Annotated in this window: 58 protein-coding genes (2 of these 58 running past the window's edge); 27 read left to right on the plus strand and 31 right to left on the minus strand. The window is 65.5% G+C overall.

Annotated features, from left to right (window positions below; all coding sequences use genetic code 11):
* From AAFG07_RS24105 to AAFG07_RS24130, 6 genes are all read left to right on the plus strand, one after another.
* On the plus strand, positions 1-618 hold the 3' end of the coding sequence (locus AAFG07_RS24105; RefSeq protein WP_342722356.1) for an LPS-assembly protein LptD. It extends 1,800 nt beyond the left edge of the window; 618 of the gene's 2,418 nt are visible here — the last part of the coding sequence; its start codon lies off the left edge, out of view; its stop codon occupies positions 616-618.
* A gap of 113 nt (positions 619-731) precedes the next feature.
* On the plus strand, positions 732-1,679 hold the full coding sequence (locus AAFG07_RS24110; RefSeq protein WP_342729228.1) for a SurA N-terminal domain-containing protein: 948 nt from the start codon (positions 732-734) through the stop codon (positions 1,677-1,679).
* A 17-nt stretch (positions 1,680-1,696) separates the two neighbouring features.
* A complete protein-coding gene (gene pdxA / locus AAFG07_RS24115; protein WP_342722357.1) occupies positions 1,697-2,698 on the plus strand; it encodes a 4-hydroxythreonine-4-phosphate dehydrogenase PdxA in 1,002 nt (333 codons plus the stop codon).
* Positions 2,699-3,553, plus strand: a complete 855-nt coding sequence (rsmA, locus tag AAFG07_RS24120; protein WP_342722358.1) for a 16S rRNA (adenine(1518)-N(6)/adenine(1519)-N(6))-dimethyltransferase RsmA — start codon at positions 2,699-2,701, stop codon at positions 3,551-3,553.
* A 19-nt stretch (positions 3,554-3,572) separates the two neighbouring features.
* Positions 3,573-4,631: an alcohol dehydrogenase gene (locus AAFG07_RS24125; protein ID WP_342722359.1), complete on the plus strand. Its 1,059-nt coding sequence runs from the start codon at positions 3,573-3,575 to the stop codon at positions 4,629-4,631.
* Between the two features lie 299 nt (positions 4,632-4,930).
* A complete protein-coding gene (locus AAFG07_RS24130) occupies positions 4,931-5,974 on the plus strand; it encodes a hypothetical protein (protein WP_342722360.1) in 1,044 nt (347 codons plus the stop codon).
* Positions 5,975-6,059: 85 nt separating this feature from the next.
* Here AAFG07_RS24130 and gmk read toward each other — a convergent pair whose 3' ends face one another.
* From gmk to AAFG07_RS24175, 9 genes are all read right to left on the minus strand, one after another.
* On the minus strand, positions 6,060-6,713 hold the full coding sequence (gene gmk, locus AAFG07_RS24135; RefSeq protein WP_342722361.1) for a guanylate kinase: 654 nt from the start codon (positions 6,711-6,713) through the stop codon (positions 6,060-6,062).
* Positions 6,714-6,716: 3 nt separating this feature from the next.
* On the minus strand, positions 6,717-7,604 hold the full coding sequence (locus AAFG07_RS24140; protein ID WP_342722362.1) for a YicC/YloC family endoribonuclease: 888 nt from the start codon (positions 7,602-7,604) through the stop codon (positions 6,717-6,719).
* Positions 7,605-7,817: 213 nt separating this feature from the next.
* Entirely contained in the window at positions 7,818-9,077 is a 1,260-nt protein-coding gene (gene mltG, locus AAFG07_RS24145) for an endolytic transglycosylase MltG (RefSeq protein ID WP_342722363.1), read from the minus strand.
* Between the two features lie 225 nt (positions 9,078-9,302).
* The gene (gene fabF, locus AAFG07_RS24150) at positions 9,303-10,568 is read right to left on the minus strand and encodes a beta-ketoacyl-ACP synthase II (RefSeq protein ID WP_342722365.1); all 1,266 of its coding nucleotides are present in this window, start codon (positions 10,566-10,568) and stop codon (positions 9,303-9,305) included.
* A gap of 96 nt (positions 10,569-10,664) precedes the next feature.
* Positions 10,665-10,904 carry an acyl carrier protein gene (locus AAFG07_RS24155; RefSeq protein WP_002716125.1) on the minus strand — a complete coding sequence of 80 codons (240 nt, stop codon included), beginning with the start codon at positions 10,902-10,904 and terminating at the stop codon, positions 10,665-10,667.
* 289 nt (positions 10,905-11,193) lie between these two features.
* Complete coding sequence (gene fabG / locus AAFG07_RS24160) at positions 11,194-11,931, minus strand: 3-oxoacyl-[acyl-carrier-protein] reductase (RefSeq protein WP_024581467.1); 738 nt, start codon at positions 11,929-11,931, stop codon at positions 11,194-11,196.
* 21 nt (positions 11,932-11,952) lie between these two features.
* Positions 11,953-12,906 (minus strand): ACP S-malonyltransferase, encoded by a 954-nt coding sequence (fabD, locus tag AAFG07_RS24165; protein WP_342722367.1) that lies wholly within the window; start codon positions 12,904-12,906, stop codon positions 11,953-11,955.
* A gap of 219 nt (positions 12,907-13,125) precedes the next feature.
* Positions 13,126-14,151, minus strand: a complete 1,026-nt coding sequence (locus AAFG07_RS24170; RefSeq protein ID WP_342722368.1) for a fatty acid desaturase family protein — start codon at positions 14,149-14,151, stop codon at positions 13,126-13,128.
* Positions 14,148-14,858 carry a TetR/AcrR family transcriptional regulator C-terminal domain-containing protein gene (locus AAFG07_RS24175; protein ID WP_342722369.1) on the minus strand — a complete coding sequence of 237 codons (711 nt, stop codon included), beginning with the start codon at positions 14,856-14,858 and terminating at the stop codon, positions 14,148-14,150. The genes AAFG07_RS24170 and AAFG07_RS24175 overlap by 4 nt, the downstream gene beginning before the upstream one ends.
* A 350-nt stretch (positions 14,859-15,208) precedes the next feature.
* Between AAFG07_RS24175 and rpsF the strand changes: the two genes are divergently transcribed.
* From rpsF to rplI, 4 genes are all read left to right on the plus strand, one after another.
* Positions 15,209-15,676, plus strand: a complete 468-nt coding sequence (gene rpsF / locus AAFG07_RS24180; RefSeq protein ID WP_092113431.1) for a 30S ribosomal protein S6 — start codon at positions 15,209-15,211, stop codon at positions 15,674-15,676.
* 6 nt (positions 15,677-15,682) lie between these two features.
* Positions 15,683-15,922 (plus strand): 30S ribosomal protein S18, encoded by a 240-nt coding sequence (gene rpsR, locus AAFG07_RS24185; RefSeq protein ID WP_016844287.1) that lies wholly within the window; start codon positions 15,683-15,685, stop codon positions 15,920-15,922.
* A 126-nt stretch (positions 15,923-16,048) separates the two neighbouring features.
* Entirely contained in the window at positions 16,049-17,017 is a 969-nt protein-coding gene (locus AAFG07_RS24190) for a hypothetical protein (RefSeq protein ID WP_342722370.1), read from the plus strand.
* Positions 17,018-17,068: 51 nt separating this feature from the next.
* A complete protein-coding gene (gene rplI / locus AAFG07_RS24195; RefSeq protein WP_342722371.1) occupies positions 17,069-17,671 on the plus strand; it encodes a 50S ribosomal protein L9 in 603 nt (200 codons plus the stop codon).
* A 39-nt stretch (positions 17,672-17,710) separates the two neighbouring features.
* On the opposite strand, the gene AAFG07_RS24200 is transcribed toward rplI, so the two are convergent.
* The 3 genes from AAFG07_RS24200 to AAFG07_RS24210 form a co-directional block, all read right to left on the minus strand.
* Positions 17,711-18,172 carry a PaaI family thioesterase gene (locus AAFG07_RS24200; RefSeq protein WP_342722372.1) on the minus strand — a complete coding sequence of 154 codons (462 nt, stop codon included), beginning with the start codon at positions 18,170-18,172 and terminating at the stop codon, positions 17,711-17,713.
* The gene (locus tag AAFG07_RS24205; protein WP_342722373.1) at positions 18,169-18,774 is read right to left on the minus strand and encodes a TetR/AcrR family transcriptional regulator; all 606 of its coding nucleotides are present in this window, start codon (positions 18,772-18,774) and stop codon (positions 18,169-18,171) included. Before AAFG07_RS24205 ends, AAFG07_RS24200 begins: the two co-directional genes overlap by 4 nt.
* Positions 18,775-18,867: 93 nt before the next feature.
* Positions 18,868-19,839, minus strand: coding sequence for a hypothetical protein (locus tag AAFG07_RS24210; RefSeq protein ID WP_342722374.1), 972 nt, complete (start codon positions 19,837-19,839; stop codon positions 18,868-18,870).
* 258 nt (positions 19,840-20,097) lie between these two features.
* Between AAFG07_RS24210 and AAFG07_RS24215 the strand changes: the two genes are divergently transcribed.
* Positions 20,098-21,351, plus strand: a complete 1,254-nt coding sequence (locus tag AAFG07_RS24215; protein ID WP_342722375.1) for a cyclopropane-fatty-acyl-phospholipid synthase family protein — start codon at positions 20,098-20,100, stop codon at positions 21,349-21,351.
* Between the two features lie 20 nt (positions 21,352-21,371).
* On the opposite strand, the gene AAFG07_RS24220 is transcribed toward AAFG07_RS24215, so the two are convergent.
* Entirely contained in the window at positions 21,372-21,572 is a 201-nt protein-coding gene (locus AAFG07_RS24220; protein ID WP_342722376.1) for a hypothetical protein, read from the minus strand.
* Between the two features lie 154 nt (positions 21,573-21,726).
* On the opposite strand from AAFG07_RS24220, the gene AAFG07_RS24225 reads away from it, so the two are divergent.
* The 6 genes from AAFG07_RS24225 to AAFG07_RS24250 all read left to right on the plus strand — a co-directional run bounded on the left by AAFG07_RS24225 (position 21,727) and on the right by AAFG07_RS24250 (position 27,786).
* The gene (locus tag AAFG07_RS24225; RefSeq protein ID WP_256437482.1) at positions 21,727-21,849 is read left to right on the plus strand and encodes a hypothetical protein; all 123 of its coding nucleotides are present in this window, start codon (positions 21,727-21,729) and stop codon (positions 21,847-21,849) included.
* Positions 21,850-22,140: 291 nt separating this feature from the next.
* Positions 22,141-23,649: a replicative DNA helicase gene (locus tag AAFG07_RS24230; RefSeq protein WP_342711001.1), complete on the plus strand. Its 1,509-nt coding sequence runs from the start codon at positions 22,141-22,143 to the stop codon at positions 23,647-23,649.
* Positions 23,650-23,697: 48 nt separating this feature from the next.
* A complete protein-coding gene (gene alr, locus AAFG07_RS24235; protein WP_342722377.1) occupies positions 23,698-25,020 on the plus strand; it encodes an alanine racemase in 1,323 nt (440 codons plus the stop codon).
* Positions 25,021-25,044: 24 nt separating this feature from the next.
* Positions 25,045-25,815: an exodeoxyribonuclease III gene (locus tag AAFG07_RS24240; protein WP_342722378.1), complete on the plus strand. Its 771-nt coding sequence runs from the start codon at positions 25,045-25,047 to the stop codon at positions 25,813-25,815.
* 314 nt (positions 25,816-26,129) lie between these two features.
* Positions 26,130-26,933 carry an outer membrane beta-barrel protein gene (locus AAFG07_RS24245; protein WP_342722379.1) on the plus strand — a complete coding sequence of 268 codons (804 nt, stop codon included), beginning with the start codon at positions 26,130-26,132 and terminating at the stop codon, positions 26,931-26,933.
* 127 nt (positions 26,934-27,060) lie between these two features.
* On the plus strand, positions 27,061-27,786 hold the full coding sequence (locus tag AAFG07_RS24250; protein ID WP_342722380.1) for a sulfite exporter TauE/SafE family protein: 726 nt from the start codon (positions 27,061-27,063) through the stop codon (positions 27,784-27,786).
* A 48-nt stretch (positions 27,787-27,834) separates the two neighbouring features.
* Here AAFG07_RS24250 and AAFG07_RS24255 read toward each other — a convergent pair whose 3' ends face one another.
* A complete protein-coding gene (locus AAFG07_RS24255; RefSeq protein ID WP_342722381.1) occupies positions 27,835-28,254 on the minus strand; it encodes a hypothetical protein in 420 nt (139 codons plus the stop codon).
* 594 nt (positions 28,255-28,848) lie between these two features.
* On the opposite strand from AAFG07_RS24255, the gene AAFG07_RS24260 reads away from it, so the two are divergent.
* The 8 genes from AAFG07_RS24260 (at position 28,849) to AAFG07_RS24295 (ending at position 37,536) form a co-directional block, all read left to right on the plus strand.
* On the plus strand, positions 28,849-29,136 hold the full coding sequence (locus tag AAFG07_RS24260; RefSeq protein WP_342722382.1) for a hypothetical protein: 288 nt from the start codon (positions 28,849-28,851) through the stop codon (positions 29,134-29,136).
* A 399-nt stretch (positions 29,137-29,535) separates the two neighbouring features.
* On the plus strand, positions 29,536-29,907 hold the full coding sequence (locus tag AAFG07_RS24265) for a hypothetical protein (protein ID WP_342722383.1): 372 nt from the start codon (positions 29,536-29,538) through the stop codon (positions 29,905-29,907).
* A gap of 96 nt (positions 29,908-30,003) precedes the next feature.
* Positions 30,004-31,485, plus strand: a complete 1,482-nt coding sequence (radA, locus tag AAFG07_RS24270; RefSeq protein ID WP_342722384.1) for a DNA repair protein RadA — start codon at positions 30,004-30,006, stop codon at positions 31,483-31,485.
* A gap of 169 nt (positions 31,486-31,654) precedes the next feature.
* Positions 31,655-32,290, plus strand: coding sequence for a CvpA family protein (locus tag AAFG07_RS24275; RefSeq protein WP_050406454.1), 636 nt, complete (start codon positions 31,655-31,657; stop codon positions 32,288-32,290).
* 26 nt (positions 32,291-32,316) lie between these two features.
* On the plus strand, positions 32,317-33,894 hold the full coding sequence (purF, locus tag AAFG07_RS24280; protein ID WP_342722385.1) for an amidophosphoribosyltransferase: 1,578 nt from the start codon (positions 32,317-32,319) through the stop codon (positions 33,892-33,894).
* Positions 33,895-34,071: 177 nt separating this feature from the next.
* Complete coding sequence (locus tag AAFG07_RS24285) at positions 34,072-34,812, plus strand: SDR family NAD(P)-dependent oxidoreductase (RefSeq protein WP_342722386.1); 741 nt, start codon at positions 34,072-34,074, stop codon at positions 34,810-34,812.
* A gap of 188 nt (positions 34,813-35,000) precedes the next feature.
* A complete protein-coding gene (locus AAFG07_RS24290) occupies positions 35,001-36,137 on the plus strand; it encodes a hypothetical protein (protein ID WP_342722387.1) in 1,137 nt (378 codons plus the stop codon).
* A 172-nt stretch (positions 36,138-36,309) separates the two neighbouring features.
* On the plus strand, positions 36,310-37,536 hold the full coding sequence (locus AAFG07_RS24295) for an ABC transporter substrate-binding protein (RefSeq protein WP_342722388.1): 1,227 nt from the start codon (positions 36,310-36,312) through the stop codon (positions 37,534-37,536).
* 148 nt (positions 37,537-37,684) lie between these two features.
* Here AAFG07_RS24295 and AAFG07_RS24300 read toward each other — a convergent pair whose 3' ends face one another.
* The 4 genes from AAFG07_RS24300 to AAFG07_RS24315 form a co-directional block, all read right to left on the minus strand.
* Complete coding sequence (locus AAFG07_RS24300) at positions 37,685-38,254, minus strand: DUF2147 domain-containing protein (protein WP_342722389.1); 570 nt, start codon at positions 38,252-38,254, stop codon at positions 37,685-37,687.
* A 51-nt stretch (positions 38,255-38,305) separates the two neighbouring features.
* Positions 38,306-38,968 (minus strand): DUF3313 domain-containing protein, encoded by a 663-nt coding sequence (locus AAFG07_RS24305; protein ID WP_342722390.1) that lies wholly within the window; start codon positions 38,966-38,968, stop codon positions 38,306-38,308.
* 392 nt (positions 38,969-39,360) lie between these two features.
* Positions 39,361-40,035, minus strand: coding sequence for a TetR/AcrR family transcriptional regulator (locus AAFG07_RS24310; RefSeq protein WP_342722391.1), 675 nt, complete (start codon positions 40,033-40,035; stop codon positions 39,361-39,363).
* Between the two features lie 263 nt (positions 40,036-40,298).
* Complete coding sequence (locus AAFG07_RS24315; protein WP_342722392.1) at positions 40,299-40,502, minus strand: hypothetical protein; 204 nt, start codon at positions 40,500-40,502, stop codon at positions 40,299-40,301.
* A gap of 199 nt (positions 40,503-40,701) precedes the next feature.
* Between AAFG07_RS24315 and AAFG07_RS24320 the strand changes: the two genes are divergently transcribed.
* Positions 40,702-41,094 carry a nuclear transport factor 2 family protein gene (locus AAFG07_RS24320; RefSeq protein WP_342722393.1) on the plus strand — a complete coding sequence of 131 codons (393 nt, stop codon included), beginning with the start codon at positions 40,702-40,704 and terminating at the stop codon, positions 41,092-41,094.
* Positions 41,095-41,098: 4 nt separating this feature from the next.
* On the opposite strand, the gene AAFG07_RS24325 is transcribed toward AAFG07_RS24320, so the two are convergent.
* The 9 genes from AAFG07_RS24325 to AAFG07_RS24365 form a co-directional block, all read right to left on the minus strand.
* Entirely contained in the window at positions 41,099-42,343 is a 1,245-nt protein-coding gene (locus AAFG07_RS24325; protein WP_342722395.1) for a TCR/Tet family MFS transporter, read from the minus strand.
* Entirely contained in the window at positions 42,340-43,722 is a 1,383-nt protein-coding gene (gene der, locus AAFG07_RS24330; protein WP_342722396.1) for a ribosome biogenesis GTPase Der, read from the minus strand. Before der ends, AAFG07_RS24325 begins: the two co-directional genes overlap by 4 nt.
* 179 nt (positions 43,723-43,901) lie before the next feature.
* Positions 43,902-44,456: a hypothetical protein gene (locus AAFG07_RS24335; protein WP_342722397.1), complete on the minus strand. Its 555-nt coding sequence runs from the start codon at positions 44,454-44,456 to the stop codon at positions 43,902-43,904.
* Positions 44,457-44,495: 39 nt separating this feature from the next.
* On the minus strand, positions 44,496-45,152 hold the full coding sequence (locus AAFG07_RS24340; RefSeq protein WP_342722398.1) for a tetratricopeptide repeat protein: 657 nt from the start codon (positions 45,150-45,152) through the stop codon (positions 44,496-44,498).
* A 320-nt stretch (positions 45,153-45,472) separates the two neighbouring features.
* Positions 45,473-47,065 carry a class I adenylate-forming enzyme family protein gene (locus tag AAFG07_RS24345; RefSeq protein WP_342722399.1) on the minus strand — a complete coding sequence of 531 codons (1,593 nt, stop codon included), beginning with the start codon at positions 47,063-47,065 and terminating at the stop codon, positions 45,473-45,475.
* Between the two features lie 10 nt (positions 47,066-47,075).
* Positions 47,076-47,897, minus strand: coding sequence for a 3-methyl-2-oxobutanoate hydroxymethyltransferase (gene panB / locus AAFG07_RS24350; RefSeq protein WP_342722400.1), 822 nt, complete (start codon positions 47,895-47,897; stop codon positions 47,076-47,078).
* A gap of 2 nt (positions 47,898-47,899) precedes the next feature.
* Positions 47,900-48,484 carry an NnrU family protein gene (locus tag AAFG07_RS24355; RefSeq protein ID WP_342722401.1) on the minus strand — a complete coding sequence of 195 codons (585 nt, stop codon included), beginning with the start codon at positions 48,482-48,484 and terminating at the stop codon, positions 47,900-47,902.
* An 80-nt stretch (positions 48,485-48,564) separates the two neighbouring features.
* Entirely contained in the window at positions 48,565-49,176 is a 612-nt protein-coding gene (locus AAFG07_RS24360) for a hypothetical protein (protein WP_342722402.1), read from the minus strand.
* A 431-nt stretch (positions 49,177-49,607) separates the two neighbouring features.
* On the minus strand, positions 49,608-51,227 hold the full coding sequence (locus tag AAFG07_RS24365; protein WP_342722403.1) for a peptide chain release factor 3: 1,620 nt from the start codon (positions 51,225-51,227) through the stop codon (positions 49,608-49,610).
* A gap of 156 nt (positions 51,228-51,383) precedes the next feature.
* On the opposite strand from AAFG07_RS24365, the gene sugE reads away from it, so the two are divergent.
* A complete protein-coding gene (gene sugE, locus AAFG07_RS24370; protein WP_342722404.1) occupies positions 51,384-51,698 on the plus strand; it encodes a quaternary ammonium compound efflux SMR transporter SugE in 315 nt (104 codons plus the stop codon).
* A gap of 12 nt (positions 51,699-51,710) precedes the next feature.
* Here sugE and AAFG07_RS24375 read toward each other — a convergent pair whose 3' ends face one another.
* The 4 genes from AAFG07_RS24375 to AAFG07_RS24390 form a co-directional block, all read right to left on the minus strand.
* Positions 51,711-52,499 carry a transporter substrate-binding domain-containing protein gene (locus tag AAFG07_RS24375; protein WP_342722405.1) on the minus strand — a complete coding sequence of 263 codons (789 nt, stop codon included), beginning with the start codon at positions 52,497-52,499 and terminating at the stop codon, positions 51,711-51,713.
* Between the two features lie 94 nt (positions 52,500-52,593).
* Positions 52,594-53,253 (minus strand): hypothetical protein, encoded by a 660-nt coding sequence (locus tag AAFG07_RS24380; RefSeq protein WP_342722406.1) that lies wholly within the window; start codon positions 53,251-53,253, stop codon positions 52,594-52,596.
* A gap of 60 nt (positions 53,254-53,313) precedes the next feature.
* A complete protein-coding gene (locus AAFG07_RS24385; RefSeq protein WP_342722407.1) occupies positions 53,314-54,294 on the minus strand; it encodes an MBL fold metallo-hydrolase in 981 nt (326 codons plus the stop codon).
* 34 nt (positions 54,295-54,328) lie between these two features.
* Positions 54,329-54,782: the 3' portion of an NAD(P)-binding domain-containing protein gene (locus tag AAFG07_RS24390; RefSeq protein WP_342722408.1), read on the minus strand. The gene runs 245 nt beyond the window's last position; 454 of the gene's 699 nt are visible here — the last part of the coding sequence; the start codon falls outside the window, past its right edge — the gene reads right to left on this strand; the stop codon is at positions 54,329-54,331.

Here is a 54,782-nt window from a genome sequence, read left to right on the forward strand (position 1 = left end):
GTCGGCGTGCAGGCCACCACCCAGTTCGACCGCGGCGGCAGCATCAAGGGGATGTTCGGACAGTCCTACCAGATGTTCGGGATGAACTCGTTCGCGGTGGCCGACGTCACCAACACCGGCATCGACTCCGGCCTGCAGAACCCGCGCTCGGATTATGTCGCGAGCCTCGCCTATTCGCCCAACCGCACCTACACCTTCAGCGTCCGCTCGCGGATGGATGAAGCGACCTGGAACATCAACCGGTTCGAGGCCACGGCGAGCGCGAATTTCGACCGCTGGTCGATCGCCGTGACCTACGGTGACTACGCAGCGCAACCGGAACTCGGCTACCTCACGCGCCGCGAGGGCATCCTCACCAGCGGATCGGTTAAGGTGGCGTCGAACTGGGTGGTTCAGGGTGCGGCGCGTTGGGACCTTGAAGCGAACAAGATCAACCAGTATGCCGTCGGCGCGGGCTATGTGGACGACTGCTTCGTGCTGGCTGCCAACTACATCACGTCCTATACCTATCAGGCCGGCTCGCAGCCGCCCGTCCTCAGCCATGCGTTCATGTTCCAGATCGGGCTGCGGACGATCGCCCAGACCTCCACGACCAGCAGTTCGGCTGGCATGCAGTAGCGAGCGAGGGGCCTGCCAAGGCGCTTGTATCGGGGGCTTGAATTTGGGGGCTTGTATTGCCCGCGGGCCTGTGGCCCCGGCTTGAATTGGTTTAAACGGCTGACATGACCACAATGACGACCGCTAGCCTGCCAACGCGCTGCCATTCGCTGGTGTTGAGTTCCCTGCTGGCTCTTTTCCTCCTGTTCGGGGGCGCTGCGCGACTGCATGCCCAGACCATCGCCGTGATGGTCAATGGCGAACCCATCACCAATTTCGACATCGAGCAGCGCGCCAAGCTGAACGGCCTGACCGGCGGCAAGAATCCCGATCGAAAGGCCATCCTCGACGACCTGATCGACGAGAAGCTGAAGATCAAGGAAGCCAAGAAATTCGGCGTCGATCCCACCGCCAACGATATCGAGCAATCCTATGGCGGCATGGCGCAACGGATGCGGCTGAACAACGACCAACTGACCAAGGTCCTCGAGAGCAAGGGCATCCGCCCCGATACGCTCAAGCAGCGCATCAGGGCCGACATGGTCTGGACCAGCCTGGTTCGCGGCCGCTTCAAGGAAAGCCTGCAGGTCGGCGAGAAGGACGTCGCCACCGCGGTCAAGGAGACCGGCGAGGCGCCCGACGCCGAGGCGTTCGAATACCGGATGCAGCCGGTCGTTCTGATCGTACCGCGCGGCTCTCCGCAATCCGAATTCGAGAACCGCCGCAAGGAAGCCGACACCCTGCGCGAGCGCGTGACCAGCTGCGAGGAAGCCAACACCTTCTTCAAGTCGATGCGCAACGCCGCGATCCGCGAGATCGTCGTCAAGACGTCGGCCGACCTGCCGCAGTCGCTGCGCGACATCCTGGACAAGACCCCGGTCGGCCACCTCACCCCTCCCGAAGTCACCAAGCAGGGCGTCGAAATGGTCGCCCTCTGCGGCCGGAAGGCAACCACCGTGGACACGCCGAAAAAGCGTGAGATGCGGGACAAGATGTACGTGCAGAAGTACGAGGCGAAGTCGAAGGCCTACCTGCAGGAAGTCCGGAAAGCCGCGATGATCGAATATCCAGGCGGGCGATGATCGACTATCGTTGACGCATGGCTCAACCTCTCGCACTGACATCCGGCGAGCCCGCAGGCATCGGCCCCGACATCACGCTCGCCGCGTGGCTGCGCCGCCGCGAACTCGATCTTCCGCCGTTCTATCTGCTCGGTGACCGCGCGGCCTTGGCCGAGCGCGCCAAGACGCTCGGGCTTGCCGTCGAGTTTGCCGAGGTCAGCGCCGAGGAGGCTTCCGCGGCATTTGCACGGGCGCTCCCCGTCGTTGCGACCGGCAAGGCGGCGACGGCGCGACCGGGCAAGCCGGACGGAACGAGCGCCGATGCCGCGCTGGCGTCGATCCGTCAGGCCGTCGCCGATGTTGCGTCGGGCAAGGCCAGCGCCGTCGTCACCAATCCGATCGCCAAGAACGTGCTGTACCGCGCCGGCTTCCGCCATCCCGGCCACACCGAATTCCTCGCCGAACTTGCCGCGCGTGGCGGACCCACGCCGCAGCCGGTGATGATGCTGTGGTCGCCGGCGCTCGCCGTCGTCCCGGTGACGATCCATGTGTCGGTCCGCGAGGCGCTGGCGCAATTGTCGACAGGCCTGATCGTGTCGACCGCGCGGATACTGGTCGCCGACATGAAGGCGCGGTTTGGCCTGGCCTCGCCGCGGCTTGCCGTCGCCGGCCTCAACCCGCATGCCGGCGAAGACGGCACGCTCGGCATGGAAGACATCGAGATCGTCGCGCCCGCCGTCGAGATCCTGCGCCGCGACGGAATTGCCGCCCGCGGCCCGCTGCCGGCCGACACCATGTTCCACGCAGCCGCGCGCAAGACCTATGACTGCGCGCTCTGCATGTATCACGACCAGGCGCTGATCCCGATCAAGACCGTCGCGTTCGAGGACGCCGTCAACGTCACGCTGGGCCTGCCCTTCATCCGGACGTCGCCCGATCACGGCACCGCGTTCGATATCGCAGGCACCGGCAAGGCCAATCCCTCGAGCCTGATCGCCGCCCTCCGGCTCGCCGCGCGCATGGCCGCGGCATCAAGCTAAGTGAGCGCGATTGACGATCTGCCGCCGCTGCGCGACATCATTCGCGAGCATTCGCTGTCGGCGCGCAAATCGCTCGGCCAGAATTTCCTGCTCGATCTCAATCTCACCGCACGCATTGCCCGAGCCGCAGGCCCGCTGGAAGACTCAACCGTGATCGAGGTTGGGCCCGGCCCCGGCGGACTGACGCGCGCACTGCTTGCGATGGGCGCCAAGCGCGTCATCGCCATCGAGCGCGACGAGCGCGCCATCGATGCACTCGACTACATCGTCAAGCGCTATCCAGGCCGCATCGAGATCGTGCATGGCGACGCGCAGCACTTTGATCCACGTCCCCTGCTCGATGGCGGCAAGGCCAAGATCGTTGCCAACCTGCCCTACAACATCGCAACCCAGCTCCTGGTCGACTGGCTGTCGATCGAGCCGTGGCCGCCCTGGTACGACACCATGCTGTTGATGTTTCAGCGCGAGGTCGCCGAGCGTATCGTCGCCCATGAGGACGAGGAGGCCTATGGCAGGCTCGCGGTGCTCGCCAACTGGCGCGCCGAGACCAAGATCCTGTTCGACATTTCGCCCGCAGCCTTCGTGCCGCAGCCGAAGGTGACGTCCTCGGTGGTACGATTGATACCGCGCGCCGCGCCGGAGCCGTGCGACCGCCGCATGCTCGAGCAGGTGGCCGCCGCCGCCTTCGGCCAGCGCCGCAAGATGCTGCGCCAGAGCCTGAAGTCGCTGTCGGTCGATCCGGCGCGGCTTGCCGCCGCAGCCGAGATCGACGCGACGCGGCGCGCCGAAACCATTCCGGTCACGGGCTTTGTTGCCATGGCCAGGGAATTGGCCGATATACGGTCCACAAAATAGAACATCAGGAGAAAACGTAATGGCGCGAATGGTTCGCCAATCCCTCGTCAAGTTCGATGCACCGCTGTGCGAAACCATCGTGGACACGCCCAAGCCGCAGGGACGCGAAGTGCTGGTGCGCATCGAGCGCTGCGGCCTCTGTCATTCCGATCTCCACATCCAGGACGGTTACGCCGATCTCGGCGGCGGCAAGAGGCTCGACACCACCCGCGGCATGACGCTGCCCTTCACGCTCGGCCACGAGATCGCGGGCGTCGTCGACGAGGTCGGTCCCGATGCGCCGAAGTATCTGGTCGGAACGAAGAAGGCGGTGTTTCCCTGGATCGGCTGCGGCCAGTGCCGCGACTGTCTCGCCGGCGACGAGAATCTCTGCGCCAAGCAACGCTTCCTCGGCGTCTCGATCGACGGCGGCTTCGCCACCCACGTGCTGGTGCCCGACGCGAAATACCTGCTCGATTATGATCCGCTGCCGGTCAATCAGGCCGCCACCCTGATGTGCTCCGGCGTCACGGCTTACGGCGCGCTGAAGCGCCTGGTTGATCGTCCGCGCCAGCGCAATCTGCTGCTGATCGGTCTCGGCGGCGTCGGCATGATGGGCCTGTCCTTCGCGCAGGCGATGTTCAAGCAGCCGATCGCGGTTGCCGATCTCAGCCCCGCGGCGCGCGAGACCGCATTGAAGAATGGCGCGGCGGCGGCCTACGATCCCGCGGAGCCCGATGTCGTCAAGCGCATGCTGAAGGAGAGCGACGGCGGCTTCGACGGCGTCGTCGACTTTGCCGGCAACGAGAAGTCGATGGCGTTCGCGGTGTCGACGGTCGCACGCGGCGGCAAGATTGTGGTGTCCGGCCTGATGGGCGGCCAGTTCACGCTGCCGATGGTGCAATGGGTCTACAAGCGCATGACCATCGAAGGCTTCATGGTGGGCACGCTGGCCGAGGGCCAGGAGCTGATGGCGCTCGCCCGGGCCGGCAAGATCAAGCCGACCCCGATGAAGGAAGAGCCGATGGCCGACGTCCAGAAATGGATCGAAGAGCTGCGCGCCGGCAAGGTCGTCGGACGCATCGTCCTGAAGAACTAAAGCATGATCCGGAAAAGTGCGTAGCGGTTTTCCGAAAAGATCATGCTCGGACATGACGTCCCGCCGGCGGTGCGATCGCCGGCGGGACGCAATGGTCTCGCAGCAGCAACGCGAGCTCCTGCGGAACCTGACAGCGATCATTCAGCCCGCGTTCCAGCCTTCCGCCTGCCGCAATTGCGGCGCGACGCGAGCCTCAATTAAGCCCTACCCGTTCCGGATTTGCGGCGCATTGCGACCCAACTCTTTACCGAGATTGGCTGCACCAGCGTTTGCGTAAAAAAGAAATACCGGGGACGCGTATGTCAAATCGTTCAGCGAAATTCGCTGCGGCGCTTGCCGTCAGCATGTTGGCTGGTGCCAACTTTACGGCCATGGCCCAGACCGCCGCCAATACGGCGAGCACCAATACGGCGAATGCGAAGACCGCGGATAGTTGTCTGTCCGCGCCGAAGGGAACCGCGCCTGCGGGGAGCCACTGGTTCTACCACCTCGACCGCAGCACCAAGAAGCAGTGCTGGTATCTCGGTGACGCCAAGACCAAGACCGTCGCCAAGACCGCGACAGCGCAGCAGCCGCCCGCGGCCGCCGCGCCGGACACCGCGGCAACCGCCGATGCAGCGCCGCCGCAGACCCCTCCGGCGCCTCAGCCGGCGGCGATGCGCAAATCCGTCGCCGACGCGCATGCCGAATGGCCCTCGCCGCAGGCCGCAGCCCCGCCGGTCGCGAGCGCAGACACCGGTCAGTCCGGCACTGCGGCGACGACCGCCCCGGCGGCGTCGGCCGCGCCCACCGGTGCCAACGCTCAGGCGTCGGAGGTAAACGCCAGATGGCTGGATGCATCGAGCATGGCTGGAACCAACGGAACCCGGCACGCCGCAGACCAGCCGACCGTGGTCGCACAGGCCGACGCGACGCCGCAACAGGCGGCCGCGCCGGTACCAGCCGCCCCCGTGACAGCGGAGGCGTCCACCGAGAAGTCTTCCTCCTCGACGCAGATGCTGCTGATCGTGATGATCGGCGCGCTGGCGCTGGCCGGCCTGGTCAGCGCGCTGGTGTTCCGCCTGACCCGCACGCGTACGCCGCCCTACCAGATTAGCGACGAATGGCGTGCGCCCTGGGATTCACTCCACACCGAGCCGGCGCCGCCGATGGCAGTGGTCAGCCGCGACCGTCCGCTGCGCCTGTCGGAGGCGGCCCCGCGCCGGTCGGAGACACCGGTTCCGCGCCGCACCGAGACGCCGGTTGCTCGCCGCGAGACGCCGCGCGAAGCGGATCAAACCGAGCAGGACAACAAGCAGATCGCGGCGATGCTGCAGCGGCTGGCGCGCAGCGCGGCGAACTAAAGGCCGCTCAGGAACGGATAGTGATACGTGATGGGATCGCGTGCGATCGCATCACGATCCCGGATCGGGCCACGATTTCGGAGCGCTATTTCTCGAGCTGACGCTGCAGGCCGCGCACGAACTCGGTGAGGCCGGTGCGGCGCTCTCGCTTGAGACGCTCGGCCTTCAGGATCGACTGCACCTCGGCAAAGGCGTCGTCGACGTTCTGGTTGACGACGATGTAGTCATATTCCGCCCAGTGGCTCAGCTCATGGGTGGCGCGGTTCATCCGCCCGCGGATGACCTCCGCGGAATCCTGCGCACGGGTGTGCAGCCGCTTCTCGAGATCGGCGGCTGACGGCGGCAGGATGAAAACGCTGACCACGTCGGCGCGCGCCTTCTCGCGCAACTGCTGGGTGCCCTGCCAGTCGATATCGAACAGCACATCCTCGCCGGCCGCGAGCGCGGCCTCGACCGGCGCGCGCGGCGTGCCGTAGCGGTTGTCGAACACGGTGGCCCATTCCAGCAGTTCGCCCTGCGTGGCCATCGCCTCGAACTTGGTCTTGTCGACGAAGAAATAGTCGCGGCCCTCGACTTCGCCCGGCCGCTTCGGCCGCGTGGTCGCCGACACCGACATTTTCAGACCCGGCATCCGATCGATCAGCATGCGCGACAGCGTCGTCTTGCCGGCGCCCGAGGGCGACGACAGGACGAACATCAATCCGCGCCGCTCAACGCCGTCAAAGCCCTGCGCCGTCATCGTTCACTCCAGATTCTGGACCTGTTCGCGGAATTGCTCGACCACGTTCTTCATTTCAAGCCCGGTATTGGTCAGCTCGACGTCGTTCGACTTCGAGCAGCAGGTGTTAACCTCGCGATTGAACTCCTGGGCGAGGAAGTCGAGCCGGCGCCCGACCGGTCCGCCCTTGCCGATCATCTCGCGCGCCTGGGCGATGTGGGAGGCGATGCGGTCGAGCTCCTCGCGGATATCGGCCTTGGTGGCGATCAGGATCGCCTCCTGGTTCAGCCGGTCGGCATCGAAGCGATCGGAGGTCTCCAGCAATGCCGCGATCTGCTCGGCAAGCCGCGTCTTGATCGCCTCGGGCTTGCGGCCGGGAGCCGTCTCGGCGCGCTTGGCGAGCCGCTCGATCTCGTCCATCCGCTGCATCAGGATCTGGCCCAGCGCATCGCCCTCGCGGCGGCGCATCTCGACGAGGCTGCCGAGCGCCTGCTCGAACGCCTTCGCCGCCGCTTCGCGCGCCGCCTTGTCCTCGTCCTCGTCGCTGTCAGGCTCGACCACCTCGATGACGCCCTTGATACCGAGCAGTCCGTCGATGCTCGGCGCCACCGCGTCGATCCGCTGCGCGAGCTCACCCGCGACCTTCACGACCGCGGCCAGCACGTCTTCGTTGATCCGGATGGTCTGCGCCGCATCGGTGCGCTTGACGCTGAGATTGGCGTAGACCGTGCCGCGCGACAGCAACTCGCCGGCCCGCTTCTTGGCGAGGGCTTCCAGTTCGTCCCAGCCCGGCGGCAGCCGCAACCGCAGGTCAAAGCCCTTGGCGTTGACCGACTTCAGCTCCCACTCGAACGTATAGGGACCGCTCGCGCCATGGCTTCGGGCAAAGCCAGTCATGCTCGATAGCGCCATCGCGTAAACTCTCCAACAGAAGGATATGGGGCTCACCCGGAGACGACGAGACTCGCGGGCAGCCGGTGCGACCTTAGAACGGATTCCGTGAAAGTGGAATTACGTCCACCCTCGGCAAATGCAGAGCTACGGCATGGTCCGGAAAACTGTGAAGCGGATTTCCGAAAGACTATGCTCGAACAAGAAGCTAAAGCGCGATGATCGCATCGCGCTTTAGCGCTGCACAACGGGCGGCGACGTGGTCTGCTGGGCTGCGCCCTGGCGACCGCTGCGCGGCGGTTTCTTCTGATTGGTGGGCTTCGGCGGCGTGGCCGCCGTGGGATTGGTGTCGGCCGCGCCGGGCACTGCTGCGGCTGGCGCCGGATCATCCGCGGGCTCGACGGTGTCGTTCTGGATCTGCTTTTCCGACGCGCGCAGCTTGGCGACGTTCTTGGCGTGCTGGTCGTAGGTTTCGGTAAAGGCGTGTCCGCCGGTTCCGTCGGCAACGAAGAACAGGTCACGCGTGCGCGCCGGATTGGCGGTCGCCTCCAGCGAGGCCCGGCCGGGATTGGCGATCGGTCCCGGCGGCAAGCCGTCGATCACATAGGTGTTGTAGGGCGACGGCTGCGTGATCTCGCTGCGCTTGATCGGACGCCCCAGCGTTCCCTTGCCGCCCACCAATCCGTAGATGATCGTCGGGTCGGATTGCAGCTTCATCCTCTGCCGCAGGCGGTTGACGAACACGGCGGCGACACGACTGCGCTCGTCGGCGCGGCCGGTTTCCTTCTCGACGATCGAGGCCAGCGTCACCAGTTGGTCCGGCGATTTCAGCGGCGAATCGATGTTGCGGCGTTCCCAGATCTCGGCGAGCACGCGCTTCTGCGCCTGCTGCAAGCGCTGGATCACCTGGTCGCGCGTGGTGCCGCGCGGGAATTTGTAGGTCTCCGGCAACAGCGTGCCCTCGCGCGGAATCTCGCGCACCGAGCCGGTGAAGATGTCGTTGTCGGAGAGCCGCGTCACGATCTGCTCCGAGGTCAGGCCTTCCGGGATCGTGATGGCGTGCTGCACCACCTTGCCGTCGACGATGGTGGCGATGACGTCGCGCAGGCTGGCATTCTTCTGGAACGAATATTCGCCGGGCTTGAGATCGGAGCTCGCCTTCAGCGCAAACACGCTGCCGATGAAGACCCACGGATTGACGTTGATCACGCCCTCGCGCGACAGCACATCGGCGATGTCACGCTTGCCGGCGCGCGCGGGGATGTTGACGATCTTGTCTTCCTGCAGCGGCCCCGGCGATTCCAGCGTCTGCTTGCCGTAGTAGTAGGTGGCGCCGGCGCCGATCATCAGGATGATCAGGATGGTGAAGATGGCATTGCCGACGATCACGAAAGGATTGCGGGCACGATCCGAGCGCTTGGGCGGCGGCGGAACCTGTTCGGGCTCCAGCGCGGCACGTGGACTCCTTGGTGAAATGGGCGGCCTCTCACTCATCGATGCAAACCAATATCCTGCCGGTTGAATCGTGGCCGGACAAACCCCTGCCCTGCCAATAGCATACGCCCGCTATTAGGAGTCACCGCGGAATACGGCAAAACGGTGGACTAGTTCTAAAGTCCCGATCCGATCGCATCGGAACGGGACTTTAGATTCTTATTTTGACGCGTTTTCTTCACGCGAACCGGTACCCACTTCGCTCGAAAACGCTCTAACGACCTACTAATTGGTCACGCGCTGCACGATCACGGAGGCGTTTGTGCCACCGAAACCGAAGGAATTGGACAGCGCCACATTCACGTCACGCTTGCGCGACGTGTGCGGCACAAGATCGATCGCCGTTTGCACCGACGGATTGTCGAGATTGATGGTCGGCGGCACCACGTTATCGCGAATCGCCAGCACCGCGAAGATCGCCTCGATCGCACCGGCCGCGCCGAGCAGATGTCCGGTCGCCGACTTGGTCGACGACATCGAAACCTTCGAAGCCGCATTGCCGAGCAGACGCTCGACCGCGCCGAGTTCGATCTCGTCGCCGACCTGCGTCGAGGTGCCGTGCGCGTTGATGTAGTCGAGATCGGATGCCACGAGGCCGGCGCGCTTCAGCGCCATGCTCATGCTGCGGAAGCCGCCATTGCCGTCCGGCGGCGGCGAAGTGATGTGGAAGGCATCGCCCGACAGGCCGTAGCCGGTGACCTCGGCATAGATCTTCGCACCACGCTGTTTGGCGTGCTCGTATTCCTCGAGCACGAGGACGCCGGCACCCTCGCCCATCACGAAGCCGTCGCGATCCTTGTCGTAGGGCCGCGATGCCTTTTCCGGCGTGTCGTTGAAGCCGGTGGACAGCGCACGCGCCGCGCAGAAGCCTGCGATGCCGATGCGGGAGATCGGCGATTCGGCGCCACCTGCGAGCATCACGTCGGCGTCGCCGAGCGCGATCAGCCGCGCTGCATCGCCGACGGCGTGCGCGCCGGTCGAGCACGCCGTGACGACCGAATGATTGGGGCCCTTCAGGCCGTGCTCGATCGAGACGTAGCCGGACGCCAGATTGATCAGGCGGCCCGGAATGAAGAAGGGAGAGACCCTGCGCGGTCCACGTTCCTTGAGCAGCACCGCAGTCTCGGCAATGCCGGTGAGGCCGCCGATGCCGGAGCCGATCATCGTGCCGGTGGCGAACTGGTCCTCGTCGGACTTCGGATGCCAGTTGGCGTCGTCGAGCGCCTGCCTGGCCGCGCACATCGCGTAGAGGATGAAGTCGTCGACCTTGCGCTGGTCCTTCGGCTCCATCCACTGATCGGGATTGAAGGTGCCGTTGGAGCCGTCGCCGCGCGGAATGTAGCAGGCGACCTGGCTCGGCAGGTCGGACACTTCGAAGGTGTCGATCTTCTTGCCGCCGCTGTCTCCGGCGAGGATGCGCGTCCAAGTTGCGTCAACACCGCAGCCGAGCGGTGTAAGCATGCCCAGCCCCGTGACGACAACTCGTCTCATTTCCACGTCTCCGGCCGGCAATGCGCGGCTAATAATAAGAAGCCGGGGGACCGCTCGAACACGGTCCGTCCGGCCCCGTCAACTTCGCGATCGGCGTCAGCTCTTCGCGTTCTTCTCAAGAAACTTGGTCGCGTCGCCCACGGTCAGAATCGTTTCCGCCGCGTCGTCGGGAATCTCGCAACCGAATTCTTCTTCGAAAGCCATCACGAGCTCGACGGTGTCGAGGCTGTCGGCGCCGAGGTCATCGATGAAGCTCGCGCTATCGACCACCTTCTCGGGTTCGACACCAAGGTGCTCGACCACAATCTTCTTAACCCGCTCGCCAATCTCACTCATCGTTCAACCTCGTTGTTCCATTGGACCCGACCCCAAGACGATACGAGCCATCGTGGTCGTCTCGATTACTCAGTCGCGCATAGTCTTGATTCGGCCCGGTCGTAGCCGACTAAAGCCCCGGCGAACGGCAGGCGTCGCCACGCCAATATACAGGGTTTCAAAATCCTGCAATGGCGTTCTTTGCCCATCCATGGGGGGTTCAGCTATCATACTTCCCAAGCCTTGACTACACGCCTGAACCGGCTCCCGAAAACGGCTTTTCGCCGCATTGCGAGAGCCAGCAACCAGCTCAAATCATAGCCATGCCGCCGTTGACGTGAATCGTCTGTCCGGTGACGTAGGCGGCCTCGTTCGAGGCCAGATAGACCGCTGCCGCAGCGATATCCTCGGGCGTTCCGAGCCGCGCCGCAGGAACCTTCGCCAGGATGGTTTCGCGCTGCTTGTCGTTGAGCGCATCCGTCATCGGCGTCTTGATGAAGCCCGGCGCGATGCAGTTCGCGGTCACGCCGCGCTTGGCGTATTCGGCGCCCAGCGTCTTGATCAGGCCGATGATGCCGGCCTTCGACGCGGTGTAGTTGCCCTGCCCCGGATTGCCGGTGACGCCGACGATCGAGGTGATCGCGATGATGCGGCCGAAGCGCTTGCGCATCATCAGTTTGGTCGCCGCGCGCGCCAGGCGGAATGTCGCGGTCAGGTTGACCGCAATCACGTCGTCCCAATCCTCGTCACGCAACTGCACGAACAGGTTGTCGCGGGTGATGCCGGCATTCGCGATCAGGATGTCGACCTGCCCCATCGCAGCTTCCGCCGCCGGCACCAGCGCCTCGACGTCATCCTTGCTGGAGAGATTGCACGGCAGCACATGAACGCGCTCGCCGAGCTTGGCCGCGAAGCCGTCCAGCACCTCGCGCCGCGTCCCCGAAATCGCCACCGTCGCGCCCTGCGCATGCAGCGCCTGCGCGATCGCGCCGCCGATGCCGCCGGTTGCACCCGTCACGAGCGCCGTCTTGCCAGTCAGATCAAACATCGAATTCTCCTTCCGGCTGCATTAGGCCGAAGCTGCCAGCGCGTCCTTGGCTGCAGCGATATCGTTCGGGCCGCCGACGGACACGCCGACCGCGCCATCGGCGATGCGCTTGACGAGGCCGCTCAGCACCTTGCCGGCGCCGATCTCGAAGAACCGCGTCACGCCCTGGCCTGCCATATAGGCAACCGACTCGCGCCAGCGAACCGTTCCCGTGACCTGCTCGACCAGGCGGCGGCGGATCTCGTCGGGATCTGATATCGCCGAAGCCAGCACGTTGGAGACCAGCGGCGCCGCGGGCGCCTTGATGGTGACGCCGGCCAGCGCCTCTGCCATCGCATCGGCCGCCGGCTGCATCAGCTTGCAGTGGAACGGCGCCGACACCGGCAGCAGCATGGCGCGTTTTGCCCCTTTGGTTTTCGCAATCTCCACCGCGCGATCGACGGCTGCCTTGTCGCCGGAGACCACCACCTGGCCGCCGCCGTTGTCGTTGGCGGCCTGGCAGACCTGGCCCTGCGCGGCCTCATTGGCGACCGCGACCGCCGCCTCGTAATCGAGGCCGAGCAGCGCGGCCATCGCACCGGCGCCGACCGGCACCGCCTTCTGCATCGCAAGCCCGCGGGTGCGCAGCAGCCGCGCGGTGTCGCTCACCGTCAGGCTGCCGGCGGCGGCAAGCGCCGAATACTCGCCGAGCGAGTGCCCGGCAACGAAGGCCGCGTTGCGGCCGACCGAGAAGCCGGCCTCGCTCTCGAGCACGCGCAACGTGGCGATCGAGACCGCCATCAGCGCCGGCTGGGCATTTTCCGTCAGCTGCAATGTCTCGCCCGGACCATCCCAGATGATCGCGGTCAGCTTCTCGCCCAGCGCGGAATCGACCTCGTCGAACACGGCCTTCGCGACCGGAAAGGCGTCGGCCAGGGCCTTGCCCATGCCAACCGCCTGCGAGCCCTGCCCGGGAAACGTGAATGCTGCCGTCATCGGCGCTCCCTACCTTGTTGAGCGTGATCCCCGCGCAAGCGCCGCGCCTGCCGCAGGGGAAAACGGTATCCCGTCGCGCGAAACGCGCCACAGCGGGTCCGGACCCTGCCTTGCAACCAAATCTTGCAACCGGCCTCGGACCGGGCCGTAAGACACTGATGGGGGGCGCGATGTCAAGCCGCGCGCGCGGAACCCTGGGGATGCCGGGGCCGGCTCGGCCTAGAATCCACCGGCATTCTGGTCGGCGTTAACCTCGGCGCCCGCCCTCGCCCGGCGCGCGCTGTTGACCAATTGGCCCGGGCGGTCTTCCCGGTTGGGCTTGGCGGTCGCCAGCTGCAGCACGGCGGCATAGCCCGGCTGGACTTCCATCCGGTCGGCATAGCGGCTTGCGCTCAGGATGCGGTGGACGCGCGGCAGGTTGTAGCAGGGCACGTAGAACAGCAGATGATGCTCGAGGTGATAGTTCACGTAGTACGGCGCGATGAACAGCCGCTCGAGGACATTGGCCCGCGTGGTGCGGGTGTTGCGCAAGGGATCGGCGCTGTCGGGCACGACGGCATGTTCGGCGATGTTGCGGATCCGCGTGATCACCATCATCCAGGTCAGCAGCGGCACCAGCCACAACAGCGGATAGGCCCACCACACGCCCGCGGCGGCGAGTCCCGCGAACAGCAACGCGTTGGCGACGCATTGCGGCCCGAGCTTCTGCCAGAAATTGGCGGCGCGCTGCGATAGCGGCCACTCTTTCGGCCCGATCGCATTGAGCAGTTGCGCCTTGCGCTGCTGGTAGCCGGTCTGCCCGGTGATATCGCGGAGGAATTTCCGGCGGTAGCTCATCTTCGTGATCGGAAACGGCGCCGACAGCACCAGATCCGGATCATCCTCCTGCTGCGTCCGGGCATGATGCTGCAGATGATAGCGGCGATAGCCGCGGGTTTCCGCGAAGATCGGATAGGCGCAGAACCACTGGCTCAGCGTGAGATTGGTCTTCTCGTTGGCCGAGAGACAGCCATGCGCACCGTCATGCATCAGGATGGCGAGCCCGAGCTGGCGCGAGCCGATGATCGCAACCGCCAGCAGATAGGTCAGCGGATTGGGCCACCACGCAACCAGCGCGATCGCGCCAAGGATCAGCGCCCAGGCGTGCACGATCAGGGCTGCGCCCTTCCAGGTCGTGCGTTGCCGGACGGCGACCAGTTCATCCTCGGTGAGGAAATCGCGGGCACGCATGCGTAGCGCGGTCATGAGCTGGTCTCCCCGTCCGTTGAGGGTGAAGTGTCGCGATCGCCGACCAGGCGCAGCCGCGATCCATCATTGGCCGACGTCGATGTCGCCTGCTCGCCGAGCGCGCGCAGCAATTCGCGGCACATCTCCTCGGCGCCGCGGCCCATCGCAAAACCTTCGACGATCACGCCGATCGCAATCGCCCAGAACCGCCTCGAGCTCTCTTCGGGCGCGCGCAGCGAGCGCCAGCCGTGCCGCTCGACCTGGTCCGCATAGGCGCGCGCGCCTTCGCTGTGCAGACGCTCGATGGTGCGCTCGACCAAAGGCGCGAGGTCCTGCCGGCGCCGCGTCAGCGTCAAGGCCTCGGCGAAGAAGGCGACCGTATCGGTCGCGGTCACGGTCTCGGCCAAGGCGTGGGTGTAATCGCGTGGCGTATGGGCGTTCAGGGCGGCCTGCTCGGTCGCGCGCGCGAGGTAAAGCATGTCGCGGCTGGCGGCTTCGACGAACAGCGCCTCCTTGGTACGGAAGTAATAGGTGATCTGGCTCGGAAAGGCGTCCGCCGCGGCGGCGATGTCGGAGATCGACGTGCCCGAGAGCCCGCGCTCCTTGAACAGGCGGCTGGCGGCATCGAGCAACAGCGAACGCATCTTGCGCCCCGCCGACCGTGTCGCGCGGACCACGTGCTTCGGATCGGGCGCAGACATGCCGCTGGCGGTCTCCGAACCCATCGATCGTCCTCCCTGAGATATTTGTATGACGTACAAACAAAGAAATCAACCCGGAACAGCGCGAAGTTGCGCCGAACGGCCTGGAGGGCTACGACCCGTCGCAAATCCGGGGGCCAAGACCCCTCTGCGGACCCTTGCCTTCGCGGCCAAAATCCGTATAAAGCGCCCCATTCGTGGGCTCCGGCCGGGAGCTGAACGGACGGTCTCAGCAAATTCACCCGTTGATTTTGATGTGGCAGGGCCAGTCGGCCCGTCGTCCCGTGCTCCCGCCTTCTGAGCAGCTCGAGTCCTTTCCGAAGGTCTCGAAGGGCTTGTCGCCGGAACCCGCGCCAACACAGGAAAGGACAACCATGCCTCTTTATGAGCATGTTTTTCTCGCGCGTCAGGATGCGAGCACCCAGCAGGTGGATGAACTGACGGCCCAGATGACGGGTATCGTCGAACAGGGCGGCGGCAAGGTCACCAAGACCGAGAGCTGGGGCGTGCGCTCCCTCACCTACCGCATGAACAAGAATCGCAAGGCGCATTTCGTGCTGATGAACATCGACGCACCGTCGGCTGTCGTCACCGAGATCGAGCGCCAGGAGCGGATCAGCGAAGACGTCATCCGCTATCTCACCGTGCGCGTCGAAGAGCACGAGGAAGGCCCGTCCGCGATGATGCGCAAGGCCGACCGTGACCGTGAGCGCGATGACCGTGGCGGTGGCTTCCGCGGCGACCGCGAAGGCGGCTTCCGTGGCGATCGCGATGGCGGCGGCTTCCGCGGCGATCGTGGCCCACGCCGTCCGCGCGAAGAAGAAGCTGCGACCGAGGAGTAATGAATCATGGCTGATGCTGGTGCCCGCCGTCCGTTTTTCCGTCGTCGCAAGTCCTGCCCGTTCACGGGCGCGAATGCGCCGAAGATCGACTACAAGGATTCCAAGCTGCTGATGCGTTACGTCTCCGAGCGCGGCAAGATCGTGCCGAGCCGCATCACGGCCGTCTCCGCCAAGAAGCAGCGTGAGCTCGCCCGCGCCATCAAGCGCGCGCGCTTCCTCGGCCTGCTGCCCTACGTTATTCGCTAACCGTTTCCGGCCGGCGGCACGTGCCGCCGGCCGCTCATTCTCATAAGGCTTCCGGGTCGTCCGGTCGCCGATGGTTGGGGTTCTCGACTGAGTGCCTCTAACCGCTCGAAAGGAGCGGGACAGCTGATGATCGCGATCCTCATCGTTGCACTTGCCGCCGGCGCCGCGTCGGCGCTGATGTTCGCCTCGATCGTTTCGGGCGCGGCAATCTCGATATTGCTGTTCTATCTCGCGCCGCTGCCTCTGATGGTGACGGCGCTCGGCTGGGGCCCGCTTGCCGCCGCCATCGGCGGTATCGCTGCAGCGTTCGTGCTCGGCGCACTCTTCGGACTCCCCTATTGCATCGCGTTTGCCATGATGGTCGCCCTGCCCGGCTGGTGGCTCGGCCACCTCGCTCTGCTTGGAAGGCCGGTCGCAGGCACAGCCGGCGATAGCGCCGCCCAGCAGCCGCCTGCGCTCGAATGGTATCCCGTCGGCCGCATCCTGCTCTGGGTCGCAGCCTTCGCCATCGTCACCACGACCGCAGCACTGCTCACGCTCGGCACGGATACCGACACGATCACCGGCACGTTGCGGCGCGGCCTGCTCAAGATGCTCAGCGCCGGCGAAACGCAACCCGGCAGTGACATCGAACGGTTCGTCGACGCCTTGGTGATCTTCGCACCGCTCGCGGCAACGGTCATCGCGATGGTCACGCTGACGCTCAACCTGTGGCTCGCCGGCAAGATCGCACAAACCTCGGGGCGGCTGAACCGGCCGTGGCCGGAGCTCCGCAGCACCGCGCTCCCCGCCATGGCGCTGGTCGCGTTGCTGGTGGCGATCGCCGCCAGCTTCGTCGGCGGCATGCTTGCGCTGCTGGCGCAGATCGTCACCACGGCGCTCGTGATCGCCTATGCGCTGGTCGGCTTCGCCGTGCTGCACACCCTGACGCTGTCGCTCGGCAATCGCGGCTTCTGGCTCGGCGGCATCTACGCCGTCGTCGTCATGTTCGGCTGGCCGATCGTCGCAATCTTCGCGCTCGGCATTGCGGACGCCGTGTTCGGACTGCGCCAGCGCTATCTGCAAACCAGACCGCCGCCTTTGCCTGCGGCCTGACATTCGATCCAACCACTCAACCCGATACTTAGCCTCTAAAGGAGAACGAAAATGGAAGTCATTCTGCTGGAACGCGTTGCCAAGCTTGGTCAGATGGGCGAAGTCGTGCGCGTCAAGGACGGGTTCGCCCGCAACTTCTTGCTGAAGCGCGGCAAGGCGCTGCGCGCCACCGAAGCGAACCGCGCCAAGTATGACGGCATGAAGGCCGAGCTCGAGGCCAACAACATCAAGGCCAAGGGCGAAGCCGCCGTGGTCGCCGAGAAGATCGACGGCCGCGACATCATCATCATCCGCCAGGCCTCCGAGTCCGGCCAGCTGTTCGGCTCGGTCACGGTGCGCGACATCGTCGTTGCGCTGGCCGCCGACGGCATCACGGTTGCCCGTCCGCAGGTCTGGCTCGACTCGCCGATCAAGGTGATTGGCGCGCAGAAGGTGACCATCGCCGTTCACCCCGAGGTCGAGACCAGCGTCACCGTGACGGTCGCCCGTTCCGCCGAAGAGGCCGACCGGATCAAGCGCGGCGAGGACATCTCGACCCGTCAGGAAGACCAGGACGCTGCCGCCGAAGCGCTCGCCGCCGCCGGCGAATTCTTCGATCCGGAAGCGCAGCACGATGACGAGGCCGCGCCGGCTCCGGCTGCCGAAGAGAAGTAAGCGTCTCTTCGTCCCTCCACCGACTGAAGCCCGGCCCCATCAGGCCGGGCTTTGGATTCGTGCCGCCGCCTGATCGTCGAGCATCGCGATCGACGCGAGTGCCGTCGCGGTGTGCTTCTCCTTGCCGTCGATGATGCAGAACACGTCGGCCGCAACGACGGCGACCTGACGCCCCGGCTTGATCACGCGCGCCCGGCAGATCAGGCGATCGCCCGATGCCGGCGACAGCAGGTTCAGCTTGTACTCGGCCGTCAGCGCCGGCTGGCCATGCGACGTCGCCGCCGCAATCGTGGTGGCATTGTCGACGAGGAACGCCGTCACCCCACCGTGAAACAGGCCGTGCTGCTGCAACAGCTCAGGCCGCCGGTCGACGGCGAGCGTGCACGCGCCGCGCGACAGCTCGGCAACCTCAGCACCGACAAGACCCATGAAGCCCTGACGGCCGACATTGTCGCGAATCCGCGTCGCGATCGGCGCAAAGTCCGGATCGATTTTGCTCATGACGTCCCTCCTGCTCGCTCCGGCGCACCCGGCGCCACCACCGCGCGGATCGCGCAGGCGATCAGCGTCTCGACCTGTTCGCGCGGGTCGCTCTGATGGCGGCCCGACAGATAGGCGCGGCAAAAGATCTGCGCCGGCCCGATGATCTGGCTGAAGAACAGTGTCGCGCTCATCGGCAGCAACTCGCCGCGCGCGAGCAGCGGCGCGCGCCAACGCTCGATGCCATCGGTGAGCCGCGAGTTCTCGGTGCGCTGCGCGCCGCGCACCTCCTCGCTCCACTCGCTGCGCGAAATCTCGAACAGGAAGCGCGCCTCGCGCCGGTTGCTCACGACCCAATCGAGATGGGCGTGGATCAGCCGCGCAACGCCCTCGCCGGCGCCGTGCGTGTCGTTGACAGCGGTGATGATTGCGGCGTGATAGGTCTGCAGGATTTCCAGGAACAGGGTTCCGGCGAGCTGCTTCTTCGAGGTGAAGAAATGGAAGAAGCTGCCGTTGGACGCGCGGGCGCGGGAGCGGATCTCGGCCACCGTCGCGCCCTCGAACCCGTCGCGGTCGAACACCGCCAGTCCCGCCGCCAAGAGATCGTCGCGTGCCGTGCTCACCCCTGCTCCCTTCCTGACTAGATCAATACTCTAGAGCTTTACTCCAGTGGCAGTCAAATGATAACGCCGGACCTCACGGCCCGGCGTTGGCGATTACTTCGAGGTCGGCGCTTCCGGCGGACCGGAGCCCGGCGTCGTCGGGGGCGGCGGAGGCGGTGCGGCCGCGGTTACCGGCGGCGCAGCGGGCGCCGGTGCTGGCGATGCGGCAGCGGCCGGCTCGGGCGCAGGGGAAGCGGCGGGAGCCGCGGGTGTGACCTGCGGAACCGGGTCCGATCGCACGGCAGCCGGCTCGCCGCCGGCGCTGCCCTTGGGCGCATCGACCTTGGCCGTGTCGGACTGGTTGGCAGGCTTCGCCGGCTTCTCGGCCTCACCCTTGTCTTCGCGCTTGACGGTGGTCTGGGATTTGAGCTCGTCGCCCGCCGCCTCGCCCTTGGGCGCCTCGTCGGACTTCGGCTCCTCGACCGGCTTGCCGCGACGGCCGTGCTTCTGGCGCGACGGCCTGCCCTCACCCGCGGCTTGCGGGGTCTGACCGTCGTCCGGCTTGGCACCATCAGGCGTCTCGCTCGGACGCGCCATGCGCCGGCCGCGGTGGGCGGGACGTGCTTCGGGATTCAAACCGTCGGCGTCGGGCTTTGCGGCTTCCTTGACGCCTTCCTTGGCCCCTTCCTGCGGCGCCGCACCCTGATGCTGCCGGCGCGACGGGCGCTCGGCCGGCTGCTCCGGAGACTGGTTTGCCTCCTGGCGGCCGTCCCGGCCCTTGGCCCCCTTGGGCTGATCCTTGGCCTGGTAGCGCGGGTCATTGGCGCCGTTCGAGATCAGATAGGATGCCAGCACGCCGGCCATGTCGCTCGACGTCGTGTAGTGCTGGCGCAGGAAGCCCGGCAGCGAGCCGGCCGGCACGGTCTTCAGGAGACCCCGCGGGCTCTTGTGGCAGGCCGTGCAGGTGTTGGCGAAGATCTGGGAGGGGCTTTTGCCGGCCTCGAGGTTTTGCGCTTGCGCTGATACGGCTGACAGACAGCCAATCAGAAGCGTCACCGTCGCCAGACTGAGGGCTCGGCTCAACATTCCTTAAGTCTCCAGATTCCGGAAAAATCGCCGCCTGCGCCTCATGGATCGGCCGCGGCGGTCACCTTTTATCCGATTATCGCGCGAATGGAAGCGCGCGCGTGCCGCATCCACGCAATTGTCACATTTTGGAATATCGGCTTTGACCACAACGCAATAGCGCGATCCAATTCCCTGCCTATGTTTGGGTTGGGGACACATTAGAGTGATCAGCTCCGGTGGTGTCAGTGTGCAGCTTGCCGTTCCGTTGGTGCTTCGATGGACCGATTGTTGCGATTTTTCTTGGGGCGCTTCATCCGCCGCGGTTCGATCACGTTCACGACCGCGAGCGGCGCTCAATTCACCTGTGGTGACGGCACGGGCATTCCCGTCGCCGCACGGTTCATGACCAGGGCCGCCGAACTGCGCGTTCTGGTCGATCCCGAGCTTTACCTCGGCGAAGCCTTCATGGACGGCACCTTCGTGGTGGAGCAAGGCAGCATCGCCGATGTGCTGGCTGTCCTGATGGGCCAGGCGGCCATGTTGCCGAACTTTGCCAGGATGCAGGCCTGGGTTCGCTTCCTCGGGCGTCGCGCCCAGCAGCTCAATGTGCGCGGCCGGTCCCGGAGCAATGTCGCCCGCCATTACGACCTCGACGGCCGCCTCTATTCCCTCTTCCTCGACGCGGACAAGCAATACAGCTGCGCCTATTTCGAGGCGCCGGACGCGGCGCTGGACGACGCCCAGCTCGCCAAGAAGCGCCACCTCGCCGCAAAACTCCTGATCCAGCCCGGCCATCGTGTCCTCGACATCGGTTCCGGCTGGGGCGGACTGGGGCTTTATCTCGCCGAGATGAGCGGCGCCGACGTCACCGGCGTCACGCTGTCGACCGAGCAGCTGCAGATCGCCAACGCCCGGGCGGCGGAGAAGAACCTGGCGCATTCGGCGCGCTTCCTGCTGCAGGACTACCGCGACATCCCCGGCCCGTTCGACCGCATCGTCTCGGTCGGCATGTTCGAGCATGTCGGGGTCGCCTTTTACGAAACCTTCTTCAAGCGCTGCGCCGAGCTCCTGAGCGATGACGGTGTCATGCTGCTGCACTCGATCGGCCGCTCGACCGGTCCTGATGTCACCAGCCCCTGGATCCGGAAATACATCTTCCCCGGCGGCTACATTCCGGCGCTCTCCGAGGTCATGCCGGCGATCGAGAAGGCCGGATTGCTGATCTGCGACATGGAGATCCTGCGCCTGCACTATGCAGAGACCCTGAAGGCGTGGCGCGACCGCTTCATGGCGCGGCGCGAGGAGGCCGTGCGGCTCTACGACGAGACCTTTGCCCGGATGTGGGAATTCTATCTGGCGGCCTCGGAGATGTCGTTCCGGGTGCAGAACATGATGAACTTCCAGCTGCAGCTGACCAAGCGCCAGGGCATCGTGCCGATGACCCGCGATTACATCGGCCGCGAGGAAGGCCGCCTCCGGCTCAAGGAAGCCGGCGCCGCAAAACCCCGGCTGCAACTCGCCGGCGAATAGGCCTGAAAGAACCGGTATTGCTAGTTGCGCAGGCTGTAGACCGAGCCGCAATGGGCGAAGGTCGGCGCCGGCCGCGCCAAGTGGGCCGCCGCGGCTGAAATCAGGCTGACGTCGCAGGGAACGTTCCGGACCTCCGGACGCGCCGCCTGCTCCATGGCCTCGACAAGCGACGCCAGCCAGCGGCGGTCGATGCCGCCTGCCCGGCCAAGCCTTGGTCGCACTGTCTGAAACCCTCGAGCCATCGTCACCGTATCTTCCCTGAGCGAAGACAACCCGGAATCCGCCGGGTCGTTCCCGCGAGCCTGCCGCAAAGAAATTGCGACAGATGTGATCTGCTTCACAGAGGTCCGTTCCGGGCTGTCGTAGTGCTCCGGAATGACCCGAGAACCGCACCAGACGATGTTGGACCCGCAACGCGACCTCGTGACCGACTACGCCTTGATTGCCACCGGCGTGGCGGCCGCCTTGATCGCGCTGGCTTTCCTCATCCTGGTCTGAGGAACCGAGGCCAGCGCCGACCTCGCAGCTGGTTGGGCGCGGCAGCCCGGTAAAAGGTTCAGGCCGCCCCGAATTTTTGCCGACCACATCTTAGATCGGTCGCACTCCCCCTCCTTTCGAGCAGAACCCCGTCAAGCGGAATGCATCCGGCCGTGGCGGATTCACACATGGCGTTGTGTGAATCGTGCATAAGAAACATCCGTCCTTTCGCTTCGTGCCGGGCTGGCGCTTGATCGCGGCCCCACAGCCGAAAATCTCAGTAACGACGAAATCAGAAGAATAAGCTCGTCCATGGCCTTGATTGATTCGAACGTTCACAAGCTCGCGCCCGACGCCGCGTCCCCGACCTATCGGAGCGCGCCGCACAACATCGAAGCGGAACAGGGGCTGCTGGGCGCGATACTGGTCAACAACGACGCCTTCTACCGGGTCTCCGATTTCCTGGAGGCGAAGCACTTCTTCGAAGCCATCCACCAGCAGATCTATGAAACGGCCGGCAGTCTGATCCGGATGGGCAAGGTCGCAAATCCCGTGACCTTGAAGACGTTCCTGCCTGCCGAGCTGGACCTCGGCGGCATGACGGTCAATCAATACCTCGCCCGACTCGCCGCCGAAGCGACCACCATCATCAACGCACAGGACTACGGGCGTACCGTCTATGATCTCAGCCTGCGCCGCAACCTGATCCAGATCGGCGAGGAGATCGTCAACGTCGCCTACGACGCTCCGGTCGATTTTGCCCCGCGCGCGCAGATCGAGGACGCCGAACGGCAGCTCTACAGCCTCGCCGAAACCGGCCGCTACGATGGCGGCTTCCAGCGCTTTGCCGATGCGCTCACGGTCGCCGTCGACATGGCGGCCAAGGCGTTCCAGCGCGACGGCAAACTGTCCGGCATTTCGACGGGGCTGCGCGACCTCGACACCAAGATGGGCGGATTGCAGCCAAGCGACCTGATCGTGCTCGCCGGCCGTCCCGGCATGGGCAAAACCTCGCTCGCCACCAACATCGCCTACAACATTGCCAGGGCCTATGTCCCCGAGGTGCAGGCGGACGGCACCACCAAGGCGGTGAACGGCGGCGCGGTCGGCTTCTTCTCCTGCGAAATGAGCGGCGAACAGCTCGCCACCCGTATTCTCGCCGAACGCACCGGCATTCCCTCCAGCCATATCCGGCGCGGCGGTATCTCCGAGCTCGATTTCGAGAAGATTCGCGACTGCTCGATCGAGTTGCAGTCGCTGCCGTTCTACGTCGACGAAACCGGTGGTCTGTCGATCTCGCAGCTCACCGCGCGCGCCCGCCGCCTCAAGCGGCAGAAGGGTCTCGATCTGATCGTGATCGACTACATCCAGCTGTTGCAGGGCTCGGGCAAGCGCGGCAACGACAACCGCGTGCAGGAAATCACCGAGATCACCACCAATTTGAAGGCGCTGGCGAAGGAGCTCAACGTCCCCGTGATCGCGCTGTCGCAGCTCTCGCGTCAGGTCGAAAACCGCGACGACAAGCGGCCCCAGCTTTCGGACCTGCGTGAATCCGGTTCGATCGAGCAGGACGCCGACGTCGTGATGTTCGTGTACCGCGAGGAATACTATCTCGCGAACAAGGAACCGCGGCCCGGCACCCCGGAGCACGCCACCTGGCAAGCCGAAATGGAGCGCGCGCTCGGCAAGGCCGAAGTCATCATCGGCAAGCAGCGCCACGGTCCGACCGGCACCGTCGAGCTGCACTTCGAAGCCAGCGTCACCCGGTTCGGCGACCTCGCATCGGACGGACTGGTCCCGGATCGCCCCCCCTCCTACTAATGGTCGGGTACAGTTGAAGGCCGCATGCCCCGCGCGTACAAATAAGCCATGAACATCGTGACCGACGCGAAATCGCAGCTGACGCCCGAAGCCAGTTTGCTGGCGGCCCATCCGACCGCCACCGGCATCCTGACCGTCGACCTCGACGCCATCATCGCCAACTGGCGCAAGCTCGAGAAGACCGCGGTCCCGGCGGAATGCGCTGCCGTGGTCAAGGCCAACGCCTATGGTTGCGGCGCCGAGCAGGTGTCGCGGGCGCTGGCCAAGGCCGGCTGCAAGACCTTCTTCGTCGCCACCGTCGAGGAGGCCGCCGTGGTGCGCGCGGCCGTTCCGCAGGCGACCGTGTATGCGCTCGGCGGCTTCTTCCAGCAGACCGGCGACGCCTACGCCAAGATCGACTGCAAGCCCGTGATCGGCGATCTCAACGAGCTCGCCGAATGGGACGTGTTCTGCCGTCGCTCTGGCTGGTCCGGCGGCGCCGCCATCCATATCGACACCGGCATGAACCGGCTCGGGCTGACGGTCAGCGAAGCCCAAGGCATCATTCCGCGGATCAACGCCGGCGATCACGGCATCACGCTGGTGATGAGCCACCTCGTCTCCGCCGAACTGCTCAACAATCCCGCCAACGCAAAGCAGCTTGCGAGCTTCCGCGAGATCGCGAGCCTGTTCACCGGCGTGCCGGCCTCGCTCGCCAACTCGTCCGGCGTGTTCCTCGGCGCCCAATTCCAGTTCGAGATGGTGCGGCCGGGCTGCGCGCTCTACGGCGTCAACCCGACGCCGGAGGCCGACAACCCGATGCAGCAGGTGGTCGACCTCAAGGCGCGCATCGTGCAGATCCGCAACATCGATCGCGGCGAGACCGTCGGCTATGGCGGCACCTGGACCGCGCGCCGGCCGACCCGGCTTGCGATCGTCTCCGCGGGCTATGCGGACGGCTATTTCCGCGCCGCCAGCGCCAATGACGGCACCCGCGGCGCCGAGGTCGTGGTCGCCGGCAAGCGCTGCCCGATCGCCGGCCGCGTCTCGATGGATCTGATCGCGGTCGACGTCACCGATCTCGACAAGAATGCCGTGCGGCGCGGCCACATGGTGACGCTGATCGGCGAAGGCATCACGGTCGACGAGGTCGCGCACCATTTCGGCACCATCGGCTATGAGGTGCTGACCAGCCTCGGCCGTCGCTTCGTACGCATCTACAAGGGCGGCGAGGCCGTCGCGGCGAGCAGCGATGCAGCCGCCGAGAAGAGCGACGCCGTCGCCGAGAAGAGCGAGCCGGCCGCGGCGCAAGCAGCGCCTCCTGCTTTGCCAACAGCAGCGCCTGCGCCGCCACCATTGCCTGCCGCCGCGCCAACGGCACCGTCCACCTGACGCGATCGAGGTTCGCGATTGCGCATGAAGATCGCGACCTTCAACATCAACAACGTCAACCGCCGGCTCCCAAACCTGCTGCGCTGGCTGAAATCGGCCAAGCCCGACGTCGTCAGCTTGCAGGAGTTGAAAGCCAGCGACGCCGAATTTCCCGCAGCCGCGCTCGAGAAAGCCGGTTACGGTGCGGTGTGGCAGGGACAGAAGACTTGGAACGGCGTCGCCATCCTCGCGCGCAAGGCCGAGCCGGTCTTGATCCGCACCGCCCTGCCCGGCGACCGCGACGACCATGAGGCGCGCTACATCGAGGCCGCGGTGCGCGGCATCGTCGTGACCAGCCTTTACCTTCCGAACGGCAATCCGCAGCCCGGCCCGAAATTCGATTACAAGCTCGCCTGGTTCAAGCGGCTGCGCGCCCACGCCGCCAAGCTGCTCAAGCAGGAGGTCCCTGTGGTGCTCGCCGGCGACTACAACGTCGCGCCGACGCCTCTCGACATCTATCCGACCCGCTCCTGGGACAAGGATGCGCTGATCCAGCCGAAGAGCCGCGCCGCGTTCAAGGCGCTGGTCGATCAGGGCTGGTGCGATGCGCTCCGCACGCTGCATCCGGATCGTCAGATGTTCACCTTCTGGGACTACAAGCGCCAGCGCTGGCCGCGCGATGCAGGCCTCCGGCTCGATCATCTCCTGCTCAGCCCCGACGTGGCGGCGCGGCTCGCGAAAGCCGGCGTCGACCGCGGCGTTCGTGGCGAGGAAGGCGCCAGCGATCATGCGCCGGCGTGGGTGGTGTTGAGGTGATGGGCCGGCTCCACCACTGCTGTCGTCCCTGCGAAAGCAGGGACCCATACTCCGCGGCCAGTGTTGTGAACGGGACTCGTCGTTCCAGCGTCGCACAACAATGACCAATCGTGGTTATGGGTCCCTGCTTTCGCAGGGACGACGATGGGAATCTGATGCACCTGTCATCGTCCGGCTTGACCGGGAGGCCGCAGGGAAAGCCGGGAGCCTATCGACGCACGCGAATGCGGCCGGATGTGGCGGACCGGGTACAGCCGGAGGTGGTGCAAATCGACTAGCCTGGCATCGATTTGATTCATGCATTGGGTCTGCCCATGAAGACATATTTCGTCGCCGCCTCCATGCTCATGCTCGGCATTGCAAGCGCGTCCGCTGCCGACCTTGCCGCCCGCCCGTACACCAAGGCGCCCCCGATCGTCGCCGCCACCAATAACTGGAGCGGCTTCTACCTCGGCGCCAATGGCGGCGGCGGCTGGAGCCGAAAGTGCTGGGACGTCGTGCCCTTCGCCATCACCAATCCGGCGCTCGGCGTCGTGAATTTCACCGGCCCGGAAGGTTGCCACACCGCGAGCGGCGCGACCGCCGGCGGCCAGATCGGTTATCGCTGGCAGCAGGCGGCCTGGGTATTCGGCGTCGAAGCGCAGGGCAATTGGGCCGACCTCTCCGGCTCGAACCCGTCCACAGCCCCGCTGTTTGCGGGCTTCGCCAACCGCTCGAAGATCGATGCCATCGGCCTGTTCACCGGACAGATCGGCTATTCCTGGGGTTCCTTCCTGCTGTACGCCAAGGGCGGCGCGGCCGTCGTGCGCGATCGGTACGAGAGCTTCATCACGCCGGCATTTGGACCGGGCGTACCGGTCGGCTTCATCGCCGACCGCGGCAGCGAGACGCGCTGGGGTGGCGCGATCGGCGCCGGCGCCGAATATGCGATCGCACACAACTGGTCGCTGGCGATCGAATACGACCATCTGTTCATGGGGACCAACAGCGTTCGCATGACCTACGATCCGGTGTTCATCGCCCAGCTCAACCATGACGAACGCATCCGCCAGGACGTCGACATGGTGACGGTGCGGGTCAACTACCGCTTCGGCGGCCCGGTCGTCGCGAAATACTGACGCTGCGCGCGACGGCACGTCCCCGGTTCAAGGCGCCCTTGCGCCGTCTCGAACCCTGAGGTCACACTGAGCCTTCGCTTTCGAGACACGCATCCGGCGTGGCTCGGGATCACGTCCCGGAGTGCGCGTGGGCTTCCTGTTCGTCCTCATCGTCGGCCTCGTCGCCGGCACCATCTCGGGCATCGTCGGCACCGGCTCGTCGATCATGCTGATGCCGGTGCTGGTCTATCAGTACGGGCCGAAACAGGCGGTGCCGATCATGGCGGTCGCGGCCGTGATGGCCAATCTGTCGCGCATCCTGGCCTGGTGGCGCGAGGTCGACTGGCGCGCCTGCGCCGCCTACTCGGTCACGGGCATTCCGGCCGCAGCGCTCGGCGCGCGCACCCTGCTCGCTCTGCCTTCGCGCGCGGTCGACATCGCGATCGGCGTGTTCCTGATCGCGATGGTGCCGGTGCGGCACTGGCTGGCCCAGCACAGACTGAAGGCCAGTCTCTGGCATCTCGCAATCGGTGGCGCCGTGATCGGCTATCTCACCGGCGTCGTGGTCTCGACCGGCCCGCTCAGCGTGCCGCTGTTTTTGTTCTACGGCCTCAGCAAGGGCGCGTTCCTCGCCACTGAAGCGGCGAGCTCGCTCGGGCTCTATGTCAGCAAGTCGGTGACGTTCGAGCGGTTCGGCGCGCTCACACCGGACATCGCGCTGAAGGGCCTGATCGCCGGCGCCTCGCTGATGGCCGGCGCCTTCATCGCCAAGCGCTTCGTGCTGCAGATGAAGCCGGAGGCGTTCCGCCTGATCATGGACGGCATCATGCTGGCGGCAGGCACGGCGTTGCTGTGGTCGGCTGCGCTCCACTGACGCGATATCCAGGCCGATGCTTCAACATCGGCCTGATCGCGCAACAGCCTAGGCTGTGTATTCGACCCATGACGAATCGACGAGCACGTAGTCAGCCGGGAACCAATAATAGTAATCGGTCAGGTCGTCGTAGACCCAGTAGCCGTAGTAGTAGGTGTCGGCCTGCGCGACCTGCATGCCGACAAGGGTTATGCCCGGAGCCGTCTCAGCCAACTTCTGACGCGACCGGACTTTCTTTACTTGCATCCCGACGGCGCTGATGCCCGTGACCTTGCCGTTGTTCACCTCGGCAAGGACGTCGACCTTTTTTCCGGTCGAATGGATCTTGTGCTTGCCATTCTTCTTGATGTTTTCGCCAAGCAGGTCTTTTCCGTTGAGTTGGTGCTTCTCCTTCGCGAAGGCGATGCGAGACGCGCCTGCCGTGGTGGCTGCCGCGATCACTCCGAGTACGTGACGCCGACTAATCATAAACTTGCTCCGTTTGGGAATGGCTCTACGCCGACAACGTCGTCAGGATGCTCCTGCAGGTATTGCGACCAAGTCACTTTAGTCATTTGCACTGAACCCGCGATGAACCGATCGACCACAGATAAGCTGCAAGGTTTTCAAATTTCCGACGCCGAATCGTGGCACCTCCCGCACATTGGCCCGCGCCCACCACGCGTCGCGCAAACGGATTTCGACGTGACGAACACGACTATCCTCGCAGGGATATCGTAATTCTACGGGGCGCTCTGCGCACCTCGTGGGGTGTACGCCGAAAGAGCCTTGTTTAGCGCTCGCCTCCCGTTGTTATCCGGATTGCCTCCATCCGGCGACTGCGCTTATGACAACTTCATTACTTGCACTCGACCGTTTGCGGACAAGAACTTTGCTCCAGCAGGCATCACGGGGTTGATCGACGACCCGGATGCGAATCCCGAGAGTCAGGCGACACATGGTGCGCAATCGAGCGCGCACCTCAGCGGCTGATGTCGGCCTGACGGATTCGGGATCGCAAGTCGAAGCATTGGCAGTCGCGGGTTGTCAGAACCCGCGACAGACGGGAAAGGCAGGCGCGCGATGCGCAAGATGATGATCACGACTGCGGCGGCCGTCACGTTCGCCATTGCTGGTGCGGCCTTGTGGCCGACAGCACGGCCCGATGTCGAACACCTCGGTGACAGCGTTTACGAGACGATCTGGGTCTGGCGAATTCCGGCATATGCGAACAATCCGTCCTGGCGCGTTCGCTGGAGTTGGACCGATCCGCTGCGCGCGCAGGCACGATGCTGCCGGGCTTTGCCGACGGGTTTGGCGCCGCGCGAGAATTCGCCGCTGCTGCTGTCGGGGCGAGACATCCGCGCTTGAACGCGGCCGTCGATCGGGCAGCCGCGCATTTGATTCAAATTCGCGTTGTAGTTGAATTCACTTTTTATCCTTAACCAGAAACCCGATCTTTAATTTACATCTGCAGGATGCGGTTTACCTTGTCTCCGCGAACACAGCGGACTCGGGGACAAAAAGATGCGCCAGTTAAGCCTCACGCTGTCATTGGCCTTCTTTCTCACAGCACAAGCCTTGAGCGTCGCCGCGGACGATACGAAATCGGGCCAACCGGGTTCGGCTGCTGCCGTTGACCGCGTCGCGTGTTCCCTGCAACCGAAAGCCGAGGAACCGTCCGATCCGTCATCGACATCGGCTATTCCTCACGCTGAAAAATTCGTCGCACGGGAACATTTCAAGGAGGACATCGCGTCGAGCGCGCCGGTGAAGATCTCCTGGTTGGGTGCGACCTTCGCGCGCCGCTTCACCGACAAGGTCGAGGACGATACCGGCGGCGCATCGTTGCAAACCTATGTGCTGAGCGCCGCCGCAAGCGACAAGGACATCCTCGCCAGGCTCGGTCAGAGCCACGAGAGCAGGCTTGCCGACGTGTGGTGCGCGTTGAAGCAGCAGCCCAACGGCAACGGCGGCCCTCTGGAGGTCAACGCCAAGCCGAACGTGTTTTACGTCCGCGATATCGCAGGAGAGCTTGGTGCCGTCGACGTGCTCTGGGGAGGCGTCGGATGGGAGATCGGCGCCAGCCCGGTGGGAGACAGGCCGCGATGGCCGGCCGGAACGCGGGTCTTCTCTCGCTGAGCCCGTCGTCCCATCAGGCGCTCCATCTTCGATGGATCGTGCGCGCCGACCGAACCGTGCTATGCATCGTGGGCGATAGCGCGACTCACCTGCTCCATGGCCAAATCAACCCTCTCCTTCGTCTGCCAGAACTGCGGCGCGGCGTATAATCGCTGGCAGGGCAAATGCGATTCCTGCGGCGAGTGGAACACGCTGGCCGAGGAGGACACCACGGGCTCGGTGCCAGTCTCGATCCGATCGAAGCGCAAGGGGCGGACGTTCGCGCTGGAATCGCTGTCCGGCAAAACCCAGGACGCGCCGCGGCTGTCGTCGGGCATGGCCGAGCTCGACCGCGTCACCGGCGGCGGCTTCGTCCGTGGCTCGGTGCTGTTGGTCGGTGGCGATCCCGGCATCGGAAAATCCACGCTGCTGACCCAGGCGACCAGCATGATGGCGCGCGCCGGCCACCGCGCGGTCTATATCTCCGGCGAAGAGGCGGTCGCTCAGGTGCGGCTGCGCGCCGAGCGGCTCGGGCTCGCGGACGCGCCGGTGCAACTCGCCTCCGAGACCTCGGTCGAGGACATCGTCTCGACGCTGTCGGAAGGCGCGGTACCGCGGCTGATCGTGATCGATTCGATCCAGACCATGTGGACCGACACGGTCGAATCCGCGCCCGGCACGGTGACCCAGGTCCGCGCCTCGGCGCAGGCCCTCATTCGCTTCGCCAAGAAAACGGGGGCAACGATCATCCTGGTCGGACACGTGACCAAGGACGGCCAGATCGCCGGCCCCCGCGTGGTCGAGCACATGGTCGATGCGGTGCTGTCGTTCGAGGGCGAAGGCTCGCAGCAGTTCCGCATCCTGCGCTCGGCGAAGAACCGCTTTGGTGCGACCGACGAGATCGGCGTGTTCGAGATGACCGGCCTCGGGCTGCGCGAGGTCACCAATCCCTCGGAACTGTTCCTCTCCGAACGCGAGCTCGGCAGTCCCGGTACCGCGGTGTTCGCCGGCATCGAGGGCACCCGCCCGGTGCTGGTCGAGTTGCAGGCGCTAGTGGCGCCGACCTCGCTCGGCACCCCGCGCCGCGCCGTGGTCGGCTGGGACCCGAGCCGGCTGTCGATGGTGCTGGCGGTGCTGGAGGCGCATTGCGGCGTCAAATTGTCCGGACATGACGTCTATCTCAATGTCGCGGGCGGCCTGCGCATCCAGGAGCCGGCCGCGGACCTCGCCGCTGCCGCCGCGCTGGTCTCCTCGCTGGTGAATGCGCCGTTGCCGACGGACGCGGTCTATTTCGGCGAGATTTCGCTGTCCGGCGCGATCCGCCCGGTGGCGCAGACCCCGGCCCGGCTGAAAGAGGCCCTCAAGCTCGGCTTCGGCCGCGCCATCCTGCCCGAATCGGCCCGCGGCGATGGTGGCGGCGATAGCGGGCTCGCGCTGAACAGCGTCGGCAATCTGACCACGCTGGTCGCCGAAATTGCCGCGCGCGGGACGCCCCGAGGGGGCCGGGCCGCACCGAGGGACGACCAGGACGGCTCCCGGGGCGCTGATGCGGCTGAGAAAAATGCCACACCGGCCCGATTCCGTCGCGAGACCAGCTAAAGCAGGCGTGACGTATCAGCCCCCCGCCGCTATACATCCGCCGCGCGGGACTGGTGGTGTTGCGGCCTTGCCGAATGCCCCCGATGCGCCTCAGTTAGGACGGCACCGACTTTGCCGATTCGCGAGCCCTTAACAGCGGACCAAACGTACCAGCGGACCTGACCAGCCGATGCCCATAACGATACTCGATCTCGTCCTGCTCGGCGTGATGCTGATCTCGGGCCTGCTTGCCATGGTGCGCGGCTTCATGCGCGAGATCCTGTCGATCGCGGCCTGGGGCGCCGCAGCCCTGGTCACCCTGTATGCTTTCTCGAAGCTGCTGCCGACCGCCAAAACTTACTTCAATAACGACACGGTCGCGGCCGTGGTGGTGGTGGCCGGCGTCTTCATCGGTACGCTGATCGTGGTCTCGATCATCACCGTGCGGATCTCGGACATGATCCTGGATTCCCGGATCGGCGCGCTCGACCGCACCCTCGGCTTCCTGTTCGGGCTCGCCCGCGGCCTGCTGATCGTGGTGGTGGCGTTCATGTTCTTCACCTGGCTGGTTCCGGACAAGCAGCGGCCCGATTGGGTGACCGGCGCGAAGTCCCGGGTGGTGCTGCAGGGAACCGGGGATTGGCTAATGGCGCTCTTGCCTGACGACCCCGAGAACACCATCTTAAAGAAGTTCAAGAAGAATAAGCCGGACGACGATTCTGCGGCTGATACCAACGATCAGGCAACGCCGGCGTCGGGCGATGGCTATAGCAAACCTGCGCGTGACAGCTTGAAAAAGCTGATCGAGAAACCCGCGGGCCGATAACTTATTTGGGCCCCTGACGAGAGGCGATGAACGAGATGCAAACCCCTTCCGATCAAGCCGCCCAGATGGATCTCGACCTCGGGCCGATCGAAATGCAGGACCATCTTCGACAAGACCATCTCCGACAGGACCACCGGGACGACGATTTCAGATACCACCCCGATCTCGATGGCGACACGCTCCGCGAGGAATGCGGCGTGTTCGGCGTGTTCGGCCACCCCGAGGCGGCCGCGATCACCGCGCTCGGGCTGCACGCCCTGCAGCACCGCGGCCAGGAGGCCGCCGGCATCGTCTCCTTCGACGGCGGTCGCTTCCACAGTGAACGCCGCCTCGGCCTGGTCGGCGACGCCTTCTCCCGCCGCGAGGTGATCGATCGGCTGCCTGGCAACGCCGCGGTCGGCCATGTCCGCTACTCCACCACCGGCGGCACCATCCTGCGCAACGTGCAGCCGCTGTTCGCCGAGCTCAGCGCCGGCGGCTTTGCGGTCGGCCACAACGGCAACCTGACCAACGGCCTGACCCTGCGCCGCGAGCTGGTCAAGGGCGGCGCCATGATGCAGTCGACCACCGACACCGAGGTGATCCTGCATCTCGTCGCGCAGTCGAAGCGCACCCGCTTCATCGACCGTTTCATCGAGGCGCTGCGCACCATCGAGGGCGCCTACGCGCTGGTCGCGCTGACCAACAAGAAGCTGGTCGGTGCCCGCGATCCGCTCGGCATCCGTCCGCTGGTGCTCGGCGATCTCGACGGCCGTCCGATCCTGACCTCGGAGACCTGCGCGCTCGACATGATCGGCGCGAAATATGTCCGCGATATCGAGCCCGGCGAGATCATCGTGTTCGACGAGCGCGGCGCGCACAGCCACAAGCCGTTCCCGCCGAAGCCGGCGCGGCCCTGCATCTTCGAGTACATCTATTTCGCGCGGCCGGATTCGATCGTCGGCGGCCGCTCGGTGTACGACGTGCGCAAGGCGTTCGGCGCCCAGCTCGCGCGCGAGAGCCATCCCGAGGTCGACGTCGTGGTGCCGGTGCCGGATTCCGGCGTGCCCGCCGCGGTCGGCTACAGCCAGTATTCCGGCGTGCCGTTCGAGCTCGGCATCATCCGCAACCACTATGTCGGCCGCACCTTCATCCAGCCGACCCAGACCGTGCGCGAACTCGGCGTGCGCATGAAGCATTCGGCCAACCGTGCCGCGATCGAAGGCAAGCGCATCATCCTGATCGACGACTCGCTGGTGCGCGGCACCACCTCGAAGAAGATCGTGCGCATGATGCGCGACGCCGGCGCCCGCGAGGTGCATTTCCGCCTCGCCTCGCCGCCGATCCTCTATCCCGACTATTACGGCATCGATCTGCCGGATCGCGGCGGCCTGCTCGCCGCGACCCATTCGCTCGAGGAGATGCGCGACATCATCGGCGCCGACTCGCTCGCCTTCCTGTCGATCGACGGCATGTACCGCGCGATGGGCTATGAGGGACGCGACCCCGCCAATCCGAGATTCGCCGACCATTGCTTCACCGGCACCTATCCAACCCATCTCACCGACCAGAGCGAAACCGAGCCCGCGCCGCGCCAGCTCTCGCTGCTGGCCGAGGCGAGCTGACGCCCCATCCACGGTGTCGTCCCTGCCTAGGGCGCGATTGCGCTCCGGAGCAGGGACCCATAACCACCGGCCCTCGTTTTTTCGGGCGGTATCGGTTACGAACACCTTTGCACAGCACGGCCGCCGCGGCGTATGGGTCCCTGCTTTCGCAGGGACGACGACGATAGAGTTACGTTCATGACAAAACCCCTCGCCTCCCGGATTGCCCTCGTGACCGGCGCCTCGCGCGGGATCGGCTATGCGACATCGGTCGCGCTGGCCAAGGCCGGCGCGCATGTCGTGGCGGTGGCGCGGACCCAGGGCGGGCTGGAAGAGCTCGACGACGAGATCCGCAAGGGCGGCGGCAGCGCCACGCTGGTGCCGCTCTCGCTCACCGATTACGAGGGCATCGCGCGGCTCGGGCTCGCACTGCATGAGCGCCACGGCAAGCTCGACATCCTGGTCGGCAATGCCGGCACTGCCGGCCCGTCCTCGCCGCTCGGCCATATCGAGCTGAAGCCGTGGAACGATGTGTTCGCGATCAACGTCACCGCCAATTTCCAGCTGATCCGCTGCATGGACCCGCTGCTGCGCCAGTCCGACGCCGGCCGTGCGGTGTTCGTCACATCAGGCGTGGCGCACAAGGCCAACGCCTATCTCGGCCCCTATGCCGCCTCGAAGGCCGCGCTCGATGCGCTGGTGCGCTCCTGGGCCAACGAGACCGCCAACACGGCGCTGCGCGTCAATCTGTTCAGCCCCGGCCCGATCCGCACCCGGATGCGCGCGCAGGTGTTTCCCGGCGAAGACCCGATGACGCTGGATACGCCCGACATGGCCGCCGAATTCATCGTGCCGATGTGTTCGCCGGACTGGACCGAAACCGGCAAGCTCTACGACTACAAGGCGCGCACGCTGCGGAGTTTCCAGCCGCCGGTGTAACCATATCCGGCCGCCGTCATTGCGAGGAGCGGCAGCGACGAAGCAATCCATGCGTCCGTATCCGCGGAAGAATGGATTGCTTCGCTGCGCTCGCAATGACGGTGGTACCCGTTGACACCCTCCCCTCCCCGCGATTGACTGCCCTCCTCAAGCGGGACACCCCGCCAAGAAAAATCTCGGGAGGCATCATGACGCCGACGTTCAATCGCGCGCGCTCCATTCTGTCCGGATTGTTTCTCTCCGCCGGCATTGCATCATCAGCCCTTTTTGCTCTGCCAACGCCCGCCAGGGCCGGTGACGTCCCGACCTTCGCAGTCGATGCGTCGTGGCCCAAGCAGCTGCCGAACAACTGGATCATCGGCCAGGTCGGCGGCATCACCGTCGACTGGCAGGGGCACATCTGGGTGGTGCACCGGCCGCGCTCGCTGACCGATGGCGAGAAGGCGGCGAGCCTCACCCCGCCGCGCGCGAAATGCTGCGTGGCGGCGCCGCCGGTGCTCGAATTCGATGTCGACGGCAATCTGCTGCGGGCCTGGGGCGGCCCCGGCGACGGCTATCAATGGGTCGGCCGCGAGCACGGCATCGAGGTCGACGAACGCGGCTTCGTCTGGATCGGCGGCAATGCCGATGACGACAGCGCGATCCTGAAGTTCTCGCTCGACGGCAAGTATCTCGGCCAGATCGGCAAGATCGCAGCCCGCACCAACAGCAACGACACCACCCAGCTCGGCCGCCCCGCCGAGATGGCGATCGACAAGGATGCCAACGAGCTCTACATCGCCGACGGCTACGGCAACCGCCGCGTCATCGTGTTCGACGCCACCACGCTGGCCTACAAGCGGCACTGGGGCGGCTACGGCAAGCTGCCCACCGACGACAAGCAGCCGCCTTATGATCCAAGCGCCGCGGTGCAGGAGCAGTTCGGCAATCCCGTGCATTGCATCAAGATCGCCAATGACGGGCTGGTCTATGTCTGCGACCGCAGCCAGAACCGCATCCAGGTGTTCAAGAAGAACGGCACCTTCGTGAAGGAATGGCTCTACGAGAAGAACACCCGCGGCGACGGCGCGGTGTTCGATCTCGCGCTGTGGCCCGATCCGAAGCAGACCTATCTGCTCAACGCCGACGGCGCCAACAACGAGATCCGCGTGCTGAAGCGCGACGACGGCAACGTGGTCGGCACCTTCGGCCATAGCGGCCGCAATGCCGGACAATTTGCCCTGCTCCACGTCATGGCGGTCGACCAGAACGGCAACGTCTACACCGGCGAGGTCGAGGGCAAGCGGATCCAGAAATTCAAGCTGACCTCGGATGCGCTCAAATAAGCGGCACCCAGAGCTTCGGTTCTGATTGAATCATGACGCTTCGACGCAGCTCATCCGGCTTTATGCGGATTGCCGCTCGCCGAAGGAAAGGGTAAGCGGAAACGCGAACGACCGGCACAAGGCTCCACAAGAGGGCCGCCCCGGAAAAAATTGACAGTGGAGGGAATGTCTCATGACGACGACGCTCGCACGGCGCCACGCCGTGCTTCTCGCTTGCGCTGCACTCGGCCTTGCTACGCCAGCCTTTGCTCAGGACAAGAACGTCAAGATCGGCGTGCTGAACGACATGTCGGGCCTCTATGCCGACATCGGCGGGCCCAATTCGGTGGCCGCGGCCAACATGGCGGTGGAAGATTCCGGCCTGCGCGCCAAGGGCTGGAAGATCGACGTGGTCAGCGGCGACCACCAGAACAAGCCGGACGTCGGCGTCAACATCGCGCGCAACTGGATCGACAACGAGAAGGTCGACATCATCACCGATACGCCGAACTCCGGCGTCGCGCTGGCGGTGAGCAACCTTGCCAAGGAGAAGAACTCGATCGTACTCAACTCGGGCGCGGCGACCGCCGATCTCACCGGCAAGGCCTGCAACGCCAACACGATCTCCTACACGTTCGATACCTACATGCTCGCCAACGGCACCGGCAAGGCGCTGACCAAGGCGGGCGGCGACACCTGGTTCTTCCTCACCGCCGACTACGCCTTCGGCCACGCGCTGGAGCGCGACACCTCGGCGGTCGTCACCGCGAACGGCGGCAAGGTGCTCGGCGGCGTCAAGCACCCGCTCAACACCGCTGATTTCTCCTCGTTCCTGCTGCAGGCGCAGGCCTCCAAGGCCAAGATCATCGGCCTCGCCAATGCCGGCGGCGACACCACCAACGCGATCAAGCAGGCGTCCGAATTCGGCATCACCGCGGGCGGACAGAAGCTCGCGGCGCTGTTGCTGTTCGTCAACGACGTGCACGCGCTGGGCTTGAAGATCGCACAGGGCCTGACCTTCACCGAGTCGTTCTACTGGGACATGAACGACCAGACCCGCGCCTGGTCGAAGCGCTTCCAGAAGGTCTCGCCCAAGAACGCGATGCCCTCGATGACGGTGGCCGGCGTCTATGCCGGCGTGCTGCATTACCTGAAGGCGCTCGACGCGATGGGCAGCAACCCGCATGACGGCGCCAAGGTCGTCGCCAAGATGAAGGAGATCCCGACCGACGACCCGCTGTTCGGCAAGGGTCCCTTACGGATCGACGGCCGCCGCATCATCCCGGCCTATCTGTTCGAGGTGAAGAAGCCGGAAGAGTCCAAATATCCGTGGGACTATTACAAGCTGATCGCCACCATCTCGCCGGAAGACGCCGCCAAGCCGCTCGAGGCGAGCGATTGTCCGCTGGTGAAGAAGTGACCGCGTAGCGGTCATTCCGGGGCGCGCGAAGCGCGAACCTCAGGTGCGCAATTGCGCACCGGGGAATCTCGAGATTCCGGGTTCGATGCTGCGCATCGCCCCGGAATGACTCGCTCCGTCTTAGCGAGTTCACGGAGGGTGCATCCCATCACTTCGCCGCCGACTTCGCCTTCGCAGCCGCCGGCAGCGATGCCCATTCCCGGTCGGCACGCGGGCCGCCGGCGTCGCCGGTCAGACCGACGAGCTGTCCCGGCTGAACGTCGAACGTCTGCGTCCAGGTCTGGGTCTGACACAGCAGCTTGAGCAGGCACCCCTTGAGCTTGAGCCGGTCGAACGCGTCGCGCCACAGCGCCACCGAATAGGACTTGCCGTCCTCGGCATTGTAGATGTCGCCGTCGAACCGGCCCTCCGGCGACAGCTTCAATCCGAGGATCAGCTGATGGCCGAGCAGCGCGCGCGCTCGCTTGTCGGGATCGGGATTGAAGCCGTCGCGGAACGGCTGGCCGCGAGGGTCGAGCGGATCCTTCATCCACACGATGAAGCCGCAGATGCGGTCGCGCGCGGTGCCGCAGCGCTCGAGGCGGATGCGTGCGCGTCCATCTTCGGTCAGCCATGTGCCACTCGGATCGCTCGATGCGATCACTTCGGCATGGCCGGTTGAGCTCATCAGAATGGCGGCGACCAGGCTGCGCAAGAACAGGCGAACCATGTAATTCATTCGACAGCACCTTTCATTGTCGGGATCGTTGCGGCAGGCGCGACGCGCGCCTCACTTCAGTTGCGCCATGAAGGCATCGGCACCCTTGTCGATGCCGGTGGTGGCGGCGGCGAGATCGCCGACGCTGGCCTTGATGTCGTAGGCGTTGGGATATTGCTTGCTGACGTAGGCACCGAGCAGGCGCGCGGTCGAGCTGTCGAACATCTCGACGGCATAGATCACCGAGCCCGTCATCGTGCCCTCGCCGTCACGCGCGGCCTGCACGCCGTTGTAGATCGCGCCGGCCATATCGAAGCGCGACAGCGTGCCGAGCACCGGCGTGTTGGCGACCGCGCCGGTCAGCGTCAGCCGCACCCGGAACGTGTTCGGCCCGCGCGTATTCACCAGCATGAAGCGGCCGCGCAGCTTGTCGGCGAAGCGGGTCTGCATGTAGGCGGCGAGCGTCTGCTTGTCCTTCTCGGACATGTCGCCGAACTGATGATCCGCGCCGCGATAGATCACGACCGGATCGAGCATCACCTTGTTGTAGCTCCGCCAATCGACCGGCGGCGCATAGCGATACGGCACACGCCCCGACGAGTCGGACGTATCAGGCGTCATGTAGGCCGATGAGGCCACGTCCGAATAAGCCACCGGCGTGACGGCGGCACATCCTCCGGCGAGGACGCAAAGCGCCATCGCTCCCAGACCGCGCGCGGCGATCGAGCTCTCCATTCCAATCTCCTCATCCGACCCTAAAGCGGAAGAGCAGCTCGGCCGCAGCCGCGTCCGGGGCTGAAGTTACGGCTGCGGCCGTCACTGCCGATCTGGCTCGCCGTCGCGGCGCCGCCAGATCTTGCCTCAGTGCAGCAACTATAAAACCGACCAGTTGGTTTGTAAAGTTGCAATCGCAGGAAACGCGTCGGAAAAATCCGGCGATCGATTTGCCGTGGAAGCTGGCGAGACCGCTTCGCGAGCGACGGTCCCGCGTTGTCACAAACCCGCGATATCTCTTGTGCTACCGCACCAGCTGCCGGGGGATTTCAGGGGCCCGGTGACGATCCAACGCCGCCAAGCGATCCATATTCCGCTTGGGCGGCGTTGTGCTTTCGGATCGCGGCGGAGATTCAGCCGCGCTTGCGCGCCGATGCCGGCTTCGCGGCCCGTGCGCCAGCAGGCCGCGGCGATGCGGTGTGTGCCGCCGTCGCCTTGGATGGCTTTGCGGCCGCCGTCGCGCCCTGCTCGCTCGCAGTCCACTTGCTGTCGTCGAGCAATCGCTCGAACAGGCGATCGCGCTCCGCCTCGGTCAGCGACGACAGGCCGAACAACGAGCTCAGCAGCAGCCCCCTCGCCGCCGCCCAGCGCAGCAGCGCGAGATCCGGATCGCGCGCCTCGGCCTTCATCAGCGCGACCTTCTTGATGTCGACATCGCGCGGCATCGCCATCAATTCGGGATTCTCGTTCATCGCCGCGAGCAGTGCGAACGCCCCGGCCCGCGGCGTCGAGATCGCTTCCCGCAGCGTTGCGATCTGCGCCGCCAGTTCCGGCTGATCCGTGGTCTCGCGTGCCTTTTCGAGGTAGCGGCTCGAGAACTCCTCGAAATGCGCCATCTGCTGCTCGAGCAAGGCGCGCAGCACCGCTTCCTTGGTGCGGAACTGATGCATCACGCCGCCCTTGCTGAGACCGCTCTCGCGCGCAATCGCATCCAGCGTCAGGCGCCCCGGTCCATCGCGCGTCACGATGGTGATCGCGGCGTCGAGTGCGGCGTTGCGGGAACGTTCCGAGCGGGAAGGATTATCCATGGTGTACTCAAGAAATGGAATTACTCAGGAAGGAGTCGCGTGAGATCACAGTATCTCAGCGGCATCAGTCAATCTCAAGCGCTGGATCGGAGCTCGCCTGGCAGCGCAACGACGTCCCGGAAAGCCAATGCCGGCTCCAGGTCACACGTCACTTCGAGGAATCAATCATCGCGCTACCCGGTCGCTCGCGCACACCAACTCCCCGTGCCGCGCACCGTTTGCAGCAGGCGGCGGCGCAGGCCGTGAAGGAAGCCGTGAGCCATTCAGCCGATCACCTTCTCTCCCCGGCCACGCCGGCGGGCAACAGATTCCGCGTCGGCATGACTGGCGGCGACGATCGTGCCGTGCCTGTTGCCGTCGAGCTTCAGGTCGGTGAGATAAACCAGGCCGCGCGACGTCAGCAGCGCGGCCTGCGCGTCGCTGAAGCGGGTCAACTCATCGCAGATATCAACGACCTCGTCGTCCACCATGCTCCTCCTGCCGAGGCGGCCTCCGGGCGAGACGCGCGTCTTCGTCAGTCCATCTTATACAAACCAACCAGATGGTTTGTAAACGGTAAAATGATGCAATCCGCGAGATCGGGCCCGGACGCATCGGCGTGTCGGATCGGTGCCCTCGTATTCGTCCTCGAAGCATCGATCAGCCAGCACTCGGAGCACGCGAGCAATGACACAGCACAGCCACACGGCAGAAACCGAAGTCAGAACAATCATCGAAGCCTGGGCGGACGCCGTCCGCAGGCACGACTATGCGGGCGTTCTCGCCCATCACGATCAGGACATCGTGATGTTCGACGTGCCGCCGCCGTTCCAGTCACGCGGACTTGATGAATACAGGAAGACCTGGGATCTGTTCTTCGGCTGTCAGCGTCCGTCCTACGCCTTCAATATCGAGGACATCGCGATCACGGCCGGCGACGACGTGGCCTTCGCCGTCGCCGTGATGCGGTGCGGCGCGCCCGACGCCACGTTCCAGTTCCGCCTGACGATCGGGCTACGCAAGATCGACGGCAGCTGGCGGATCACGCACGAGCACCATTCGGTGCCGGCGACGGATTAGAACGCTACGCTCTCTTCGCCGTTGCGCGCCAGGCGATGGCAAGCGCGAGCAGCAGCAGCGCGCCGGCCAGATAGAACGGCGCACCGGGCAGCTTCACCGGCACGTTGTCGCCGATGAAATAGGCAAACGTCAGCGTGAACAGGAATGGGCCGATCAGCTGCGAGACGCTCTGCACGCTTGATGTCGCGCCCTGCAGCTGGCCCTGCTGATCCGGCGCCACGAGCTGCGTGGTCAGCGCCTGCGTCGCGGCGCCCGCGACGCCCCACAACGCCATCACGGGAATGCCGATCCAGAACGCCGGCCCGGTCGGTGCCGCACCGAAGATGAAGAAGCCGGCCGCGCCAAAGCCGAGCCCGAGGAACAGCGTGTTGCGCTCGCCAAAGCGCTTGACGATCGGGCCGATCGCCGCGCCCTGCACGATCATGGCGCAGACGCCGACCAGCGCCAGTGTCGCGCCGACGGTGCCGGTGTTCCAGCCGTAGCGATAGGTCGCATAGAGCACGAAGACGGAAGGCAGCACGACATGGGCAAGCTGGGCGAAGAAAGTCGTCAGCGACAGCCCGGCGAGCACGCGGTTCGAGCGCAGCAAGTGCAATGCGCCGAGAGGATTGGCGCTCCGCCAGCGGAACGGCGAACGACGCGCCACGGGCAGCGACTCCGGCAGGATCAGCAGGCCATAAAGGCCGTTGGCAAGGCTGAGGCCGGCCGCCACCCAGAATGGCAGCCGTGGATCGAATTGGCCGAGCAAGCCGCCCAGCGCCGGCCCGAGGATGAATCCGGCACCGAAGGCGACGCCGATCTTGCCGAACACCGCGGCGCGCTGCTCCGGCGCGGTGACGTCCGTGATGTAAGCGAACGCGGTCGAAATACTTGCCGAAGTGATGCCCGAGATCATCCGGCCGATGAACAGCCAACCCAGCGTCGGGGCGAGCGCCATCACGACATAGTCGGCGACAAGCCCGAAGTTCGACAGCAACACAACGGGCCGGCGGCCGAAACGATCGGACAACGCGCCCAGGATCGGCGAGCAGAAGAACTGCATCAACGCCCAGATCGTGCCGAACAGTCCGAAGATGCGCGCAGCGTTCGCAGTGTCGTTGTTGACGAAACTCTCGATCAGCTTCGGCAGGATCGGGATCACCACGCCGAGCGCGAGCGTATCGAGCAGGATGGTGACGAAGATGAAGATGACGGCGGCACCGCGTGCCTGTGGCGCGTCAGTTCTGCCGTTCGCCGCCTCTCCGCTCACGACGGCCGTTTGCGCTTGTGGGCGAACGGATTGGCCTTCTCGCGCAGCGTGATCCGAATCGGCGTGCCCGGCAGATCGAAGGTCTCGCGCAGCGAGTTGGTGAGATAACGCAGATAGGATCTCGGGATCGCATCGGCGCGCGAGCAGAACAGCACGAAGCTCGGCGGACGCGCCTTCACTTGCGTGATGTAGTTCAGCTTCAGCCGGCGGCCCGAGACGGCCGGCGGCGGGCTCGCCTGGATCGCCTGCTCGAACCAGCGATTGAGCCCCGCGGTCGGCAAGCGCCGGTTCCAGACCGCATAGGCTTCCTGGATCGCAATCATCAGGCGGTCGATGCCCTCGCCCATCAGGCCGGAGACGGCGACGATCGGCGCGCCCTTGACCTGCGGCAGCCAGTGGTCGGCATCGATGCGCAGCTGCGAGATCTGGTTGGGCTTGCGCTCGACGAGGTCCCATTTGTTGACCGCGAGCACGATGGCACGGCCTTCGCGCTCGATCAGGTCGGCGATCCGCAGATCCTGCTCCTCGAACTTGTTCTGCGAGTCCATCATCATCACGACGACTTCGGCGAAGCGCACCGCGCGCAACGCGTCGGCGACCGAGAGCTTTTCCAGCTTCTCCTCGATCCGCGAGCGGCGGCGCAGGCCGGCGGTATCGAACACGCGGAACTGGCGGCCCTGCCAGGTGATCTCGACCGCGATGGAATCGCGCGTGGTGCCGGCCTCGGGGCTGGTCAGCAGCCGCTCCTCGCCGAGCAGATGATTGATCAGCGTCGACTTGCCGGCGTTGGGCCGGCCGACGATGGCGACGCGGATCGGGCGCTGCGCGGCCTCCTCCTCCGAAATGTCCTCGTCGTCCTCGACGTCGTCGTCTTCCTCTGGTGTCGCGGGCACCAGCGCGCTCAGCGCCTCATGGAGGTCGCCCATGCCCTCGCCATGCTCGGCCGAGATCTGCACGGGATCGCCGAGGCCGAGCGCGTAGGATTCCATCGCGCCGATCTCGCCATGCTTGCCCTCGGCCTTGTTGGCGACCAGCACCACCGGCTTGTTGGCCTTGCGGGCGAAGTCGGCGAAGGCGCGATCGGTCGGCGTCAGGCCGACGCGGGCGTCGATCACGAACATCAGGGCGTCGGCGAGCGCGATCGCGGTTTCGGTCTGCTCCTGCATCCGCGCCGTCAGCGAGCCCTTGGCGCCCTCATCGAGCCCCGCGGTGTCGATGATGGTGAAGTCGAGATCGTAGAGCCGCGCCTGGCCCTCGCGGCGATCACGGGTCACGCCGGGCTCGTCGTCGACCAGCGCGAGCTTCTGGCCGACCAGCCGGTTGAACAGCGTCGACTTTCCGACATTGGGCCGGCCGATAATGGCGATGGTAAAAGACATGGATCATCCCGGCGCCGCGGCGCGGCGCGCGTCTAATGAATTGAAGCAGGAGCCTAAAGCGCGATGAGATCGGATTGAAACGTCATCGCGCTTTAGATTCCTGTTTTAGCATGATCTCCGCGCAAACGCGTTCCGCGTTTGTCGCGAGGGAAAACCGCTTCGCACTTTTCCGGATCATGCTAGCGGCTAAATCCGCCGCTCGGTAGCGGCGCGGGGAACGAGCCGCCGGATTGTTGCGTGGTCTGGGTCTGCTGCGCCGGCGCCGCAGGCTGCGCCTGCTGGTCGTCGGCGGGCGGCGCGGTGGTGCGGCGGCGGACGATCTTCTTCGGCTTCGGCTCGGGCGGCAGCGCGGCGGGCGCGCCCTCCTCCGGCGCCGCCGCGTCGGGAGCTGCGGCCTGATCCGCGGCCGGTGCGGCGCGCTTGGTGTGCTTCTTGGCGCCCTTCGGCGGCTCGGGCGGCGGAGCCGGCTGAGCGGCGGCCGCCGCGGCGTTCTGCTGATCGAGCTGTTCCTGCTGCGAGCCCTTATACAATTCCTTCGGCACGCCCTGCTCGAGGCCGGGCACGCCTTCCGGGAACACCGGCTTGCGGTCACCGGCCAGCTTCTTCTTGCTGTCGAGGAAGTCGAGCAAATCGCTCGGATCGAAATTGGACATGCCGCCACCGCCGCAGCCGGCCAGCACGCTGCAAAGCGCTGTCAGAACTGCGGCTGCGATCAGGCGTTGTGAGCGGCGCATGGTCGATCTCTCACTCAAACTCGGGTTTCGCGCGCCAAGTCAGCTCTTCGCGACCGGCGGCAACAGTGCCTGCAGCGCTTCGGCGCGCGACCGCAGGCTCGGCGGCGTCTCGCCGTCATTGGCAATCTGGTCGAGCCACTTCCGCGCGGCGGTGGCATCGTTGGCGCGCCAAGCCGACAGCGCCAGCAGCTCGCGGGCGGAGTGGCGGAACGTCGAGTCCTTCGACGTCGCCGTCGCTTCCAGCCGCTGCACCATGTTCGGATAGGTCGTGGTGTCTATCACCATCTGCGCGGCACGGATCCGCGCCAGATCCTGGTCGGGGCCGCCGACGCTGCGGTCGGCCGCGATCTCGTCATAGAGTTTCGCAGCGGCCGGCTGATCGCGGGTCGCGACCTCGGCGGCCATGCGCAGCCGCGCCAGATTGCGGTAGCCGGACGGCGCCTTGGTGATCAGGTCGGCAAACGCGGCCTCGGCCTCGGCATGCTTGTTCTGGTCCGACAATTCGACGGCGCGGTCGAACGCCGCACCGGCCTCGGCGGCCTTCTTGCCCTCGAGATATTGGTAGCCACGCCAGCCACCGACGCCCGCGACCACCAGGATCGCCAGCGCGATGATGAAAAGCGAGTACTTGTCCCACAGCTTCTTGAGCTGATCGCGACGGACTTCCTCGTCGACTTCGTCAAATAATTCAGACACTTAAGGCTATCCCATCCCCTCGGGACCGCGAATCTCGGTGGAGCTTGGCCCCTACCTGATCCCCACATCGCGGCGGCGTTACCCTAACGGTGTGGCAGAGGCAAGGCAAAGCGAGGCGGATCAAAGCGTTAACCGGGGAAGTTTGCCATGGGCCGCAGCGGGACTGCGTGGGCTCCCTCTCCCGTTTGCGGGGGAGGGTTGGGGTGGGGGTGCCTCCACGAGTCGGATCTTGAAGGAGGCCTCTTTGCGGAGAGAGCCCCCACCCGCATCGCATCTTCGATGCGATGCGACCTCCCCCGCAAGCGGGAGAGGTAAGGAAGCTAGGACGCCGAGAGGCTCTCCCTGAGCTGGCGCTTGATCACCTTGCCGTTGGCGTTGCGCGGCAGCGGCTCTGATGTCAGCGCCATCGTCTCCGGCACCTTGTAGTCGGAGAGCCGCTCGGCGCACCAGGCGCGCAGGCTCTCTGCATTGACCTCGCTGCGGGTCACGATCACGGCGTGGACGCGCTCGCCGAGCACCGGGCACGGTTTTGCGATGATCGCGCTCTCGACGACGGCCGGATGGCCTGAAAGCACGGACTCGACCTCGGCGGAATAGATCTTCAGGCCGCCGCGGTTGATCATGTCCTTCTGGCGGTCGAACACGCGGACGAAGTTGTCGGCATCGACCGAGCCGAGATCGCCGGAATGCCAGAAGCCGGCGGTGAAACTCTCGGCGGTCGCCTTCGGATTGTTCCAGTAGCCCTTGATGACAGAGGCGCTGCGGATCCAGAGTTCGCCGATTGCGCCGCGCGGCACCTCGCCGCCATCGGTGCCCATCACGACGATCTCCGCGCCGGGACACGGCAGGCCGACGCTGTCGATATGGGTGGCGGTCAATTCACCCGGCATCAAGGTCGAGGGCGACGTGGTCTCGGTCGCGCCGTAGCAGTTCGCGAGCTTGAGCCCGGGAATCTTGGCGTCGAGTTTTTCGATGGTCGCAACCGGCATCGGCGCGCCGCCGAATCCGCCGATGCGCCAGCTCGACAGATCGTAGCTGTCGAAATCCGGCTGCATCAGGCAGAGATTGTACATCGCCGGCACCATCACCGTGTAGCTGACGCGCTCGCGCGCCGCGACCTTCAGATACTCCGACGCCTTGAACTCCGGCATGATGATCAGCGCACCGGCGCAGCGCGCCATGGTGGTGATATTGGCGACCGCGCCGGTGACATGCGCGAGCGGCACCGCGGCGATCGAGCGATCGGCCTTGGTCAGTTTCAGGCAAGATGCGAACACCATCGAGGAGTGGATGATGTTGCAATGGGCGAGCATCGCGCCTTTCGGCCGGCCGGTGGTGCCCGAGGTGTAGAGGATCATCGCGGTGTCCTCTTCCCTCACCTCCGCGGGCGCCGGCGCGGGAGCATTGTCGCGCAAGGCGGCGAATTGCGACGCGCTGTCGTCGCTGACGGTGATGCGATGCGCGAGGCCGGGAATATCGGCGGCATCAGGGATGCGGTCGGCCAGCGTGACCTCGTGCACCAGCAGCTTCGCGCCGCAATCGTTCAGCACATAGGCGATCTCGGGCTTCTGCTGGCGCGTCGAGAGCAGCACCGTGACGAGGCCGGCATGGGCGGCGGCGAACATCGTCAGCACGAACTCGATGCGGTTGCCGAGCAGGATCCCGACGCGGTCGCCGGGGACGAGGTCGAGCTTTGCAAAGCCCGCTGCGACCTTCGCGGATTGCTCGGCGACCTCGCGCCAGTTCAGGCGCGTCGCGCCGCAGACCAGCGCCTCGCCGTCGCCATTCTGCGCGACGGCATCCGCGATCATCGCCCACAGGCTGGCCGGCCGCTCGGCGAAGGCAGGCACGACGCGGTCGCCGAAGCGCGGCTCGAGCCGCATCGGCGGCAATGCGTGTTGCGACCAGTCCATGCGCGCCTCGTCAACTCTTCTTCATGCCGTAGACGTGCTCCGGGCCCGGAAAGGCGCGGCTCTTTACGTCGCGCGCATAGCCCGCGATCGCCTCCTCGATCATCGGGCCAAGGTTGCCGTAGCGGCGCACGAATTTCGGCGCGCGCGGCGACAGGCCGAGCATGTCCTCCAGCACCAGCACCTGGCCGTCGCAGGCAGCGCTGGCGCCGATGCCGATGGTGGGAACATCGATCGATTGCGTGATCTTGCGCGCCAGCGGCTCGGCGACGGCCTCGACCACGATCGAGAAGGCGCCCGCTTCCGCGATCGCCCTGGCGTCGTTCTCGATCGGCGCCCAGGTCTCCTCCTCGCGGCCCTGCGCGCGGAACGAGCCAAGCGTGTTGATCGATTGCGGCGTCAGGCCGATATGGCCCATCACGGGAATGCCGCGCTCGGACAGGAACGCCACCGTCTCCGCCATCCGCGCGCCGCCCTCGAGCTTGACCGCGCCGCACAGCGTCTCCTTCATGATCCGCACCGCGGACTGGAACGCCTGCTCCTTCGAGCCCTCGTAGGAGCCGAACGGCATGTCGACCACGACCAGCGCGGCTTGCGAGCCGCGCATCACGGCGCGGCCCTGCAGGATCATCATGTCGAGGGTAACCGGCACCGTGGTCTCGAAGCCGTGCATCACGTTGCCGAGGGAATCGCCGACCAGGATGGCGTCGCAGTGGCGGTCGACCAGCGCCGCGGTGTGCGCGTGGTACGACGTCAGCATCACGATCGGCTCGCCATTCTTGCGGGCGCGCAGATCCGGCGCGGTCTTGCGCTTGATGGCGGATTGAACAGACATAGTCAGGCTCCCATGACAGGCACGCCGATCACGACCGGGTGGAACGCAAACGCCAGCGCCAGATAGACGATGACACCGACCGCGATCGCGATCAGGTCGTTGGTCGGGCCGCCCACCGGGATCGGCGGCCCGCCGGCATCCGCGCGGCGCTTCAGCGAGATGCGGTCATAGACCGCCCAGCCGAGAAACGAGCCGAACAGGATGATCGAGCCGAGATCGCCGTTGGCGAGCAGATGCGCGAACGCCCACAGCTTGACGCCCGCCAGCATCGGATGCTTCAGCGTGGTGTAGATGCGGCCGCGGATATAGGCCGCCACCACCATAATGACGGCCGGCAGCATCAGCGCCACCGCGATGTGCTTGAACGCGGTCGGCGGCGTCCAGACGTCGATCCAGCCGGTCGCGCGGTAGTGGCCGAAGCCCCAGATGATCAGCGCGAGCCCGGCGAACGACACCAGCGAATAGACGCCCTTGTAGGCCCCCTCGCCGATCGCATTCACGATGCCGGCGCGCAACTCGCGCAGGCTGCTCAGCACATGGATGCCGAGGAACAGCACGAGACCCAGGATCATGACGAGCAGTCCCACGATGTTCCTCCCTGATTGATTACTGTCTTCGCGTAACATCTTCGCCGGGCGGGACGCAATCCGTCACGCCGGGGGGCGGATCATTGATTGCCGGCCGGCTTGGCCAACTCGCGATTGTCGACATAGCGGATCATGATCGGACGGCCGGCCAGCGCGCCGCCGAGCCCGCCGGTGAATTTCAGCGGCAGGCAGGCGCCGAGCGAGGCATTGATCGCGTTGAGATAGGTCGTGCGGGTATCGGGGCGGATGCCCCGCGTCGCGAATGTCAGGCGCGGCGTGCCGATCATCTCGCCGGTCCGCTTGAAGCTGAAGCGCACCGACATCTGCATGCCCTCGCGCGCGTCGTCGGGTGGCGGCGGCGCCCAGCAGGAACGCAGCGCGGCGAACAGATCGCCGATGGTATCGAGATCATGGTCCGGCTTGCGGTACTTCTCGGCCTGACCCTCGGGCGGCACGGTCAGGATCGTGAGCTGGAGATTTTCGCCGTACGGATAATCGATCTCGGGCAGGCACGGGCCGTGGTTGAACACGCTGCAATAGGACGGGATACACGGCCCATTGTCGAGCACGCTGCAGGGTGTGTGTGCGAACGGCACCGGGTTCGTCTGCTGCCGCTGCCGCGCCGAGGCGCTTCCCGTGAGACCAATGGCCAGCACGGCAAAAGTGAGGCAGATGAGGACGCGTCGGAGCATGCGATCGGACCCAGGATGCGTTCCGGGGAAAATGGTACCGCGGCCAGACCGCGGCAAGCGGGGCCACGTTCAATTCCCCGCGCTCGCGTACCGCACACCGCCGTCATCGCCCGGCTCGACCGCGCGATCCAGTATTCCAGAGACAGCAGTGATCAATCGAGAAGCCGCGGCGTACTGGGTCCCCCGGTCGAGCCGGGAGACGACACTGAGCATGTGGCGCAGCGCTAAGCCTTCTTCTTCACGTCCTTGATGTTGGAGAAGGTGATGCCCTCGGCGCGCTCGCGCACCAACCTCCACTGTCATCGCCCGGCTTGACCGGGCGATCCAGTATTCCAGAGGCAGCAGTGATCAATCGAGAAGCCGCGGCGTACTGGGTCCCCCGGTCAAGCCGGGGGACGACAGTGAGGATGCGGCGCGATGCGTATGCCGCGCTACGCCTTCTTCTTCACGTCCTTGACGTTGGAGAAGGTGATGCCCTCGGCGCGCTCGCGGGTGTAGCCGAGATAGAACTCGTTCTTGGCCATGAACACGGGATCGCCATCGACGTCGTCGGCAATACCGGAATTGTTGGCGGCGACGAAGGCCTCCAGCTTCTTGCGGTCGTCGGACGAGATCCAGCGCGCCAGCGAGAATTCAGAGATCTCGAACTCGACCGGCAGCGAATATTCGGCATCGAGCCGCGCCTTCAGCACGTCGAGCTGCAGCGGACCGACCACGCCGACCAGCGCCGGCGCGCCGTCGCGCGGGCGGAACACCTGCACGACGCCCTCCTCCGACATCTGCTGCAGGGCCTCCTTCAGCTTCTTCGCCTTCATCGCATCCGTCAGCCGAACACGGCGGACGATTTCCGGCGCGAAGCTCGGCACGCCGACGAAGGTCAGATCCTCGCCCTCGGTCAGGGTGTCGCCGATCCGCAAGGTGCCGTGGTTGGGAATGCCGACCACGTCGCCGGCAAAGGCCTCGTCCGCCACCGAGCGGTCCTGGGCGAAGAAGAATTGCGGGCTCGACAGGCTCATGTTCTTGCCTGTTCGTACCAGCTTGGCCTTCATGCCGCGGCTGAGTTTTCCGGAACACAGCCGGGCGAACGCGATGCGGTCGCGGTGGTTCGGATCCATGTTGGCCTGGATCTTGAACACGAACGCGCTCATGCGCGGCTCGGCCGCCTCGACCTTGCGCAGATCGGAATCCTGCGCGCGCGGCGCCGGCGCGAACTTGCCGAGGCCTTCGAGCAAGTCGCCGACGCCGAAATTGCGCAGCGCGCTGCCGAAATAGACCGGTGTCAGATGCCCTTCGCGGAAGGCCGCGAGGTCGAACGGCTTGCAGGCTTCGGAGGCCAGCGCGAGCTCATCCCTGACCTCGGCGACGTCGAGATTGGGGTTGCGCTTGCCGAGATCGGCGATGTCGATCTGCTCGGTGGCGCCGGTCTTCGCGCCGCCGCCCTCGAGCAGCCGCACGCCGCCATTGACGACGTCATAGGTGCCGAGGAAGTCGCGGCCGCGGCCGACCGGCCAGGTCATCGGCGTGGTGTCGAGCGCCAGCGTCTTCTCGATCTCGTCCAAGAGCTCGAACGTGTCGCGGCTCTCGCGGTCCATCTTGTTGATGAAGGTGATGATCGGGATGTCGCGCAGCCGGCAGACCTCGAACAGCTTTCGCGTGCGCGCCTCGATGCCCTTGGCGGCGTCGATCACCATGACCGCGGAATCGACCGCGGTCAGCGTGCGATAGGTATCTTCCGAAAAGTCCTCGTGGCCCGGCGTGTCCAAGAGGTTGAACACGAGGTCGTTGAACTCGAAGGTCATCACCGAGGTGACGACCGAGATACCGCGCTCGCGCTCGATCTTCATCCAGTCCGAGCGCGTGTTGCGCCGCTCGCCCTTGGCCTTGACCTGCCCCGCGAGGTTGATGGCGCCGCCGAACAGCAGCAGCTTTTCCGTCAGCGTGGTCTTGCCGGCGTCCGGATGCGAGATGATCGCAAAGGTGCGCCGTCGCGCCACTTCCTGTGAAAGCGGCGAGCGGGACGGCGATTCGGTTGAAACAGCGGTATCAGACATGGCGGGGCAGCGTTTGGCAGGGAAAACGGGCGCAATCAAGGGCGTTTTGTCGCAATGCGGGATGGCCGCACCACCCACATATAGGGACCGGAAGGACGACCTTCTCCTCACCATACCATCCGCGGGGACGACCCTGCCTTATCCGGAGGGTTCGTTATGGCTTGGGCCATTCTATTCACCGCAGGCCTGCTCGAGATCGGCTGGGCGATCGGGCTGAAATATACCGAGGGTTTTTCGCGGCTGGTGCCGTCGGTGCTGACGCTCGCGGCGATGGCCGGCAGCGTGATCCTGCTCGGCATCGCGCTGAAGACGCTGCCGATTGGAACCGCCTACGCGGTCTGGACCGGGATCGGCGCGGTCGGCACCGCGGCGCTCGGCATCATCCTGCTCGGCGAACCTGCGACCGCGATGCGGCTCGCCAGCATCGGGCTGATCGTGTCCGGCATCGTCGGGCTGAAGCTGGTGGCGTGAGGACGCATCGGCTCACGGACCTGCTTGGACGGTTTCTTGGACAGTTTTCGCCATCTCGGCGTCCACGTCAGGTTTGATGCTCGCCGCCACTGCTCGCAGCCAATCAAGGAACGCCGGCTGGCCCTTGTCGATCGCCATGCCGATCGAGATTGGCAGCTCCTCGCTCGCCAGGCAGTCTTTCGGCACCGACACAAGTCCGGGCAGCTTCCTCTGCAGGTCACGGAAGAAGAACTTGTCGATCGGCGCGACGTCGGCGCGGTGCGCCAGAATCTCGACCGTCGCGAGGTCGGTGAGGTTCCCGGGTACGCCGTCGCGCGCGGCCCGGACAAGCCGCTTCTGCAGCCAAGCTCCTTGTGGTGTGCCGACGATGAAACCGATCGTCACCGCGGATTGATCGAGATCGTCGAGCCGGGCGGCCGCCGCCACCTTGGGATTGTCGGCCAGACCGAACACGCAGTGCGCCGAGGCGGAATAAGGGATCATATCCGCGACGGCCTCGCGTTCCGGCGTCACCAACAGCGGGGCGATGGAGACGTCGACCGCGCCACTCACCAGGATCGAGACCTTGTCCTCTGAGGTGACGGGCGTCGTCTCGATCTTCACGCCAAGCCGGCGGGCATATTCCTCCGCCAATCGCCAGGCAGGGCCATGGAACGGCGCGGCTTCGGCCGAGGGGTTCTTGATCAGCCATGGAAACTCGTCGAGCACCGCGACCCGCAGCGTCCCTCGTTGCTGGATCGCATCGATCCGGCTGCTCACGCCGGGCGGCGGCGCGGGGACGTCGGCGGCGCGGCCCGTCACCGGTATTGCGACCAGCAAGGCGGCCAGCAGTGTACTTGTCCAGGATGCCATGCGAGCGCTCCATGTCGTTCAAGGTGATCAGGGTCGGTCGGCTTCACGCTCTGCGTGCATAGGCGTAACGGTGCGCAAGCCAGACCGTGCCGGCGCCGTCAGACAGGATAAAGTGTTGGTTCTTGACGTCGCGGTCAGGCCCGTCGCGGGTGACAACGGTGTTCATGCGCAGCATCTGCCCTGCCACATCGGACCCGCCGCCCCTGATCGCAAAGGGATCGTGGACCAGCACCACGCTCTTCCCGTCGCCGCGGTCGAAGCTGTAGGCGGGCATGATGCCCACCGGCGCGCGCATCTCGATCGACACGTATTTCCATCGGCCTTCCACGCGTTGAAAGCTCAGATAGTCGATGCGTTTGATATCCTGCTTCGAGGTGTCCGACGCCGGACGGATGACCTCCTGAAGGTAGGACCCGATCATGCGGCGCTCGGCGACGAGCCCGGTGGTGGTGACTGGATCGCCGCCCGGTTTGTTCCACGCCGTCTCGGTGACATCCCACATGCCTGCGTATGCCGCCATGGCAGCGTTTTCCGGCCCGAGCTCGTTCAGGCGTTCGGCGGCGGGGACCGCGGACAGGGCCGCGTTGCCTCGCTCGAGCTGGGCCGAACCGCCCGCCTTGGCTGCTGGCGTCTGCGCGGCGGCCGGATCGGAGATGAACATCGAGCCGAGCACGGCTCCAACGAAATGACGACGTTCAAGCATGATGATGTTTCCATGTCGGCTTGCGCGGCCTCGGGCGGGCCGGCCGAGCGCGCGCCGCGCTCAGGCCGGCTGTGCCGCGTAGTAGCTGATTTCCCAGTCAATGAGGCCCGGATGCTCCCAGCAGGGATAGGCCGAGATGATGTCCGGCTTGGCCTCGCGAAGGATCTCGTCGGTGGCCTTTCCCGCTTGCCGCAAGGCCCTGACCCTTCGACTCACGCTATCGATGTGGGACGCGAGACCGAGGGCGATGTCGATCGTGCCGGGATCACCATGGCCGGGCACGATCAAGTCGGGATCGAACCTTTGCAAGTTGCTCAGGACCTGCGTCCAGCGTGTTCCATCGAGATCGGTGTCCAGCGGCGGAAACCACGGAAAGATCGGGAACATGCGTTCCTCGATCAGGTCGCCTGCGAACAGGATCCGCTCTTTGGGCAGAAAGACGATCTGGTCACCGCGCGTGTGCACCGTACCCACGCTGCGCAGCTCCACGATCCGGCCGCCGAGATCGACCTCTAATCGCGGTCCGTCGTAGATGACATCGGGCATGACGATGGTCGTCCCATCAAGGGCCGCTGCCGCGGCGGCAGTCTGCGTCTTCCGGAAAAGGTCGATGTAGCGCGCGCCCTTCTCCGCCAGCTCGTCACGCTGGATGCGGTTGTAAAGGATCGTAGCGTCACGCCGGAACACCTGCGCGCCGTAGCCGTGCTCCGGATGAAAATGCGTAAGGGTCAGCATCAGCCGGCGCGGACCGGCAAGTCTACGGGCAAGCTCCAGGATCTTCTCGCCGTTCGCAGGCCCGAGCCCGCAATCGACCACCAGGGCCGCGTCCTTGCCGACAATGATGCCGATGTTCGGCACGAGCCAAACCCGGTTGTCCGACACGACCCACACGCCGTCCGCGACCTGCTTCGGATTGGACGTATCGACCGTCGGCGGACGAGAATCAGCCACTTGCGCAGTCGCGCACTTCGATCCGGTGCCCAGAAACGCAAGCGCTGCTGCTGCCGCTGCAAACGCGCGACGCGACATCAATGAGCTCATTGAACCGCTTTCCACCAATTCCTCATGACGACGGCTAAGCCGGCGACGCGAATGTGCCCGGACTGTTCGGCGTCGCCTGCCAGTCAGGCGTGCGCACCCCCGTCGCTTCGGCCAGCGCTCGGCGAACGCCGGCGGCATCATAATCCTTCAAGTATCCGGGTGAGCCGGGCTGCTGGCGCCAGGACTGCTCGATCGTGCCGGCGTCGACCGCATCAAATCCGATCTCTTCGACAAGCCGCATGACCGTCGCTTTGGCTTGTGCATCGTCGCCCGCGACCGCCAGCGCGACCCGGCCGACACCTCCGGCAGGCCTGCCCTTGTTCAGCAGGTGCCCGGCGATGATTGAGTTGAACGCTTTGACAACCGGGCGCCCGAGCTGTCGCTGGACCCAGCCGCTTTCGGTCATTCCCGCCTCGACCTGCTCGATGCGGCCATCCCGCTGCCGCGGATAATAGTTGCTTGTGTCGATGACGATCAGGTTGGTGGGC

The organism is Bradyrhizobium sp. B097 (assembly GCF_038957035.1).
GTDB lineage: Bacteria > Pseudomonadota > Alphaproteobacteria > Rhizobiales > Xanthobacteraceae > Bradyrhizobium.

What these genes read in the sequence shown, in the direction of transcription:
- AAFG07_RS24110 (WP_342729228.1), top strand. Translation starts at nt 732, where the DNA reads ATGACGACCGCTAGCCTGCCAACGCGCTGCCATTCGCTGGTGTTGAGT.
- pdxA (WP_342722357.1), top strand. Translation starts at nt 1,697, where the DNA reads ATGGCTCAACCTCTCGCACTGACATCCGGCGAGCCCGCAGGCATCGGC.
- AAFG07_RS24125 (WP_342722359.1), top strand. Translation starts at nt 3,573, where the DNA reads ATGGCGCGAATGGTTCGCCAATCCCTCGTCAAGTTCGATGCACCGCTG.
- AAFG07_RS24130 (WP_342722360.1), top strand. Translation starts at nt 4,931, where the DNA reads ATGTCAAATCGTTCAGCGAAATTCGCTGCGGCGCTTGCCGTCAGCATG.
- gmk (WP_342722361.1), bottom strand. Translation starts at nt 6,713, where the DNA reads ATGACGGCGCAGGGCTTTGACGGCGTTGAGCGGCGCGGATTGATGTTC.
- AAFG07_RS24140 (WP_342722362.1), bottom strand. Translation starts at nt 7,604, where the DNA reads ATGGCGCTATCGAGCATGACTGGCTTTGCCCGAAGCCATGGCGCGAGC.
- mltG (WP_342722363.1), bottom strand. Translation starts at nt 9,077, where the DNA reads ATGAGTGAGAGGCCGCCCATTTCACCAAGGAGTCCACGTGCCGCGCTG.
- fabF (WP_342722365.1), bottom strand. Translation starts at nt 10,568, where the DNA reads ATGAGACGAGTTGTCGTCACGGGGCTGGGCATGCTTACACCGCTCGGC.
- AAFG07_RS24155 (WP_002716125.1), bottom strand. Translation starts at nt 10,904, where the DNA reads ATGAGTGAGATTGGCGAGCGGGTTAAGAAGATTGTGGTCGAGCACCTT.
- fabG (WP_024581467.1), bottom strand. Translation starts at nt 11,931, where the DNA reads ATGTTTGATCTGACTGGCAAGACGGCGCTCGTGACGGGTGCAACCGGC.
- fabD (WP_342722367.1), bottom strand. Translation starts at nt 12,906, where the DNA reads ATGACGGCAGCATTCACGTTTCCCGGGCAGGGCTCGCAGGCGGTTGGC.
- AAFG07_RS24170 (WP_342722368.1), bottom strand. Translation starts at nt 14,151, where the DNA reads ATGACCGCGCTACGCATGCGTGCCCGCGATTTCCTCACCGAGGATGAA.
- AAFG07_RS24175 (WP_342722369.1), bottom strand. Translation starts at nt 14,858, where the DNA reads ATGGGTTCGGAGACCGCCAGCGGCATGTCTGCGCCCGATCCGAAGCAC.
- rpsF (WP_092113431.1), top strand. Translation starts at nt 15,209, where the DNA reads ATGCCTCTTTATGAGCATGTTTTTCTCGCGCGTCAGGATGCGAGCACC.
- rpsR (WP_016844287.1), top strand. Translation starts at nt 15,683, where the DNA reads ATGGCTGATGCTGGTGCCCGCCGTCCGTTTTTCCGTCGTCGCAAGTCC.
- AAFG07_RS24190 (WP_342722370.1), top strand. Translation starts at nt 16,049, where the DNA reads ATGATCGCGATCCTCATCGTTGCACTTGCCGCCGGCGCCGCGTCGGCG.
- rplI (WP_342722371.1), top strand. Translation starts at nt 17,069, where the DNA reads ATGGAAGTCATTCTGCTGGAACGCGTTGCCAAGCTTGGTCAGATGGGC.
- AAFG07_RS24200 (WP_342722372.1), bottom strand. Translation starts at nt 18,172, where the DNA reads ATGAGCAAAATCGATCCGGACTTTGCGCCGATCGCGACGCGGATTCGC.
- AAFG07_RS24210 (WP_342722374.1), bottom strand. Translation starts at nt 19,839, where the DNA reads ATGTTGAGCCGAGCCCTCAGTCTGGCGACGGTGACGCTTCTGATTGGC.
- AAFG07_RS24215 (WP_342722375.1), top strand. Translation starts at nt 20,098, where the DNA reads ATGGACCGATTGTTGCGATTTTTCTTGGGGCGCTTCATCCGCCGCGGT.
- AAFG07_RS24225 (WP_256437482.1), top strand. Translation starts at nt 21,727, where the DNA reads ATGACCCGAGAACCGCACCAGACGATGTTGGACCCGCAACGCGACCTC.
- AAFG07_RS24230 (WP_342711001.1), top strand. Translation starts at nt 22,141, where the DNA reads ATGGCCTTGATTGATTCGAACGTTCACAAGCTCGCGCCCGACGCCGCG.
- alr (WP_342722377.1), top strand. Translation starts at nt 23,698, where the DNA reads ATGAACATCGTGACCGACGCGAAATCGCAGCTGACGCCCGAAGCCAGT.
- AAFG07_RS24240 (WP_342722378.1), top strand. Translation starts at nt 25,045, where the DNA reads ATGAAGATCGCGACCTTCAACATCAACAACGTCAACCGCCGGCTCCCA.
- AAFG07_RS24245 (WP_342722379.1), top strand. Translation starts at nt 26,130, where the DNA reads ATGAAGACATATTTCGTCGCCGCCTCCATGCTCATGCTCGGCATTGCA.
- AAFG07_RS24255 (WP_342722381.1), bottom strand. Translation starts at nt 28,254, where the DNA reads ATGATTAGTCGGCGTCACGTACTCGGAGTGATCGCGGCAGCCACCACG.
- AAFG07_RS24260 (WP_342722382.1), top strand. Translation starts at nt 28,849, where the DNA reads ATGCGCAAGATGATGATCACGACTGCGGCGGCCGTCACGTTCGCCATT.
- radA (WP_342722384.1), top strand. Translation starts at nt 30,004, where the DNA reads ATGGCCAAATCAACCCTCTCCTTCGTCTGCCAGAACTGCGGCGCGGCG.
- AAFG07_RS24275 (WP_050406454.1), top strand. Translation starts at nt 31,655, where the DNA reads ATGCCCATAACGATACTCGATCTCGTCCTGCTCGGCGTGATGCTGATC.
- purF (WP_342722385.1), top strand. Translation starts at nt 32,317, where the DNA reads ATGAACGAGATGCAAACCCCTTCCGATCAAGCCGCCCAGATGGATCTC.
- AAFG07_RS24285 (WP_342722386.1), top strand. Translation starts at nt 34,072, where the DNA reads ATGACAAAACCCCTCGCCTCCCGGATTGCCCTCGTGACCGGCGCCTCG.
- AAFG07_RS24290 (WP_342722387.1), top strand. Translation starts at nt 35,001, where the DNA reads ATGACGCCGACGTTCAATCGCGCGCGCTCCATTCTGTCCGGATTGTTT.
- AAFG07_RS24295 (WP_342722388.1), top strand. Translation starts at nt 36,310, where the DNA reads ATGACGACGACGCTCGCACGGCGCCACGCCGTGCTTCTCGCTTGCGCT.
- AAFG07_RS24300 (WP_342722389.1), bottom strand. Translation starts at nt 38,254, where the DNA reads ATGAATTACATGGTTCGCCTGTTCTTGCGCAGCCTGGTCGCCGCCATT.
- AAFG07_RS24305 (WP_342722390.1), bottom strand. Translation starts at nt 38,968, where the DNA reads ATGGAGAGCTCGATCGCCGCGCGCGGTCTGGGAGCGATGGCGCTTTGC.
- AAFG07_RS24310 (WP_342722391.1), bottom strand. Translation starts at nt 40,035, where the DNA reads ATGGATAATCCTTCCCGCTCGGAACGTTCCCGCAACGCCGCACTCGAC.
- AAFG07_RS24320 (WP_342722393.1), top strand. Translation starts at nt 40,702, where the DNA reads ATGACACAGCACAGCCACACGGCAGAAACCGAAGTCAGAACAATCATC.
- der (WP_342722396.1), bottom strand. Translation starts at nt 43,722, where the DNA reads ATGTCTTTTACCATCGCCATTATCGGCCGGCCCAATGTCGGAAAGTCG.
- AAFG07_RS24335 (WP_342722397.1), bottom strand. Translation starts at nt 44,456, where the DNA reads ATGCGCCGCTCACAACGCCTGATCGCAGCCGCAGTTCTGACAGCGCTT.
- AAFG07_RS24345 (WP_342722399.1), bottom strand. Translation starts at nt 47,065, where the DNA reads ATGGACTGGTCGCAACACGCATTGCCGCCGATGCGGCTCGAGCCGCGC.
- panB (WP_342722400.1), bottom strand. Translation starts at nt 47,897, where the DNA reads ATGTCTGTTCAATCCGCCATCAAGCGCAAGACCGCGCCGGATCTGCGC.
- AAFG07_RS24360 (WP_342722402.1), bottom strand. Translation starts at nt 49,176, where the DNA reads ATGCTCCGACGCGTCCTCATCTGCCTCACTTTTGCCGTGCTGGCCATT.
- AAFG07_RS24365 (WP_342722403.1), bottom strand. Translation starts at nt 51,227, where the DNA reads ATGTCTGATACCGCTGTTTCAACCGAATCGCCGTCCCGCTCGCCGCTT.
- sugE (WP_342722404.1), top strand. Translation starts at nt 51,384, where the DNA reads ATGGCTTGGGCCATTCTATTCACCGCAGGCCTGCTCGAGATCGGCTGG.
- AAFG07_RS24380 (WP_342722406.1), bottom strand. Translation starts at nt 53,253, where the DNA reads ATGCTTGAACGTCGTCATTTCGTTGGAGCCGTGCTCGGCTCGATGTTC.
- AAFG07_RS24385 (WP_342722407.1), bottom strand. Translation starts at nt 54,294, where the DNA reads ATGAGCTCATTGATGTCGCGTCGCGCGTTTGCAGCGGCAGCAGCAGCG.